This window comes from Exiguobacterium acetylicum, from assembly GCF_019890935.1.
GTDB classification, from domain to species: Bacteria; Bacillota; Bacilli; order Exiguobacteriales; family Exiguobacteriaceae; genus Exiguobacterium_A; species Exiguobacterium_A abrahamii.
Genome location: NZ_CP082333.1, coordinates 2,272,604 through 2,330,274 on the forward strand (window position 1 = coordinate 2,272,604; position 57,671 = coordinate 2,330,274).

55 protein-coding genes and 1 tRNA gene (2 of these 56 running past the window's edge) are annotated in these 57,671 nt (G+C 47.8%); 8 read left to right on the plus strand and 48 right to left on the minus strand.

What is annotated here, in order from left to right; genetic code table 11:
* From hemL to K7G97_RS12015, 26 genes are all read right to left on the minus strand, one after another.
* Window positions 1-1,058, minus strand: partial view of a glutamate-1-semialdehyde 2,1-aminomutase gene (gene hemL / locus K7G97_RS11890; RefSeq protein ID WP_223040654.1) — the 5' portion only. It extends 253 nt beyond the left edge of the window; only the first 1,058 of its 1,311 coding nucleotides appear in the window; its start codon is at window positions 1,056-1,058; the stop codon falls past the left edge of the window.
* Window positions 1,055-2,044: a porphobilinogen synthase gene (hemB, locus tag K7G97_RS11895; RefSeq protein WP_223040655.1), complete on the minus strand. Its 990-nt coding sequence runs from the start codon at window positions 2,042-2,044 to the stop codon at window positions 1,055-1,057. Before hemB ends, hemL begins: the two co-directional genes overlap by 4 nt.
* The gene (locus K7G97_RS11900; RefSeq protein ID WP_223040656.1) at window positions 2,041-2,721 is read right to left on the minus strand and encodes a uroporphyrinogen-III synthase; all 681 of its coding nucleotides are present in this window, start codon (window positions 2,719-2,721) and stop codon (window positions 2,041-2,043) included. The genes hemB and K7G97_RS11900 overlap by 4 nt, the downstream gene beginning before the upstream one ends.
* On the minus strand, window positions 2,711-3,637 hold the full coding sequence (hemC, locus tag K7G97_RS11905; RefSeq protein ID WP_023468972.1) for a hydroxymethylbilane synthase: 927 nt from the start codon (window positions 3,635-3,637) through the stop codon (window positions 2,711-2,713). The genes K7G97_RS11900 and hemC overlap by 11 nt, the downstream gene beginning before the upstream one ends.
* Before the next feature lie 83 nt (window positions 3,638-3,720).
* Window positions 3,721-5,061 carry a glutamyl-tRNA reductase gene (gene hemA / locus K7G97_RS11910; RefSeq protein ID WP_035396598.1) on the minus strand — a complete coding sequence of 447 codons (1,341 nt, stop codon included), beginning with the start codon at window positions 5,059-5,061 and terminating at the stop codon, window positions 3,721-3,723.
* A 214-nt stretch (window positions 5,062-5,275) separates the two neighbouring features.
* Complete coding sequence (locus tag K7G97_RS11915) at window positions 5,276-6,418, minus strand: AI-2E family transporter (protein WP_223040657.1); 1,143 nt, start codon at window positions 6,416-6,418, stop codon at window positions 5,276-5,278.
* Between the two features lie 27 nt (window positions 6,419-6,445).
* Window positions 6,446-7,879, minus strand: a complete 1,434-nt coding sequence (locus tag K7G97_RS11920; RefSeq protein WP_195864648.1) for a glycosyltransferase family 2 protein — start codon at window positions 7,877-7,879, stop codon at window positions 6,446-6,448.
* A complete protein-coding gene (locus tag K7G97_RS11925) occupies window positions 7,869-8,888 on the minus strand; it encodes a HEAT repeat domain-containing protein (protein ID WP_223040658.1) in 1,020 nt (339 codons plus the stop codon). The genes K7G97_RS11920 and K7G97_RS11925 overlap by 11 nt, the downstream gene beginning before the upstream one ends.
* On the minus strand, window positions 8,888-9,634 hold the full coding sequence (locus K7G97_RS11930; protein WP_223040659.1) for a response regulator: 747 nt from the start codon (window positions 9,632-9,634) through the stop codon (window positions 8,888-8,890). The genes K7G97_RS11925 and K7G97_RS11930 overlap by 1 nt, the downstream gene beginning before the upstream one ends.
* Entirely contained in the window at window positions 9,635-12,682 is a 3,048-nt protein-coding gene (locus tag K7G97_RS11935) for a hypothetical protein (RefSeq protein ID WP_262415748.1), read from the minus strand.
* A 183-nt stretch (window positions 12,683-12,865) separates the two neighbouring features.
* Window positions 12,866-13,447, minus strand: coding sequence for a ribosome biogenesis GTP-binding protein YihA/YsxC (gene yihA, locus K7G97_RS11940; protein WP_023468975.1), 582 nt, complete (start codon window positions 13,445-13,447; stop codon window positions 12,866-12,868).
* Between the two features lies 1 nt (window position 13,448).
* On the minus strand, window positions 13,449-15,758 hold the full coding sequence (gene lon, locus K7G97_RS11945) for an endopeptidase La (protein WP_023468976.1): 2,310 nt from the start codon (window positions 15,756-15,758) through the stop codon (window positions 13,449-13,451).
* A 69-nt stretch (window positions 15,759-15,827) separates the two neighbouring features.
* Window positions 15,828-17,093, minus strand: coding sequence for an ATP-dependent protease ATP-binding subunit ClpX (clpX, locus tag K7G97_RS11950; RefSeq protein WP_023468977.1), 1,266 nt, complete (start codon window positions 17,091-17,093; stop codon window positions 15,828-15,830).
* A gap of 234 nt (window positions 17,094-17,327) precedes the next feature.
* On the minus strand, window positions 17,328-18,620 hold the full coding sequence (gene tig, locus K7G97_RS11955) for a trigger factor (RefSeq protein ID WP_029342286.1): 1,293 nt from the start codon (window positions 18,618-18,620) through the stop codon (window positions 17,328-17,330).
* Between the two features lie 110 nt (window positions 18,621-18,730).
* The gene (locus tag K7G97_RS11960) at window positions 18,731-19,714 is read right to left on the minus strand and encodes a hypothetical protein (protein WP_223040660.1); all 984 of its coding nucleotides are present in this window, start codon (window positions 19,712-19,714) and stop codon (window positions 18,731-18,733) included.
* Window positions 19,715-19,742: 28 nt separating this feature from the next.
* Window positions 19,743-20,267, minus strand: coding sequence for a hypothetical protein (locus K7G97_RS11965; RefSeq protein ID WP_262415749.1), 525 nt, complete (start codon window positions 20,265-20,267; stop codon window positions 19,743-19,745).
* A gap of 102 nt (window positions 20,268-20,369) precedes the next feature.
* Window positions 20,370-20,443 (minus strand) — tRNA-Arg (locus tag K7G97_RS11970).
* Between the two features lie 73 nt (window positions 20,444-20,516).
* Window positions 20,517-21,026 (minus strand): metallophosphoesterase family protein, encoded by a 510-nt coding sequence (locus K7G97_RS11975; protein ID WP_035396591.1) that lies wholly within the window; start codon window positions 21,024-21,026, stop codon window positions 20,517-20,519.
* Window positions 21,027-21,031: 5 nt separating this feature from the next.
* Window positions 21,032-21,625, minus strand: a complete 594-nt coding sequence (locus tag K7G97_RS11980; protein ID WP_223040662.1) for an XTP/dITP diphosphatase — start codon at window positions 21,623-21,625, stop codon at window positions 21,032-21,034.
* The gene (rph, locus tag K7G97_RS11985; RefSeq protein WP_064299531.1) at window positions 21,622-22,377 is read right to left on the minus strand and encodes a ribonuclease PH; all 756 of its coding nucleotides are present in this window, start codon (window positions 22,375-22,377) and stop codon (window positions 21,622-21,624) included. Before rph ends, K7G97_RS11980 begins: the two co-directional genes overlap by 4 nt.
* Window positions 22,378-23,184: a glutamate racemase gene (gene racE, locus K7G97_RS11990; RefSeq protein WP_023468984.1), complete on the minus strand. Its 807-nt coding sequence runs from the start codon at window positions 23,182-23,184 to the stop codon at window positions 22,378-22,380.
* 86 nt (window positions 23,185-23,270) lie between these two features.
* Entirely contained in the window at window positions 23,271-23,534 is a 264-nt protein-coding gene (locus K7G97_RS11995; protein WP_012371023.1) for a phosphocarrier protein HPr, read from the minus strand.
* A 65-nt stretch (window positions 23,535-23,599) separates the two neighbouring features.
* Entirely contained in the window at window positions 23,600-24,055 is a 456-nt protein-coding gene (locus K7G97_RS12000; RefSeq protein WP_223040663.1) for an acyl-CoA thioesterase, read from the minus strand.
* 56 nt (window positions 24,056-24,111) lie between these two features.
* The gene (sdhB, locus tag K7G97_RS12005) at window positions 24,112-24,918 is read right to left on the minus strand and encodes a succinate dehydrogenase iron-sulfur subunit (protein WP_087681205.1); all 807 of its coding nucleotides are present in this window, start codon (window positions 24,916-24,918) and stop codon (window positions 24,112-24,114) included.
* Window positions 24,918-26,681, minus strand: coding sequence for a succinate dehydrogenase flavoprotein subunit (sdhA, locus tag K7G97_RS12010; protein ID WP_023468987.1), 1,764 nt, complete (start codon window positions 26,679-26,681; stop codon window positions 24,918-24,920). The genes sdhB and sdhA overlap by 1 nt, the downstream gene beginning before the upstream one ends.
* 19 nt (window positions 26,682-26,700) lie before the next feature.
* A complete protein-coding gene (locus K7G97_RS12015; RefSeq protein WP_029342294.1) occupies window positions 26,701-27,318 on the minus strand; it encodes a succinate dehydrogenase cytochrome b558 subunit in 618 nt (205 codons plus the stop codon).
* A gap of 210 nt (window positions 27,319-27,528) precedes the next feature.
* Between K7G97_RS12015 and K7G97_RS12020 the strand changes: the two genes are divergently transcribed.
* Complete coding sequence (locus K7G97_RS12020) at window positions 27,529-27,951, plus strand: YslB family protein (protein ID WP_262415750.1); 423 nt, start codon at window positions 27,529-27,531, stop codon at window positions 27,949-27,951.
* Window positions 27,952-28,068: 117 nt separating this feature from the next.
* Window positions 28,069-28,683: a PH domain-containing protein gene (locus tag K7G97_RS12025; RefSeq protein ID WP_023468990.1), complete on the plus strand. Its 615-nt coding sequence runs from the start codon at window positions 28,069-28,071 to the stop codon at window positions 28,681-28,683.
* Between the two features lie 41 nt (window positions 28,684-28,724).
* Here the strand turns inward: K7G97_RS12025 and uvrC are convergent, their stop codons facing one another.
* Window positions 28,725-30,509, minus strand: coding sequence for an excinuclease ABC subunit UvrC (gene uvrC, locus K7G97_RS12030; protein WP_223040664.1), 1,785 nt, complete (start codon window positions 30,507-30,509; stop codon window positions 28,725-28,727).
* Window positions 30,510-30,591: 82 nt separating this feature from the next.
* Here uvrC and K7G97_RS12035 point away from each other — a divergent pair, with 82 nt between their 5' ends.
* Both K7G97_RS12035 and K7G97_RS12040 read left to right on the plus strand, forming a co-directional pair.
* The gene (locus K7G97_RS12035) at window positions 30,592-31,914 is read left to right on the plus strand and encodes a dihydrolipoyl dehydrogenase family protein (RefSeq protein WP_223040665.1); all 1,323 of its coding nucleotides are present in this window, start codon (window positions 30,592-30,594) and stop codon (window positions 31,912-31,914) included.
* Between the two features lie 14 nt (window positions 31,915-31,928).
* Window positions 31,929-32,306, plus strand: a complete 378-nt coding sequence (locus tag K7G97_RS12040) for a VOC family protein (protein ID WP_223040666.1) — start codon at window positions 31,929-31,931, stop codon at window positions 32,304-32,306.
* 60 nt (window positions 32,307-32,366) lie between these two features.
* On the opposite strand, the gene trxA is transcribed toward K7G97_RS12040, so the two are convergent.
* The 11 genes from trxA to zapA all read right to left on the minus strand — a co-directional run bounded on the left by trxA (window position 32,367) and on the right by zapA (window position 43,607).
* The gene (gene trxA / locus K7G97_RS12045) at window positions 32,367-32,678 is read right to left on the minus strand and encodes a thioredoxin (RefSeq protein ID WP_023468994.1); all 312 of its coding nucleotides are present in this window, start codon (window positions 32,676-32,678) and stop codon (window positions 32,367-32,369) included.
* A gap of 162 nt (window positions 32,679-32,840) precedes the next feature.
* Window positions 32,841-33,806 carry an electron transfer flavoprotein subunit alpha/FixB family protein gene (locus K7G97_RS12050; RefSeq protein WP_223040667.1) on the minus strand — a complete coding sequence of 322 codons (966 nt, stop codon included), beginning with the start codon at window positions 33,804-33,806 and terminating at the stop codon, window positions 32,841-32,843.
* A gap of 13 nt (window positions 33,807-33,819) precedes the next feature.
* Window positions 33,820-34,593, minus strand: a complete 774-nt coding sequence (locus K7G97_RS12055) for an electron transfer flavoprotein subunit beta/FixA family protein (RefSeq protein ID WP_050677631.1) — start codon at window positions 34,591-34,593, stop codon at window positions 33,820-33,822.
* A 74-nt stretch (window positions 34,594-34,667) separates the two neighbouring features.
* Complete coding sequence (locus K7G97_RS12060) at window positions 34,668-35,246, minus strand: fatty acid metabolism transcriptional regulator FadR (RefSeq protein ID WP_023468997.1); 579 nt, start codon at window positions 35,244-35,246, stop codon at window positions 34,668-34,670.
* A 71-nt stretch (window positions 35,247-35,317) separates the two neighbouring features.
* Window positions 35,318-36,991, minus strand: a complete 1,674-nt coding sequence (locus K7G97_RS12065) for an AMP-binding protein (protein ID WP_223040668.1) — start codon at window positions 36,989-36,991, stop codon at window positions 35,318-35,320.
* 198 nt (window positions 36,992-37,189) lie between these two features.
* Window positions 37,190-38,086, minus strand: a complete 897-nt coding sequence (locus K7G97_RS12070) for a YitT family protein (protein ID WP_223040669.1) — start codon at window positions 38,084-38,086, stop codon at window positions 37,190-37,192.
* 185 nt (window positions 38,087-38,271) lie between these two features.
* A complete protein-coding gene (locus K7G97_RS12075; RefSeq protein WP_023469001.1) occupies window positions 38,272-38,679 on the minus strand; it encodes a DUF350 domain-containing protein in 408 nt (135 codons plus the stop codon).
* 10 nt (window positions 38,680-38,689) lie between these two features.
* Complete coding sequence (locus K7G97_RS12080; RefSeq protein WP_223040670.1) at window positions 38,690-41,056, minus strand: endonuclease MutS2; 2,367 nt, start codon at window positions 41,054-41,056, stop codon at window positions 38,690-38,692.
* The gene (polX, locus tag K7G97_RS12085; RefSeq protein ID WP_223040671.1) at window positions 41,057-42,772 is read right to left on the minus strand and encodes a DNA polymerase/3'-5' exonuclease PolX; all 1,716 of its coding nucleotides are present in this window, start codon (window positions 42,770-42,772) and stop codon (window positions 41,057-41,059) included.
* A 46-nt stretch (window positions 42,773-42,818) separates the two neighbouring features.
* On the minus strand, window positions 42,819-43,367 hold the full coding sequence (locus K7G97_RS12090) for a CvpA family protein (RefSeq protein WP_214805256.1): 549 nt from the start codon (window positions 43,365-43,367) through the stop codon (window positions 42,819-42,821).
* A 3-nt stretch (window positions 43,368-43,370) separates the two neighbouring features.
* Window positions 43,371-43,607: a cell division protein ZapA gene (gene zapA, locus K7G97_RS12095; protein ID WP_029342308.1), complete on the minus strand. Its 237-nt coding sequence runs from the start codon at window positions 43,605-43,607 to the stop codon at window positions 43,371-43,373.
* A 120-nt stretch (window positions 43,608-43,727) separates the two neighbouring features.
* On the opposite strand from zapA, the gene rnhC reads away from it, so the two are divergent.
* Window positions 43,728-44,648, plus strand: a complete 921-nt coding sequence (gene rnhC / locus K7G97_RS12100; protein WP_223040672.1) for a ribonuclease HIII — start codon at window positions 43,728-43,730, stop codon at window positions 44,646-44,648.
* A gap of 23 nt (window positions 44,649-44,671) precedes the next feature.
* Here rnhC and K7G97_RS12105 read toward each other — a convergent pair whose 3' ends face one another.
* Entirely contained in the window at window positions 44,672-46,138 is a 1,467-nt protein-coding gene (locus K7G97_RS12105) for a UDP-N-acetylmuramoyl-L-alanyl-D-glutamate--2,6-diaminopimelate ligase (protein WP_223040673.1), read from the minus strand.
* Window positions 46,139-46,395: 257 nt separating this feature from the next.
* Here K7G97_RS12105 and K7G97_RS12110 point away from each other — a divergent pair, with 257 nt between their 5' ends.
* Complete coding sequence (locus tag K7G97_RS12110; RefSeq protein ID WP_214746556.1) at window positions 46,396-46,824, plus strand: MarR family winged helix-turn-helix transcriptional regulator; 429 nt, start codon at window positions 46,396-46,398, stop codon at window positions 46,822-46,824.
* Window positions 46,821-48,008, plus strand: a complete 1,188-nt coding sequence (locus tag K7G97_RS12115; RefSeq protein WP_223040674.1) for an MFS transporter — start codon at window positions 46,821-46,823, stop codon at window positions 48,006-48,008. Before K7G97_RS12110 ends, K7G97_RS12115 begins: the two co-directional genes overlap by 4 nt.
* 64 nt (window positions 48,009-48,072) lie before the next feature.
* On the opposite strand, the gene pheT is transcribed toward K7G97_RS12115, so the two are convergent.
* From pheT to infC, 8 genes are all read right to left on the minus strand, one after another.
* A complete protein-coding gene (gene pheT, locus K7G97_RS12120) occupies window positions 48,073-50,469 on the minus strand; it encodes a phenylalanine--tRNA ligase subunit beta (RefSeq protein ID WP_223040675.1) in 2,397 nt (798 codons plus the stop codon).
* A gap of 12 nt (window positions 50,470-50,481) precedes the next feature.
* The gene (pheS, locus tag K7G97_RS12125) at window positions 50,482-51,504 is read right to left on the minus strand and encodes a phenylalanine--tRNA ligase subunit alpha (protein ID WP_035396564.1); all 1,023 of its coding nucleotides are present in this window, start codon (window positions 51,502-51,504) and stop codon (window positions 50,482-50,484) included.
* A gap of 308 nt (window positions 51,505-51,812) precedes the next feature.
* Window positions 51,813-52,598, minus strand: coding sequence for a TrmH family RNA methyltransferase (locus K7G97_RS12130; protein WP_396133877.1), 786 nt, complete (start codon window positions 52,596-52,598; stop codon window positions 51,813-51,815).
* Complete coding sequence (locus K7G97_RS12135; protein WP_087681222.1) at window positions 52,573-53,655, minus strand: M42 family metallopeptidase; 1,083 nt, start codon at window positions 53,653-53,655, stop codon at window positions 52,573-52,575. Before K7G97_RS12135 ends, K7G97_RS12130 begins: the two co-directional genes overlap by 26 nt.
* A 12-nt stretch (window positions 53,656-53,667) precedes the next feature.
* Window positions 53,668-54,150 carry a dUTP diphosphatase gene (locus K7G97_RS12140; protein WP_023469014.1) on the minus strand — a complete coding sequence of 161 codons (483 nt, stop codon included), beginning with the start codon at window positions 54,148-54,150 and terminating at the stop codon, window positions 53,668-53,670.
* Between the two features lie 118 nt (window positions 54,151-54,268).
* On the minus strand, window positions 54,269-54,628 hold the full coding sequence (gene rplT / locus K7G97_RS12145) for a 50S ribosomal protein L20 (protein WP_012371057.1): 360 nt from the start codon (window positions 54,626-54,628) through the stop codon (window positions 54,269-54,271).
* A 37-nt stretch (window positions 54,629-54,665) separates the two neighbouring features.
* Complete coding sequence (rpmI, locus tag K7G97_RS12150; RefSeq protein ID WP_023469015.1) at window positions 54,666-54,860, minus strand: 50S ribosomal protein L35; 195 nt, start codon at window positions 54,858-54,860, stop codon at window positions 54,666-54,668.
* A 27-nt stretch (window positions 54,861-54,887) separates the two neighbouring features.
* Window positions 54,888-55,418, minus strand: a complete 531-nt coding sequence (infC, locus tag K7G97_RS12155) for a translation initiation factor IF-3 (RefSeq protein WP_029342318.1) — start codon at window positions 55,416-55,418, stop codon at window positions 54,888-54,890.
* Window positions 55,419-55,852: 434 nt separating this feature from the next.
* On the opposite strand from infC, the gene K7G97_RS12160 reads away from it, so the two are divergent.
* On the plus strand, window positions 55,853-57,322 hold the full coding sequence (locus K7G97_RS12160) for a catalase (protein ID WP_223040676.1): 1,470 nt from the start codon (window positions 55,853-55,855) through the stop codon (window positions 57,320-57,322).
* A 47-nt stretch (window positions 57,323-57,369) separates the two neighbouring features.
* On the opposite strand, the gene K7G97_RS12165 is transcribed toward K7G97_RS12160, so the two are convergent.
* On the minus strand, window positions 57,370-57,671 hold the end of the coding sequence (locus K7G97_RS12165; protein ID WP_223040677.1) for a glycoside hydrolase family protein. It continues 904 nt past the right edge of the window; only the last 302 of its 1,206 coding nucleotides appear in the window; its start codon lies off the right edge, out of view; its stop codon occupies window positions 57,370-57,372.

A 57,671-nucleotide genomic window follows, 5' to 3' on the forward strand; every position in this document is an offset into this window, starting at 1 on the left:
GTCGTCAGCGGAATGTTGTATTTCGCTGCAGCGTTCAGGTAGCCTTCCGACAAACGGCTCGCTTTCCGGTCGAACTCTTGATAGTGTTCTGGTTTCAATTGTGTCAATGTCGCTAGACCTGCTGCCATCGCGAGTGGGTTTCCGGATAACGTACCCGCTTGATAGATTGGACCTTGTGGTGCGATCTGCTCCATGATGTCACGACGTCCACCGTAAGCACCGACTGGCATGCCGCCACCGATGACTTTACCGAGACACGTGATGTCCGGTGTGACACCGAAATGTCCTTGGGCACAGTGGAATCCGACACGGAAACCGGTCATGACTTCGTCAAAGATCAATAAGGCGCCGTTTTCCGACGTGATCTCCCGTAGGCCTTCGAGGAAGCCCGGTTCTGGTGGCACGAAGCCCATGTTCCCAGCAGCCGGTTCGACGATGACACCAGCGATATCGTCGCCGTGTTTTTCGAACGCGATCCGGACAGCGTCCAAATCGTTATATGGAACCGTCAGCGTCATGCTCGCGATTTGCGCCGGAACGCCTGGTGAATCTGGTAATCCGAGTGTCGCGACACCTGAACCTGCTTTGATCAAGAGCGAGTCGCCGTGACCATGGTAACAGCCTTCGAACTTGAGGATTTTCGTCCGACCTGTGTAACCACGCGCGAGACGAAGCGCTGCCATCGTCGCTTCTGTTCCTGAGTTGACCATCCGGACGACTTCGACTGACGGCACACGACTGATGACGACTTCCGCCATCGCTGATTCGATTTCCGTTGGTGTCCCGTAGCTCCAGCCACGTGTCGCTTGTTCTTGGATCGCTGACGTGACGATTGGATCGGCATGACCAAGAATCATTGGTCCCCATGACAAGACGTAATCGATATACTCTTTTCCGTCGATGTCATAGAGCTTCGATCCTTTCGCATGATCTGCGAAAATCGGTGTCATCCCGACCGATTTATAAGCACGGACCGGGCTGTTGACACCACCCGGCATGAGCGGGAGTGCCCGCTCGAATGCTTCTTTTGATTTTGAGTTCTGGTTAATTAAGCTCATTTCGACCCCTCCAGGTAACGACAAATGTCTTTTGCGAAATAGGTGATGATTAAATCAGCGCCTGCTCGTTTAAAGCCAAGCATCGTCTCAAGGACGATTCGTTCTTCGTCGATCCAGCCGTTCAAGGCAGCGGCTTTGACCATCGCATACTCACCCGATACGTTATACGCGACGATCGGCAGATCAATTCGCTCGCGCACATCCCGAATGATATCCATGAACGCAAGCGCAGGTTTGACGATCATGAAGTCAGCTCCTTGATCGACGTCCGCTGTTGCTTCGCGGAACGCTTCGCGACGGTTTGCTGGATCCATTTGATAACCTTTCCGGTCGCCTTCTCCCGGTGCCGAGTTCGCTGCATCACGGAACGGACCGTAATAAGCAGACGCATATTTAACACCATAGCTCATGACTGGAATATGGCTGAAGCCGTTCTCGTCTAATCCTTGACGAATGGCTGCGACGAATCCGTCCATCATCGATGATGGCGCGATGACGTCGGCACCTGCTCGGGCTTGTGAGATCGCTGTCTTGACGTGAAGCGGTAATGACGCATCATTATCGACCGTACCGTCGGCGACAATCCCACAGTGACCTGTCGACGTATATTCACATAAGCATGTGTCGGCGATGACCGTTAGCTGCGGAGCAACCTTCTTGACGAGACGTGTCGCTTCTTGAACGATCCCGTGATCGTGAAACGCACCTGATCCTTGCTCGTCTTTCAAGTGGTCGTGCGGGACACCGAATAAAATGACAGATTCGATTCCGAGTGCGACGACTTCTTCAATCTCAGCCGTCAGATGATCGAGTGATAAGTTGAAGACGCCAGGCATCGAACTGACTTCGCGTTTAATGTCTTCGCCTTCAGCGACGAAAATCGGATAAATCAAATCTGATTTATGCAACTGGTTCTCGCGAACGAGTGACCGGAGTGATGCGGTCTGACGTAAACGCCGGTGACGTGCGTATTCTAAAGTATTCATGCTGATTCCTCCTCAATGATACGATCAATCATGCCGTCCACCGTGAATTCACGGGCGACATGGATCGGTTGAAGTCCGGCTGCTTTTGCTGCTTGCTCCGTAATCGTCCCGATGACGATGAACGTCGTCTGCGGGGATAGTGGAGCAATCGCTTCGACAGCGGAAGGACTCTGCAGTCCAATATAGGTGGCTGTTCTGACAAGTGCTTCAGGTAGCCGACGAGTAACGGTTTCATAGGTGATGATATCTTCGATCGTATATCGATTCAGTTTTCGTAACTGATCGACCGGCGCTTGCCGCGATCGGTTCCCTCGCGCAAAAACGATATGATCGCCGTCAGACAAGTGTGGTCCGAGTTCTGCGACGAGTGCGTCTCCTGTAAAGGTCGACGGACAGAAGTCGGCTGTTCGACCGTACTTCGCAAGTGCGTCTGCCGTCTTTCGTCCGACGACCGCGATACGCGTTGCTGCTAATTCAGGCAACGCATCAGCAATCCGGTGGACACCATTCGGACTCGTCACGATAAGCCAATCAATTCCCTTCGGCAATGTAAACGAAACCGATCGCGTTTCAATGACAGGATAGTGCACTGACTCGATCGAAACGGCGCGCAATCGCGCGATCTGCTCGTTCGTCGGTGGTCGGCTGCCCGTGAAGAGTACCTGCTTACAAGTCATCCGGAAGTGTCGCGAGAATCTCGCGACCGCCCGAAGCAAGCAGACGTTCGGCAACATCTTGACCGAGTTGCATCGGGTCAAGACCTGATTCGCGCTCGAGTAGGATTTGCTCTCCATCGACGGATCCAATGAATCCGACAAGTGTCGTTGACATGTCTTCGTTGATCGTTGCGAATCCACCGACCGGAACGTGACAGCTACCTTCGATCGCCGCTAAGAATGCGCGCTCGGCGTAAGCTACTTTTTCCGTCATCTGATCATGGATCAGGTGCAGAAGGTCACGTACTTCTTGGTCATGTTCGCGACATTCAATACCGAGGATTCCTTGACCGACGGCTGGAATCATGTCATCTGTCGAGAGATATTCCGAGACGACGTCTTCAGACCAACCCATCCGTTGTAGACCAGCTGCTGCGAGCAAAATCCCGTCAAACGGACCATTCTTTAATTTATCGAGTCGTGTGTCGATGTTTCCGCGAATCGATTCGATTTTTAAATCAGGGCGGAGTTTTAGCAATTGCGACCCACGACGTAAGCTACTCGTGCCGACAACTGCACCTTCTGGCAAGGAAGCAAGACCTTCGCCTGTTTTCGTGATCAAGGCATCACGCGCATCGACACGCGCTGGTGTTGCACCGATGATGAGACCGTCCGGTAATTCAGAAGGTAGATCCTTCATGCTGTGAACGGCAAAATCGATTTCTTCGTCAATCATCTGTTGCTCGATCTCTTTTACGAATAATCCTTTACCGCCGACTTTCGAGAGCGTCACATCCAAAATGCGGTCCCCTTTTGTGATGATGTTCTTGATTTCGAACTCATACGGCGCGCCGGCTTGTTTCAACTGGTCAATGACCCATTTCGTCTGTGTCATCGCTAGCTTCGAGCTTCGCGATCCAACAATGATTTTTCGCATGCTAAAATCCCCCTGTACAATGATAAAGGGGCGGCACAAGTCCGCCCCATGCATTTTCTATTGTAACACAAATCGTGCTTTGTTCACCGGTTCACAGCTTTTGCGGAAGGTGTCGTCTCTTCTGATGTCATGACGTCATCTTCGAGCCCTTCGAACAAGTCTTCGTTTAATGCAAACGTATCCATGAACTGCGCAATCCGCTCGTCGGCATCTGGCTTCGCTGCCGCATCTTTGATGTAAGACAACGGTTCACGCAACAACTGGTTGATGATCGATTTCATGTGTTTGCCAATGACGGTTTTTTCACGTTTCGACATATCCGGTAACTTCCGTTCCAAGCTTTGCATCGTTTCTTGTTGAATGCGTAACGCCTGGTCTCGTAATTCCGTGATGATCGGTACGACACCAAGTGTCGTCATCCAACCTTCGAACTCAGCGATTGCTGCTTCAATCCGTTGTTCGATCTTCGCTGCTTCCTTCATCCGTTCCGCCATGTTTTGTTGGACGATCGATGTCAAATCATCGACATCGTACAAATGAACACCTGGCAAGTCACCGACGGTCGGTTCAATATCGCGTGGTACGGCGATGTCGATCAAGAGGAATGGACGATCGTGACGGAACAGCTGTGCTGCCGCGATGTCTTCCCGTTTGATGATGGCCCGTTTGGCACCCGTTGAAGAGATGACGATGTCTGCCCGAAGCAAACCGCACTGCATCTCGTTAATCGAATGTGCCGATCCTTCGAACCGATTCGCGACCTCTTCTGCTTTAGCTAACGTCCGGTTAAAGACCGTGATATCGCGTGCCCCTGCTTCATATAGGTTAAGCGTCGTCAATTCGCCAGTTTCTCCCGCACCGATGACGACGATTGATTTATCTTCAAGCGATCCGAGTAACTGTTCGGCAAGCGTGACAGCAGCAGCACTGACAGAAACGGCATTTTCACCGATTCCAGTTTCTGCGTGAGCCCGTTTGGCGAGCGTGACCGCTTCTTTGAAGAGTTTATTGAAGACCGTTCCTGTCGTTTCAAGCTTCTGCGCCATGAAGAAGCTTGTCTTGACTTGACCAAGAATCTGCGTTTCACCGACGATCATCGAATCAAGTCCACTCGTCACGCGGAACAGATGCTTCATCGCATCGAATCCTTCATGGATGAAGAGATACGGCTCAAGTTCCTCCATCGTCAATCCGAACCAGTTTGCAAGGAAACGTTTCGTATAATACCGTCCTGTATGTGGCTGATCCGTCACGACGTACAGTTCCGTCCGGTTACATGTCGAGACGATGACACTTTCAAAAATACTTTTTTCATCGCGCAATGCGACGACCGCTCCCTTCATCTCATGCTCCCCAAATGAGACTTGTTCGCGTATTGATACAGGCGCTGTTTTGTTATTCAAGCCGACCACTACGATATGCATGCGCTCTACCCCTTACGTCCAAAGATTTCGTTCCGATCTATCTTTTCGTTCTCTATCCTACATTATAACCATTATAAAAAAGATTCCAATCAATTTATAAACTAAAATGAGTCGAAGTTGTGAAATCTTCTTCATTTTTTCTCTTCTTCTACCTTATCCCTCTCTCATGAAAATCACAAACCCTCTGCTCCTAAAAAGGTCAGAGGGTTACACTTTACTTCAAGGATTCAGGTGGTACTGTCACGTCCGGTACGTCGAGACGTTGCTGACGTAAACGATAGATCCGAGCGATATTTTGAACAACGACTTTTGTGACCGCATAGGTCGGAACTGCTAGGATGACACCAATGATCCCACCGATTTTCCCAGCAACGAGCAAGACGATGATGATCGTCAGCGGATGAACCTTGAGTGTCTTTCCTTGGACATAAGGAGAAATCAAGTTCGACTCGATTTGCTGCGCGACGACGATCGTGATGATCGCATAGACGGCTTTGATCGGATCATCGATGAACCCGACGATGACTGCCGGAACGGCACCGATGTAGGGACCAAGATACGGAATGATGTTCGTGACCATACAGAATAAGGCAAGCAGTAACGCATATTGAATATCTGAGATGAAGAAGCCAATCAATGACATGAGACCGACACAGATCGAGACGATGACTTGTCCATTGACATAATGCTTCACTGTCACATGCATGTCGTGCAAGATTTTACGCGTTTCTGTTTCATAGCTTTTCGGCAACAGCTTGACGACGGAATCCGGAAACTTATAGCCGTCAAGCAACATATAAACTAAGATGAACGGCACTAAGACGATGATTAAGACAGTCGAAGAGATGACACCAAAAATCGTTCCGACAGACGTCGAGACAGACTTAAAGACTGTACCGATATACGACGTTGCTTCATTCGTCCATTTGTCAAACAAGTCCGTATTCTCGTGAACCCATGTCGAGATGAAACGATTGTTCATCAATTGATCGCGTAAATTTAACGTCTGATCGCGCAATTCAACGACGAGTGTCGGAATGCTTGTCGCAAAATCCGTCACCTGCTCGACTAAGATCGGTCCGATGGATGCAACCGCAATCGTCAGGATCGTAATGAAACTAAGCAAGACGATCAAGACGGCAAGACCACGCTTCTTAACCCGTTTTTGTAGTGCGTCCACGATGCCAAGCGTAAAATAATAGAAGATCCCTGCGATGATCAATGGCGGGAAGATCAAGGCCAACATGACACGAATCGGCTGGAATAAAAATGAAATTTTCGTTCCAACCCAGATGACGAGAAAAATCACTAATATCCAGATTAATGCTTTAAACCACTTGTTTCGTAACAACTCCACCTAACTTATCCCCCTCATACCTATTCGTCAGCCGACTTTTTCCTCGGTGACGTCTTCGAGACGTTGGCGCTCCATCTGCCCCCAGTGTCCTCGACCAGTCAAGAATTGAATCAATCCTCCTAGCTTGAAGAAGACGAGAATCGGACGGTACCAGAACGACTCGGTTAAGGACCATAGATACAACCGAATCAATTCTTTGACGTTCTTGAATCGGTGCATCGTCCACTCTTCCAATAATACGGCACCTGCTGACAATAGGGAACCATAGAGTAAAGCGACAACCAGCAAGACGATCCCAAATTCAAAGTTAAGTGTACCGACGAGCAAGTTGAGCGGAATGATGAAATAACCGATCAGTTCGACGATTGGTCCGAGTAGTTCAATCAAAAAGAAATACAACATCGAGACGCTACCAACAGAACCATATTTCGGATTGCCAATCATCCGTTTATGGGTCCAGAGTGTCTCAGCAAGACCACGATGCCAACGTGTTCGCTGTGAACGTAACACTTCCATCGATTCTGGAGCTTGTGTCCAACAAACTGGTGCTGGAACATACTCGATGCGTTTATCGAGTTTATTTTCCTTCATGTACCGATGCAAACGGACGACAAGCTCCATGTCCTCACCGACAAGCCCCTCTTTATATCCCCCCGCCTTAACGACGATACTCTTTTGGAACAATCCGAAGGCACCGGAGACGATCAACAAGATGTTGAAGCGGCTAAGACCAAGGCGACCGAACAAGAATGCTCGGAAATATTCAATCATCTGCATCAGGACGATTCGTTGTTTCGGTGTCCGAATCTCGACGATTTCGCCGCCTTCAATCGTACAACCGTTAACGAGGAAGATCGAACCACATGTCGCGACGACTTCTTCATCTGACTCGACAATTGGCTTCATGACTTTCAACAACGCATCACGCTCTAAAATCGAATCCGCGTCGAGTGAACAGAAATACGGATAACTCGAGTGGTCGATACCGGCATTCAGGGCATCTGCCTTTCCACCATTCTCTTTATCGATGACGATCAAACGACTGTCAATCCGGGATCGATAGACCTGCTTGATTGGTTTTGAACCGATCAAGATACGTGGATACTGGATTTCTTTCTCTAACTCATACGCACGAAACAGTTCATCCATCGTTCCGTCCTTTGAACCATCGTTAATGACGAGTACCTCATGCTCCGGATAGTCAAGCGCTAGCAAGGCCTGGACACTTGAGACAATCGTATATTCTTCATTATAGGCCGGAACAAGGATACTGACCGGTCGTGTATAGAGAGACCGCATCAACGGTAAATAAGAACTTTCTTTCCGGCGGAAACGTTGCCGACGCACCATCTGAGCAGAAATCAAATAAAGCGTCGAATAGAATACGATGACGAGTAACATATAAATCAATACGGTCCAGGAAAGGACTTCAATAATGGCTTGGATTGTCTCAGACGACATGATGCTTCATCTCCTTTGCCAACCGTTCTGTAGCTTTTTGACGCGCATAGCGGTCGGGATGTGTACTTGATACCTTCGCCAACTGTTCGATTCCACCACAAGCAAGTAGTGCATCAAAGGCTGCCGTCCGAACCCACCAAGAGCGACTACCGACGAACGGCAGGATCGCTGATATCGCATCGTCTGGAACGACGTGCTCTAAGAAACGAAGGGCAAGCATCTGCTCGACCCAACTTGATTCTTCTTCCAAGTAAGGGACATACAATTTCCAGTCTTCCTCAAGTCCAATCCGAGTAAGCGCGCGAAGGGCACGTTTTCGAATTTCCGGATTTTCATCCGTTGTCTTGTCACGGACGAGTGCGATATAACGGGTCTCATCTCGATCAAAGATCAGCTGTAGAATCGCTAACTTAAACGATAACGTCAATTCTTCAAAAGCAGTCACCCATTCTGTCAAATCTTGACTACGACCGACAGCAAGGATAGCGCCAAAGAAGCTAATCTCATTTTCTTGTTTAGCAATCGCAATCGCATCTTGCGGGGATAAGGAGACAAGTGTCCGGACGATGACATCGCTCTCCTCTTTTTCAATTGCCTTCCCCCAACGCGCATGAATCATTGGTGCGACTGCAACCAAACGGAATTGTGAAACGGCTTCATAGGCGTTCAAGCGGCGGTCGATCCGCCGCTGCTTCAATTGTTGCTCATAATACGCTTGCATATTCGCAGCGACGAAAGCTTGTATACGTTCAAGATGAACCGGTGTTGCCGTCAAGTTAGACAACGCGAACAATTCAAGCTCCGCTAAATCTTCGTTTCCTTTTTGAATCGCTGGCATATCTTGACGTTCACTTGTCGCATAGTCATAAATGTCATCTCGAAAGGCAAGCTGCCAATCGCGACGCGCATGCTCACGATTGGCGCGTTTTCGTTTTTGAACGACAAGATAGATCAATGCTCCACCTTGTAAGAAGATGAGTACGACGATGAATACTAGAATCGCCTGCATCATCGGCCGTCCTCGACTTTGCGAATCCACGCACGGAACTCTTCGATTTTCAGTGGAAGCGTCATGATGTAATCAACACCACGATCAATCGCTAGGACATGATCACGTTCGCGGTTATACATCGAGATCATCATCGATTGGAATGGTGCGACACTCTGTTGTTTCGCTCGCAGCAACAGTTCCAGTCCATCCGCTCGCGGCAATGCGGACGTAAACACGAGTAGGTACGGACGGGATGCCACATACTCATCAAGAAACGTCTCCGCTCGCTCGAACGTCACGAAGCGTTCGAAGCGGTCCGTCAGTTCCCGTTCCATCATCCGACGGATATGCGGATCTTCCGTTACGACGATGACGTCTGCGATATGATGGATCTTCTTATAACGCGCAAGACGATCGAGAACAAGTTCTCGCGACAACGTCGCCGGTAGCACTTCACGTGCATTCTCTAACCCATAGAAAGAGGGTTCCGTATTAAAGTAGACGACGGGAATCCGCTCCTCGATGACGGGTTTGCTTGCGAGAACGACATCCGCATAGGAAATGTCCGTCCGCACGCACCACCCTTCCTCGATCAGACCATTGATCGTCTCCGGCATTTGTCCGACCGTGTGTACGAATAAGGTATTCGCTGTTGATTCGCGGACAGTCTCTTCCGTCCATTCGATCGTCGAACTGACCTCACGATCTTGAGTTGTTGCTTCAAACGACTGGTGGATCAACTTCCACATCTCTTCACGTCGCATTTAGTTTCCTCCCTCAGTGAATGCTTTTTTCATTGTATGATAGACCGGTTTTAATTCTTCCCGCTGTTGTGGATTCGTCCACTCGGCCCAGTTATAGAAACCACGATCCTTCTCTGGAATACGTGTCTCACCGACTTGACCTGTGACTTCGATTCCTTCCGTGATCATCTTCGCTTCGAGTCCATCTTTCCAGAAGTCCCCGATGATTTCATGTTTACTTGGATCACGCATATTCAAGACCATCCATGGAATACGAAGTTCAACGGTTGGTTTCGTGACATCTGAGATATCCGTCAAGATGTCATCCGGCTCTCCTTCATGTAAAACACCCGTGTCCCATTTAATAGCAGGTTTGACGATTTTTTTCGTCACCGGGTCTCGTCTTGCATAATCGAGCATTTGATAGATTGGAACGAACTTGCCGCTGTCTTTTTGATCAGAAGGAGGTTTCACCATCTCAAACGGCATCTTCAGACCATAGTGGTAGCGGAAGATATCATATCGTGTGTCAACATCAAGACGTGCTTTTTGATCAATTGTCAAACGGTATTCGGCTCCTTCGTCAAGCGTCAACGGACCGACTTTCGTATTCCCGTCATTCGGTTTCGTCGATAGTGCAAGTGTCGTCGGCTCCGCTTTCTTCCGGTCGATGCGCAAGTAGAGATATGCCTCGTCAGAAGTCATATAAATCGCTTGATCCTTATTTTCAGCAACTGGAGCATACCCTTTCCAGTCATCCAGTTTCCCGTCAATGACGATATCCGAACGAAGGAAACCAAGCATCCCGAAATGTTGCTCACTCGTCTGGACATTCGACCAATGTGGACGAGTATCCGCATCATCATAATCCATCGTATTCCATGTCCGTTTGAACCATTCATCTTGCCAGATGAAGACGAGTCCACCAGCCGTCTTGACGTCCTTGATGTCTTGATAGAGCTGTGCGACGAGTTCACCTTGTTTCTTTTCACTGACATGTCCTTGATCGAAACCATTCGGTCCAAGGTGTGTCTTCCCGCGTGAACTTGGAATTCCGAATTCTGATACGAGTAACGGCATATCATGATAGTCTTTCATTTCTTTCAAATAACGAGCGTAGGATTCAGAACCCTTATCTGCTTTTTGACTGTATTCTTCCTTGATGAACGAAGGATAATACGGATAGATGTGATAAGACGCAAACAAGCCACCTGGGAAATCCTTCGTTGCTTTCAAATGATTGAAATCGATCGAGACGAGATCTTGCTCTTCTTCAACTTCTTTCGGGTGTTTCAACGGATCCGTTGTTGGCCAGTTCGTCGAACCAATCGGTCGAGTCGTGCCGTACTCTTTGATTTCGTGTGCTGTCGCTGTATCCATCCGACCAGCAAGCCACGATTCGAATGGGGACGCCTCTTTTGTCGTCGTCACGTATTTCCCTTCGAAACGTGTGCCTTTGTTCTTTTTATTCGTCTCAACGACGGCTTCCGGTAACCATTCGATTCCGAAGACGAATGCTGAAACGTATTGCGAGACGTCCGATGTATATGTTCCAGAAGCATGACCGACGACTTCCTTGACGACGGCGTTTCCATGAATGACATCGACCATTCGTTTGGCTTCTGTATCCGTCATCTTCAAGAAGTCTGGCTCAAAAGCATTCTTCAACTCTTCAAATGGTTTTTCCTCAACCCACATACCTTGCATTAAATAAATCGGTTGCTTCGCCCGTTCGTTATACGCTTTTAATGCATCGTAAAAAGCAGGAGGATGCAATGTATACACGCGAATCGTATTGACACCCAACTCGCCGATTTCCTTTAGCCAACGATCATATTCATTCCTACTGATGGCATGTTCCCCGGGAAATGCCCCCGGTCGACCGAGCCCGACGTTAACACCTTTGACGAAATACGGCTTCCATTCGCCATCTTGATACATCTCAAGCGTGTCCTGTCCTTCACGTGCTCGTGTTCGTAGTTCTTGATTACCAACTTTCGTTTGAGAGAGTGGTTTGACTTTCGCAGCATGCGTCGAGACACGTTTTGTATCTTCTAGAATTCGTGTCAGGGTCGGGGCATAAATCTTCCAAAAGAATGCTGATTCACTCTCTGCACTATCGAGGATGAACTGTTTACGGAACCAGTCAAGACCACTGTATCGATAGTAGCGCGGGATATCCGCAACGTCGGTGTAGTCCCCAGCAAAATAGTGTCCACTTCCTTGCGTGACATACGCTGGGAACTCAAGCGGCAACTGATACTTCCGAAGCATCGCTTGGGTCTGCTTTGACGGTTTCCAAGAAAAATGCGCTTGTTGCTCGCCACCATCTAGCTCTAAAATCTCGAACCAGTAGTTATAGCGTACTTCGTCTTTCGCACTTCCCTTGTTCTGGTCCCATTTATAAAGAAGTGGCGTGTCATCATTAACAAAGAATGCTTTTTCCGTTGAGTCATTGATGAAAACATAACCTGGACCAGATAGTTTGAACTCTTTTTCTTTCGCCTGCGCTTTTAATTGAGCTACGACGTTCTTCTCAAGACCTTGCAATTTTGTTAAATCCGGGAAAAAACGACCAATCCATCCTGTCCAAGCGGTTCCGAATAATTGGCGGAACGCATTGGAACGTTCGACTGACGTCGGACTTGCCGCCGTATTGAACTCCGCCACGACCGTTTTCCCTTGCGAAATGGCTTCGGTCGCGAGCTCGACGTCTTCCGTCGTCAAGCCACCACGATGTTCTTTTTTTCCGTTGACGTCATATGACCTTCCATACGTATCCGTAAACAACAGCACATCTGCTTTAGAGGCTTGTTGTAACATTTTTTCACCTTGTGTACCGTCGTAACGGTTGATGTAGTCCGAATATGCATAATCCTGCCCTTGCGTATTTCGGATCTTTAAGTGATTCAATAACCACGTCGTTCCGGCATGCTCTCGCTCCTCCGTTCCGTTCGTGTAATCAAATAGTGCAATGTTTAATGTCTTTTCCTGTTTCAAGAACCAAATGGCAAATGGTGTCAGAATGAGTAAGACGACGATTGCGAACGTCCATTTATAACGCCTCATATTGGCATAGCCTCCCACTAGAACAATTTGTTCCTATCATTGTAACGTGAATCAAATGATGTTCATATATTGGAAATCAAATATGATGGAAGGAAATGATTAGATGCTACTTTTAGATTACTTTACCCCTAACAAAAAAACGTCCCGTTCTCCTATTGTCGGAGAACAGAACGTTTCGTTATTTTACAGTAGACGATAAATCGCTTCCCATGCCGCATCGACGCCTTCTCCTGTCTCAGATGAGAAAGGAATCAAGGTATCTTGACCGTCAAATTGCAACTTACGCTTGATTGCCGCGATATGTTTATCACGTTGACTCTTCTTGATCTTATCGAGTTTTGTCGCGACGACGATGACCGGTAGATCGTAATACTTCAAGAAATCATACATCGTCACATCATCCGCAGACGGATCGTGTCGGATGTCGACGAGCTGTACGACACCTTTGAGGATTTCACGTTGTGTGAAGTACTTCTCCATCATCTTGCCCCACGCTTCACGCTCTGTCTTCGAGACTTTCGCATATCCGTAACCCGGTACATCGACGAACATGACTTCATCATTGATGTTGAAGAAGTTCAAGGTTTGCGTTTTACCTGGTTTCGAAGATGTCCGCGCGAGTGCTTTACGCTGGACCAGTTTATTGATGAAAGAGGACTTTCCGACGTTCGATCGCCCTGCGAGTGCCACTTCTGGCAACAATGGCTCCGGATAATGTTCCGGATTGACGCCACTCGTAATAAAATCAGCTTTATAAATTTTCATGTTACTCTCCTTTTAATGCATGTTCGAGCACTTGCTCCATCGTCGCGACTGGAATGAATTCCATTCCTGCGCGGACGCTTTCCGGGATATCATCAATGTCCCGCGTATTGTCTTGCGGCAGCAGAACGGTCGTCAGGCCCGCACGATGTGCTGCGAGTGACTTCTCCTTTAGTCCACCGATTGGTAAGACACGTCCACGCAACGTGATTTCACCCGTCATTCCGACATCCCGGCGAACCGGCCGTTTTGTTAAAGCGGAAATCAATGCTGTCGCGAGTGTGATCCCAGCAGATGGACCATCTTTTGGTACGGCACCTTCAGGAACGTGGATGTGGATGTCTTGCGTTTCGTAGAAGTTCGGTTCGATGCCAAGGGACGTCGCATTCGCTCGGACGAAGCTGTACGCGGTCTGAGCCGACTCTTGCATAACATCACCGAGTTTCCCGGTTAACTGCAATTTCCCTTTACCCGGAGCAAGGCTGACTTCGATCGTCAACGTATCGCCCCCAAAAGCAGTATACGCTAAACCAGTCACCGCGCCAATCATATCTTCGAGCTCGCCTTGACCATAGCGGTAGATCGGTTTGCCTAGGAAATCGTCCAGATTACGTTTTGTCACCGTCACCCGTTTCTTCTCACCCATCGCGATTTGTTTCGCTGCTTTCCGGCAAAGTGAGCCGAGGACACGTTCGAGATTCCGGACACCGGCTTCTCGTGTATAACGACGGACGACTTCTTCTAGCGCGTCTGCTTTGACTGTCAATTGACTCTTTTTCAGACCATGTTCAGCCAGTTGCTTCGATAAGAGATGACGAACGGCAATTTCCGTTTTCTCTTGTTCCGTATAGCCACCGATTTGAATCAGTTCCATCCGATCGAGCAACGGTCCGGGGATGTTCGAGACATCGTTCGCTGTCGCGATGAACAGAACATTCGATAAATCGAACGGTTCTTCGATATAGTGATCAGAAAAGCTGTTGTTTTGTTCTGGATCAAGAACTTCAAGCATCGCGGACGACGGGTCACCACGGAAGTCATTTGACATCTTATCGATCTCATCGAGCAGGAAGACCGGGTTGTTCGTTCCTGCTTGTTTTAAACCACGAATGATCCGTCCTGGCATCGCTCCGATGTACGTCCGGCGATGTCCACGGATCTCAGCTTCGTCGCGCACGCCACCAAGTGAGACACGGACGAACTTCCGCTCAAGTGCTGTGGCAATCGAACGGGCAAGCGACGTTTTCCCGACTCCCGGAGGACCAGATAGACAGAGAATCGGTCCACGTAATGAGTCCGTCAATTGACGAACGGCAAGATACTCAAGGATCCGTTCTTTGACCTTCTCTAGACCGTAATGGTCCTTTTCAAGCTGTTCCGAAGCAGCCGAGACGTTCAAGAAATCATCGGTTGCTTCATTCCACGGCAACGAGAAGAACCATTCGAGATAGTTGCGAATGACCCCATGTTCGGGACTCGTCGCCGGTACGACCGCTAAACGACTGATTTCCTTCTCGACGTTCGCAACCGTCGTTTCTGGTAAATCAAGCATCGCAAGCTGCTCCCGGTATTTCGTCGCATCGCTTTCAACAGAAGCCGACTCGCCACCGAGTTCTTGTTGAATCGTCTTCAATTGTTCCCGCAAGTAATACTCGCGTTGCGATTGTTCAATCGTCTTCTTCGTCCGTTCACGCATCTCACGTTCGAGTTCGACGACTTCATATTCGTGTTTCATGACATCAAGCAACATCAATCCTCGTTCGACCGGATCCTGTTGTTCGAGAAACTCCTGCTTCTTCGAAATATCGATTGGTAACTTCGACGTGATATAGTCCGTCAATGAATCGAGGCGTTCGTATGTCTCGAACCGGCGACGTTCATCGGTTCCGATTCCTTTAATCCGGGAGACGAGTTGACCAAACTGTTCTTTGATGAGACGAACGAGCGCTTCTTGTTTCGCTCCTTTGATGTCCATCTTCTCAATTGGTTCGATGACAGCTTGATAACCCTCGTCCGTCTCCTCGACGTTTTCAATCCGGACGCGTTCCTTCCCGATGACGCGGACACGGACCGTATCATTCCCGAGTTCACTCATCTTCGCGATTTGAACGAGCGTCCCAACCTGATGCAACCCGTCAACAGACGGCTCTGCTTCTGGATCACGTTGCGTGACGACGACGAGATCGATTTCGTGTTCCTTTGATGCAAGTAAGGCTTTTAAGGATACCGGACGCCCTACATCAATCGTCAATCCGATCAACGGATACGCGACGACACCGCGTAACGGTAAAAGTGGATATTGTTTTTTCTTCATTCGAATTCCTCCTAAACAAAAAGACTCGGAAAGGCGTACAAGTAGCCTCCGAGCCGATTTGTCACGGTGTTACGCCGTTTCTTTTTCTTTCCCATGTTCAATTGTACCATCTTTCAACTCAAGCGTTGGACCGCGTTTACCAGTCAACGTTTCTGCTGTAATGATGACTTTCGCGATGTCTTCACGCGATGGGATTTCGAACATGATATCAAGCATAGTTTCTTCGATGATCGAACGAAGACCACGCGCACCTGTTTTACGTTCGATTGCAAGTTTTGCAATCTCAAGAAGTGCATCTTCCGTGAAGTCGAGTTCGACATCATCGAGTTGAAGCATTTTCTTATATTGTTTCACGAGGGCGTTTTTCGGTTTCGTCAAGATTTGAACGAGTGCCTCTTCATCAAGTGGCTCGAGCGTCGCCATGACCGGCAAACGACCGATGAACTCCGGAATCAAACCGAACTTTTGAAGATCTTCTGGTAATGCAGCTGCCAGAATTTCTTTTTGTGTAAGGTTACGGTTCTCTGAATCGTTTCCGAATCCGATGACTTTTTTACCAAGACGACGTTTAATCGACTGATCGATACCATCGAATGCGCCACCGACGATGAACAAGATGTTCGTCGTATCGATTTGGATGAATTCTTGGTGTGGGTGTTTCCGTCCACCTTGTGGCGGTACACTCGCAACCGTTCCTTCCAAAATCTTCAGCAAGGCTTGTTGGACACCCTCACCAGATACGTCACGTGTAATCGACGGGTTTTCTGATTTACGAGCAATCTTATCGATCTCATCAATGTAGATGATGCCTTTTTCAGCCTTCTCAACATCATAGTCCGCTGCTTGGATGAGTTTCAATAGAATGTTCTCGACGTCTTCACCAACATAACCGGCTTCCGTCAAACTTGTTGCATCTGCAATCGCAAACGGTACGTTCAAGATACGTGCCATCGTTTGGGCAAGAAGTGTTTTACCGCTACCTGTTGGTCCAATCATGACGATGTTCGATTTCGAAAGCTCGACATCATCTGCGCGACCACCAGCATTGATTCGTTTGTAGTGATTGTACATCGCTACAGATAACGATTTCTTCGCTTTCTCCTGACCGATGACATAATCGTCAAGTGTCGTACGAATTTCATGCGGTTTTGGAACATTTTTCAGCTCGACTTCTTCTTCAGTACCGAGTTCTTCCTCTACGATTTCATTGCAGAGTTCGATACACTCGTCGCAAATGTAAACGCCAGGTCCAGCAACAAGTTTGCGTACTTGTTCTTGTGTCTTTCCACAGAAAGAACATTTTAGCTGACCTTTTTCTTCGTTAAATTTAAACATAAAGGTCCACCCCTTTAACGTGGAAATTGTATGGACGCCTGTAGCATCCCGTCTCACGTTTTACTATTTATGATTGTAGCATGAACAAGGAAAGTCTTTCAAATCCTGGACGAACGATTTACAGTTTGATGTTCTGAACCAAGGATCGTTTGTCCTTGTTTGACCTATCGTACAAAAAAATCGACTCCAAGACCAGAAATTGGGCTTGAAGTCGATCGAAAACCATGAAATGGCTTATTTTGCTTTTGCGTTGTCGACGAGAACATCGATAGCTTTACGGAATTGAAGATCGCCTTTAAGCGTTTCAAGACCACCTTGTGGTGCAAGCATCGTTTCAAGTTGATCTGCAGGGATGTTGTAGAGTTCTGACATTGATTGAAGTTCAGCTTGAGTTTCCTCATCTGTTACTTCGATTTTTTCGTCAGCAACGATTTGCTTGAGGACGAGACGTGCTTTAACGCGCTCTTCCGCTTGCTCTTTCATTTCAGAACGCATTGCCTCTTCTGTCGTTCCAGTCAACTGGAAGTACATGTTGAGGTCGATGCCTTGTGATTGAATACGTTGTGTGAACTCTTGAACCATACGCTCGACTTCGTTTTCGACCATGACTTCTGGAAGATCAACTGTCGCGTTTTTCGTAGCCGCTTCGACTAACTCATCGCGCATTGAAGCATCAGCTTCTTGTTTGCGTGTGTTTTCGAGACGCGTACGGATTTTTGTTTTCAACTCGTCGAGTGAAGAAACTTCTTCATCCATTTCTTTTGCGAACTCATCTGTCAATTCAGGGAGCTCTTGTGCTTTAACTTCATGGATTGTTACTTTGAATGTAACTGGTTTTCCAGCGAGTGATGCTTCGTGGTATTCCTCTGGGAATGTCACTTCAAGATCTTTTTGCTCGCCAGTTTTTAAACCGACCATTTGCTCTTCGAATCCAGGAATGAAGTTTCCAGAACCGATGACGAGTGAGTAGTTCTCAGCAGTTCCGCCGTCGAATTGGTTTTCCCCATCGAAACCTGCGAAGTCGAATACGACTGTATCGCCATTCTCGATGACGCCATCTTCTTTAACGACGAGTTCTGCACCGCGTTCTTGTAATGTTTTGAGTTCAGCGTCGACGTCTTCGTCAGTAACGTTCGTTTCAACTGCTGTGTACTCAAGACCTTTGTACTCACCGAGTGTAGCTTCTGGCTCGATGACGAACGTGATTTTGAATTCGACTGGCTTGCCTTTTTCGAGTGTTTCAACGTCGATGTTCTCAAGCGCGATTGGCTCGATTCCTGATTCGACGACTGCACCTTCGATTGTGTCCTTGTAAAGGATATCGAGTGCATCTTGGTACAGTGCTTCTTCACCGTACATTTTGTTGAACATTGCGCGTGGCATTTTTCCTTTACGGAAACCAGGTGTGTTCAAAGTCTTAACGACTTTCTTGAACGCTTGGTCTACCGCTTTATCAAATGCTTCAGCAGGCGCTTCATACGTGAGGACGCCGAGGCTACCTGATTGTTTTTCCCATTTTGCAGTCATGCTGAGTCCCTCCAAAATTGTCAATTAGCGTACATGTGTGTACAACAAGTCACATTATAGCACAATCGTTCTGACGATTACCACTGTTGAACGAATCGTTTCCAGATGTCTCAATCGAAGTAAATCTGCTCGAATGCGATGACTTCTGGATAAAGGATATGTGCCGCTCGATATAACCGCTTCGCCAGCGGACTGAGGATACGTTCCGGTTCTTCACGTTCAAATGTCAGACCTGCGAGTTCTTCGCATGCTGAGAGCCACTTCTCCATGTCTGATCCGATTCGTTCTCGCTCTTCAAGATGGATCAATTGATCCGATCGCAAGACGAGTAACGCTCGGAACGGATCCATTTGCTCTAACGTATGCATCGATGCCAGTAACGCTTGTTGCTCCTGTTGATGTACCAGCAGGATTTCTTCTAACTCTTCACGTGACGAGATCGTCCAGTCTACATCTACGTGTGGCACATGAATGCTTACCGGATATGACGCTTGATCAAGCACGCTTCCTAATAACTGATCAATGACGAGTAAACTTTGATGTTCTGTCTCTTGCGCCTGAAGGTATTTTTGTGTGATGTATGCAATGAGCTCAGATGTCCGTTCGAATTCCCTACCGGTCAATTGGCGCATTTGTTCGACCCAACTGCCATGTCGCAACACATGCATCAATTCCGTTGCTGATGTTACCTCACGCTGCGCAACAGGATTGTTTTGAACTGCCGGCTTTTGTTCGCGAACACGCATCTGTTGTTTGATTTCATCTAATCGAAGCGCGAGTCCATACGGCAGATACGGTGACGCCGAGCGTAAAGCGAGTTTCATCGGATAACGTTCTCCGAGTTCATAAAGAAAGAGTGCGAGCACTTGCTCGACACCCTCGACTTCAAGAAATCGTTCTGCCACTGTTTCAAATCGTTCCCGGTCATGCATTAAGAGTGGTTGAATGACATAGAGCTGGTGTAAGACATCTTCTCCTGTCAATTGGTCAGTCTCTAATTCCATAATCAATTGTTCTTGTTTAGAAGCGGGCAAACGAAGAATGCGCGCTCGCTCTACTTCTAGTTCATGTTCCATCCAGCGCGATGTCCCCATATTCCGGCACTCCTTCATGTTCAACTTCTTATTTCGTAAATGGGTCGAGTAAAGACGTCCAGTTCGTGATTGCTTCTTGAAGTTGTCCTGCCTGCTCGATTCCTAATCGATTCAACGTATCTAACGAGACGTCTGCTTCAAGTAATCGAGCGATGTCTTCCGATTGATTCACGTACTGCTCGAGTTTTGCACTTAAATTTTGCAATTCTTGCGGCGGATTTTCAAGTCCCGCTAATCGTTGATCGATTTGATCCAGTTCTTTGTTGAACTGATCAATCGTTCCGTTTTCCTTCAACTTTTCGATTTGTTGATCGAGTGCCTGTTCAGGGTTTGCAGATTCACGCGCTGTCGTAGCTGCCTCATTCAAGGAAGCCGACAAATCTGACGTGACTTGGGCCGTATCTTTTGCAATGCCTTGAAGTTCTCCAGCGTAATCGACACTATTTTTTACATCGTTGACCTGTTGTTTTGCATCGTCGACTGTATTTGAAATCTCACTACATCCAGCAAGAAATGTACTTAGCACGAGGACTGCTCCAACTTTCTTCCACATTGCATTCATCCCTTTCGAGTTCATGATACCTTAATTATAATCGAAAATCGGAATAAAAAAAAGAGACCACCCTCGTAAGGGCAGTCTCTATTTTAATTATAGCGTCCCAAGAGGGATTCGAACCCCCGACCGACGGCTTAGAAGGCCGTTGCTCTATCCTGCTGAGCTATTGGGACGTGTCAACACGAATAAACTATACTAGAACAATTCTTTCGTGTCAATCACATTACAAACATTGCATTTATTTTATTACAAAAATGTTCCGTCCAGATGCAGGGCATTTACCGGGTCACCGTTCACATCAAGAAAATCGACAGAATAACGGTTTTGATCCACTTCAAGAATCGCATACGTCTTGTCTGGTCGGTGACGTGGCATCCGGATTGAACCTGGATTGATGAATAACACGCCGTCCCGATATTCAGCCTTCGCCACATGGGAATGACCATATAAGACGATGTCCGCCTGCTTTTCCTTCGCATGATGCTGTAAGACATCTAGACTGTATTTGACGTCCTGACGATGTCCGTGGACACAAAGGATGGTATGACCGTCCATTTCCGATACGACTTCTTCTGGAAAATCGTGTCCGTAATCACAATTCCCTCGCACAACACGATATGGATATAATGATTCGATGTCGCGCGTCAATTGGGAGTCCCCACAATGAAATGCCGCATCCACGTCTTGGTGACGTTCGAATATCGTAAGCAGTTCTTGTTCTAGTCCATGGCTATCACTAACGATCAACGCTCTCATCTTCATCACACTCCTAAGAAAGTAGTTAAGTCCTGTTCGAGCTTGCGCAATGCATTGCCACGATGACTAATCATCGCTTTTTCTTCTTTCGTCAATTCAGCAGCCGTCTGTCCGCTTTCTGTGACGAACAATGGATCATAACCGAAACCGTTCGAACCCGACGCTTCAAAACCGATTCGCCCTTCCATCGTCCCACGAACCGTCAATGTCTCACCAGTTGGTTTCGCTAGCGCGAGTACACAAACGAAGCGTGCCGTCCGCTCTTCCTCTGGAACACCTTTTAACTTTTCAAGTAGTAGAGCATTGTTCGCCGCATCCGACTTTTCAAGACCCGCGAAGCGTGCCGAGTAGACGCCGGGAGCGCCATCTAAAGCATCGACTTCAAGACCTGAATCATCAGCAAGTACCGCGTGACCAAAGTAGGCTGCTGCCTCTGTTGCTTTTAAAAGTGCATTCTCCTCGAATGTCTCACCCGTTTCATTCGTTTCCGGAGCATCAGCGTGATCGAGTAACGACTCGACCGAATAACCGAGACGACCCAGCATGCTTTCAAGTTCCTTCACTTTACCTGCATTGTGTGTTGCGACGATGACCTTCATCTATGTTCCCCCACTTCTTCTCCTACATACCACCAAGAGACACCGAGTGCCTCACGGCCAGCATCAATCAGTTCCTTAATTCCTTTTTCCCCAAGTTCGAGCATTTCGAGCATCTCTTGACGGGAAAATGTCGACTCTTCCCCTGTCGCCTGCATTTCGACGATTTTCCCCGATGAGGTCATGACGAGATTGAAGTCGACTTCCGCCGCAGCGTCCTCTTCATAGCATAGATCGAGCAAGACATTCGACTCGACGATTCCAACCGAGATGGCTGCGATGCCCTCTTTGATCGGTGTATCTGTCAGTTTTCCCGCTTGAATCAATTGATCGACTGCTCGGACGAGTGCCAAAAAACCACCAGTGATCGATGCCGTTCGTGTACCGCCATCTGCCTGAATAACGTCACAATCGATCCAGATCGTTCGTTCCCCGAGCTTCTCTAAATCAACGACGGCCCGAAGCGAGCGGCTGATCAGACGTTGGATTTCCATCGTCCGTCCCGTCTGTTTGCCGCGGACGGCTTCTCGTGCGGTCCGCTGAGCCGTCGCACGTGGCAACATCGAATATTCCGCATTGATCCAGCCCTGGCGTTTACCGCGAAGGAACGGTGGCACCTTCTCCTCGACGGTCGCCGTACAGAGGACTTTCGTATCGCCCAGTTCAATCAAGACAGAACCTTCTGCGTGTTTATTGACATCAATCGATAATTGAATAGGACGGAGATGATCCGCCGTTCGTTGGTCTATCCGCATTTAATCTTCCTCCGTTCCAAGCACGATGCGCTCCGCATGGATGGTCTGATCGAGCCAGTCCGTCGCAATCTGATCAAATGAGCGGATATCGCCTGTCGCGTAATAACGATGTTCCGGAATTTGTGTCACATCTGCTGAAATCGTATTGTAATCAAGTAGTGCTGCTACCTCGAGCGCTGTCTCATCTCCTGAAGAGATTAGCTGGACGCCTGGTCCGATGACCCGTCCAATTACATCTGCTAGGAGCGGATAATGGGTGCACCCGAGGATCAATGTATCCATATCGTAATTCATCAATGGTCGTAATGTATTGGCAACGACACGTTCGACGTACGCACCGTCTGTCTGCATCGACTCGACGAGCGGAACGAATGGCGGGCACGCTAACGATTCGACGACGACTTGTCCTTCGACGTGGCGTAACGCCTTCTCGTAAGAATTACTTGTAATCGTCATCTTCGTTCCAATGACACCGATTCGTTTCGTACGTGTTACCTTGACTGCCGCACGGGCCCCAGGATCAATGACACCGATGACAGGTATATTTAAACGTTCTCGCGCTTCTTTTAGGACGACAGCCGTGGCTGTGTTACAGGCGATCACGATCAACTTCACATCTTGTTGCACGAGATAATCAATCATCTCCCACGTAAACTCACGAATCTCCTCTTCTGGGCGAGGACCATACGGACACCGCAATGTATCCCCGACATAGATGATTCGCTCATGGGGCAACTGTCGCATCAATTCACGTGCGACCGTCAACCCACCGACTCCGGAATCCAGTACTCCAATCGCTCGATTCACTCTTCTCCACCTCTTTCTCTCATTCCTATGGTAACAAAAAAGGACGACGGTGCAAGACCGGCGTCCGAGAATGTACGATTACAGGATTACTGAGCAAGACCTTCGCTAGTCAGCATATCTGAAAGAGTCGTGATTGCTTCAGAAGCATCGTCACCGTTTGCAACGATTTTGATATCTGAATCTTTCGCGATTCCGAGTGAAAGAACACCCATGATTGACTTCAAGTTGACAGTCTTCCCGTTGTATTCCAAGTTGATGTCTGATTGGAATTTAGAAGCTGTGTTGACGAGCTGAGTAGCCGGACGAGCGTGAATGCCTGAATCCGCGATGACTTTGAATGTTTTTTCCATGATTAAGAAATCTCCCTTCACTAATAACGTACTAGTGAGTCGTTTTCGAATATGTGAACTCATTATCAAATGATAACGGATTCGAAGCGATTCTGCAAGGAATTTTTATACGCTTCACTCCACGGGAAAGCTTTCCCGGCACGGTCGATTTGTACCATCGATGTCCGTCCTGTGAACATCAGTTCACCTTGCTCATCAAATGCCGCATAGTGGACGTCACATGACGCACTTCCGACATGTACTGGATACGCATAAACGGCAAGACGTGTCCGCGGATAGACTTGACGAATGTAATTACACTGGGCATCCGCAACGACGATGATCCCGTCTTCTGCAAGCGAATATCCTGTTTCCTCTAACATCAATGTCCGAACGTCCTCAAAATAGACGAACGGTACCCGGTTATTCATATGACCATAGGCATCCGTCTCCGCGAAACGAACAGCGACGTCGAGTCGTGTGCCATGTTTCATCTGTTCAAGCCATGATTCAAGTTCTGGAATATAAGCTGGTACGCGCACAATGAGTTCCTCCTGTCTGAATGAAAAAAGAAGGAGCAAGCTCCTTCTTTGATAAATCATGAACTAACGGCTTCACCTGTCCGTCCTTCGTCACTACCGAAGAACTTCTTGAATGAATGAAGTGTCGTCTGACGGTTCATCGCTGCGATCGAAGTCGTCAACGGAATCCCTTTCGGACAAACCTCGACACAGTTTTGAGCGTTACCGCACTGCATGATCCCGCCATCTTCCATCAACGCTTCAAGGCGTTCTTCCTTGTGGAAGGCACCTGTCGGATGCGAGTTGAATAGACGAACTTGTGAGATCGGTGCCGGCCCGATGAACGTCGAACGATCGTTGACGTTCGGACATGCCTCGAGACACACGCCACACGTCATACATTTCGATAACTCATATGCCCATTGGCGTTTGTTTTCTGGCATCCGTGGTCCTGGTCCTAAATCGTACGTTCCATCGATTGGAACCCATGCTTTGACCTTTTTCAACGCATCGAACATGCGCTGACGGTCGACTTGAAGGTCACGAACGATCGGAAACGTCTGCATTGGTTGCAGACGGATCGGTTGTTCGAGTTTATCAACGAGTGCCGTACACGACTGACGTGGTGTGCCGTTGATGACCATCGAACAAGCGCCACATACTTCTTCTAGACAACCCATGTCCCAGTTGATCGGCGTCGTTTTTTCACCAGCTGCATTGACAGGATTCCGGCGAATCTCCATTAAAGCAGAGATGACGTTCATGTTCGGACGGTACGGAATTTCAAACGCTTCATCATACGGTTTACCATCAGGTCCATCTTGACGTTGAACGATGAATTGAACCGATTTTTGCGTAGTAGATGATTCGAGTGGTGTCGCCATTATGCTTTCACCTCTTTCTTCGACTTCTTGCTGTAGTCGCGTTTCCGTGGTGGAATCAACGACGTGTCGACGTCTTCATAGAAGATTTCTGGATGACCGTTCGTATAACGCGCCATCGTCGTCTTCAAGAACTGTTCATCATTACGTTCCGGGAAGTCCGGTTTATAGTGCGCTCCGCGACTCTCATCGCGTTTCAAGGCACCAAGCGTAATCGCTTCAGCTAGGTCGAGCATGTGATCGAGCTGACGGATAAACGATGCCCCTTGGTTACTCCAACGTGCTGTATCCGTTGCCGAGATGCGCGTGAAGCGATCGCGGAGTTCCTTGATTTTCGTCAGTGTCTCTTCGAGCTTATCGTTGTACCGGACGACCGTGACGTTGTCCGTCATGATTTCTCCAAGCTCACGGTGGATTTGATACGCGTTTTCCGTACCTTCCATGGATAAGATATCGTTGAAGCGGTTGATCTCTTCGATCTTATGCGCTTCGACGACGTCCTCGCTCATCTCATGAACCGATGTCTCGAGTTCATTCATATAAGCGATGGCTGATGGTCCGGCGACCATTCCGCCGTATACCGCTGAGAGAAGTGAATTCGCTCCGAGACGGTTACCACCATGCATCGAATAATCACATTCACCAGCTGCGAACAATCCAGGGATGTTCGTCATCTGATCGTAGTCGACCCATAGTCCACCCATTGAGTAGTGAACAGCTGGGAAGATCTTCATTGGTACTTTTCGTGGATCATCACCGACGAATTTCTCGTAGATTTCAAGGATCCCACCGAGTTTGACGTCGAGTTCTTTTGCGTCTTTATGTGATAGATCCAGATAGACCATGTTTTCCCCGTTGACGCCGAGTTTTTGATTGACACAGACGTCGAAAATCTCACGTGTCGCGATATCTCGTGGAACAAGGTTTCCGTACGCTGGATATTTCTCTTCGAGGAAATACCAAGGCTTACCGTCTTTATACGTCCAGACGCGACCGCCCTCACCTCGTGCTGATTCACTCATGAGACGTAACTTATCGTCTCCAGGAATCGCTGTCGGGTGAATCTGGATGAATTCACCGTTCGCATAGATCGCACCTTGACGATAGACAGCTGCTGCTGCTTGTCCTGTATTGATGACCGAGTTCGTCGATTTTCCGAAGATGACCCCAGGACCACCTGTCGCGAGGATGACAGAATCCGCAGCAAATGCCTCGATTTCCATCGTCCGGAGGTTTTGACAAACTGCTCCACGACAGATGCCATTGTCATCGATGATGGCGCGAAGGAATTCCCATCCTTCATATTTTTCTACCAAACCTTGCGCTTCGAACTTACGAACCTGTTCATCCAATGCGTACAACAGTTGTTGTCCTGTCGTCGCCCCAGCGTATGCCGTCCGGTGATGCAACGTTCCTCCGAAACGTCGGAAGTCGAGTAAGCCTTCCGGTGTCCGGTTGAACATGACACCCATCCGGTCGAACATATGAATGATCTTTGGTGCTGCTTCCGCCATTTTTTGAACAGGTGGTTGATTTGCGAGGAAGTCCCCACCGTATACCGTGTCATCGAAATGCTGGTACGGTGAATCACCTTCCCCTTTTGTATTGACCGCTCCGTTGATGCCACCTTGTGCACAAACAGAGTGTGAGCGTTTGACGGGTACGAGTGAGAATAACTTAACTGGTACGCCTTGCTCCGCTGCTTTTATCGTAGCCATCAGACCGGCAAGCCCTCCGCCGATGATGACAAGATTCTTGTTCGCCATGTTGTCAGTTCCCCTTTCCTTACAACACGCCTGCAAACGTTAAGATCGAGCGTACGCCTACAAACGATAAACCGATGAATACGAGTGCTGCCACGTAAGACATCGCCCGTTGAGATGCTGGTGACTGCGTGATTCCCCATGTGATGCAGAACGTCCAAAGTCCGTTCGCAAGGTGGAATGTCGTCGCCAAGATCCCGACGATATAAAACGCGAGCATGAATCCATTATCGACGATGTTCTGCATCATGCTTGCATCGACTGGAGTTCCCATCGCAGCGGCAATCCGTGTTTCCCAAACGTGCCACGTGATGAACACGACAAGGAATACACCGCTGAACCGTTGCAGTACATACATCCAGTTCCGGAAGTATGTATAACGCCCTGTGTTCGCAGAACCGGTGAATGCGATGTACACGCCGTAGACGCCATGCAAGATGATCGGAATGAAGATGACAAAGATCTCTAAGAACAATCGATACGGAACGTTCCCCACGAATTCCGCGGCCTTATTGAAGTCTTCCTCACCACGTACGATGAAGTAGTTCGTCGTTAAGTGCGAAAGTAAAAATAACCCGATTGGAATGACGCCGAGCAGTGAGTGTATCTTACGACTCACGAAATCACGATGATTCGCCATCCAAATCCCCCCTTTTGTTTGCCAATCAACCGTTGGCGCATTTTGGTAGAAAAGCGCTTTCATAAGGAAATTCGTCTTTTCATCACTTATTCTACTCCTGTCCTTTTTAGAAGACAACCCGAGCCGTTGCATTTAACTGCAAATTTTTTTAGGAAAACAATGACCGGCAAGAATCATCTCGGTATAATGGTTCACAGATAGGAGTGAATCATGATGGATGCTACACCAAATCAAACACCACTTTTCGGTATCGAATTGATCCGAGATTATGTGCTGACCGATCTTCTCGGATCGGATTATCGGCAAGTCATCTACTGGGCAGGTAAACGTCTAGCGCGTCAATTCCCTGTCGTAGATGAATCTGAATTAGCCTCATTTTTTGAACAAGCAGGTTGGGGAACGCTCGAAATCAGGAAACGTAAAGGAACGGTCATCTCATTCGTGCTGTCTCCTCCTGATACGACGAGAGATGAACGACCACAAGGGTACTTCCAACTCGAAGCGGGGTTCCTCGCTGAACAGTTCTCCCGTTTTAACGGATGTGTCGCGGAAGGATATGCCGAGTTAACTAAAGAGCTCGTTCAAATTACGGTCCAAATCGACCCTAAAGATCCACTTGAACCACTCAAGTGAAATTTACATAGAACGTGACAGGAATCTTAATTTTCAACATCGAAATAGATTCATGAAACCTTTTGCAGTAAGTGCTCGTAAAATCATTCGTACACAAATCGCGAGGAGGAACTTCACATGTTCAAAAAACTAGCAGCAGATTTAACGGGATTCAGTGATATCGGACAAGTCATTCATCCTGATGATTTCGACAAAGCAGCCGCTGACGATTATGTCTTGCATGAAGACGGCGAGAAAATCTATTTCTTGATCAAATCTAAATCTGACGAGTATTGCTTTACGAATCTGGCTTTGATTCACCTCGATGGTGAAAGTGCCGTCAGTTCAAAACGCGTCTTGTATCGCTATCCTTACGCGCACTATCCGATTCGCCACGTCATGTTCGAAACGGCGGGAACGGTCGATCTTGATGTCGAAATTAAATTCGAGATCGGTGGCAAACATTATTCGATCGACGTCGATAAGAAACAACTCGAACATGTGAAGGATCTTTACAAAACACTTCTTGCTATTGCTGAAAAACAGTATGAAGGACAAAAGATGCTCGAGTTCGCAAACAGCTCATTGAATCATTCGGTCACGATTCTCGGCGGACTTCGTCAAGGTGATATGAACGTGCCGCAAACATTCAAAGAGTTGTCTGAACAATCCTTCGAGTGGCTACAAGGTCACTACCATCAGTGGAACCAGCGTGACTTCGGTTCATACTACGAGAAGTACATCAACAACTAATTATTTTAAAATGCCGCCCTCTTCAAGAGGACGGCATTTTTTCATTCTTCATTCGCTTGGCTTAAATATTCAGCGACGGTTTCCGCTAACTTAACAGGTAATCCTGCTTCCGCCAACTGTTCGATCGTTGCGCGTCGCAGGCTGCGCATCGATCCGAAATGACGAATCAACTGCTGGCGTCGTTTCGGTCCGACTCCTGGAATCTCGTCGAGCAAAGAACGGGTCATTCCTTTTGAACGGAGCGAGCGGTGGAACGTGATCGCGAACCGGTGAACCTCATCTTGCATTCGTTGAAGTAGATAAAACGCACTCGAACGCGGACTTAGTTCGACGAGACGGGCATCTTCTCCAAACAACAATTGACTCGTCCGGTGTTTGTCATCTTTTTTTAATGAGCCGACCGGCAGGGATAAGCCGAGTTCATCTTGAATGACTTCTAAAGCAGCATTCAACTGTCCGACTCCTCCGTCAATCAGGACGAGGTCCGGAAGGCGCGCTCCTTCGAGTAACAACCGTCGATAACGCCGACGCACGATTTCCCGCATCGATTCATAGTCGTCCGGTCCTTGAACGGTCCGGATCTTGAACTTTCGGTATTCTTTTTTCAGTGGTTTACCGTCTTCAAAGACGACGAGCGCCGAAACGGCGTCCGCCCCTTGAATGTTCGCGTTATCGATGATCTCGATTCGGGACAATGGATGAACGTCGATCGCATCAGCGAGTTCTTCGACTGCTTGAACGGTCCGTTTCTCATCTTTCGCTAACAACTCGAAACGTTCCGAGATCGCATTTTCAGCATTCTTCGTCGCTAAATCAAGTAATTTCCGTTTTGATCCTCGGACCGGAACGTGAATTTTAATCGAGAGCGCCTCTTTGAGCAACAGCTGATTGACGAGTGGCGGTACATAGACTTCACTTGGTTTGATGTTCTTTTCGTAGAACTGGACGATGAAACTCTCGAGCTCTTCTGCTGGTGTACCGTAAATCGGGAAAAGCGAGACATCACGTTCGATCATCTTTCCACCGCGAAGGAAGAAGACTTGGACACACATCCAACCTTTATCGACATGGATTCCGAATACGTCGCGTGACGTCAAATCCGCTGTGATCATGTTTTGTTTGTTCATGATCGACTCAATCGCCCGTACTTGATCGCGCAATTCTCCGGCACGTTCAAATTCCATCGTTTCGGCAGCGTCCACCATCTTCTGTTTCAAGTCTTCGACAAGCTCTTTCGTGTCGCCCGACAAGAAACGTCGGATTTCTGAAACGAGCGCTTTTTGTTCCGACTCGAGATTCGGGATTTCGCATGGACCGAGACACTGACCGATATGGTAGTACAGACAAAGTTTTTTCGGCATCGGTTGGCATTTACGCAGCGGATATAAACGATCTAACAGACGTTTCGTCTCGTTCGCCGCATACGCATTCGGATAAGGACCAAAATAATGACCACCATCCTTTTTTAACTTACGCGTCGTGATCAAGCGAGGATAGGTCTCATTCGTAATTTTCAAGTACGGATACGACTTATCATCCTTCAACATGATATTGTACTTCGGATCATGTTTCTTAATTAGTGTCATCTCAAGCAACAACGCTTCTAGTTCACTGGCTGTGATGATGTATTCGAAGTCTCGGACTTCCGCGACGAGACGTTCCGTTTTAATATCATGTGCTCCCGTGAAATAGGAGCGGACTCGGTTCTTGAGATTTTTTGCTTTTCCGACATAGATGATTTCGCCGAATTCATTTTTGTGCAGATAACATCCTGGCTCATCAGGCAAAAGGGATAGTTTTGCTTTGATATGTTCTTGATGTCCCAAATAAATGTCTCCTTTCACCGTTTTTAGTTTTATTCGTTCGGGTAAATACCATACATTGATTATGACATACGGAGGATGAAAAATGCGTACATATGATTGCATTGTGATCGGAACAGGTTCCGCTGGAAATCAAGCGGCTTATAAATTCACTGAAAAAGGGCTTCGTGTTGCCATCGTGGAGAACTTCACTCCAGGTGGCACATGCGCACAACGTGGATGTGACGCAAAAAAAATCTTACTGACAGGTAGTGAGACGAAAGACGCTGTCGAGCGATTGCTCGGATACGGTGTAAAGGGTCTGGTTTCGATTGATTGGCGCCAATTGATGGAGCGAAAGAATGAATACACACGCGCCATCCCGGAGCAAACTCGAAAGCGGTACGCGGAAACGGACATCGACTATTTCCATGGAGAACCGCATTTCGTGTCTTCACATCGCCTTCGAATTGGTGAAGAAGAAATCGAAGGGAAACAGTTTTTAATTGCAACCGGTCTAAGACCTCGCGAATTATCTGTACCCGGTAGTGAGCGTTTCATAACAAGTAATGAGTTTCTTGAACTGAAAGAACTTCCACGCCGACTCGTCTGCATCGGTGGCGGTTATATCTCGTTCGAATTCGCCCATCTCGCTCGTATTGCTGGCGCAGACGTCACGATCGTCTTACGTTCTAACGCCTTAAAACAATTCGAGAGCGAATTGGTCGATGTGCTGTTAGAAGCCACACGGGCACTTGGTATCTCGATCATCAAAGAAGCAGAGGTCGTCGCTTACGAAGAGGAATCCCTTCGTTTATCGAACGGTGACGTATTGAAGACGGATGTCGTTTTGAATGCGACTGGACGTGTCGCAAGTATCGATCAGCTTGGTCTCGAAGCCATTGGCGTTGCGCATAATGAAAAAGGAATCCATGTCAATGCGTACCTTCAGTCTTCCGTCGAACATATCTATGCCGCAGGAGATGTTGCTGTCAGCGGGAATCCCGCCTTGACGCCGTTCGCTGGAACCGAAGGACGACTCGCTGCTGATAACATGCTCGAAGGGAACAATCGGAAACTAGAGCTGCTCCCTGTACCTAGCGTCGTATTCACCGCGCCGAACCTCGCCCTCGTCGGTGAGACGGAAGCTGCTTTGAAAAAAGCAGGTATTCCTTATCGTGGTCGCTTGATTGATACGTCCGCTTGGCAAACGAACGCACGGATCAAGGACAGTTTTGCTCGGGCGAAAGTGCTCGTCGGGGAAGATGATCAAGTCCTCGGCGCACACTTCATCGGTGTCAATGCAGCGGAACTAGCAAACTATTTCTCGTTTGCGATGCAACACCGGATTCCAAGTACTTCGATGCAACAGACTGGATTCGCTTACCCGACACCTGCTTCAGACATCGCTTCGTTATTCGAGGATTGACAGGAGGCTTTTGGATGATTCAATACGGCTATACGATTTTATACGTTGAAGACACTACACGGACGCTGGCATTCTATCGAGACGTTCTTGGACTACCCGTCAAGGCGGAGCACGGGAGCTACATCGAGTTCGAGACCGGTCAGACGACACTCGCCTTCAATACGCGTGAAGACGTGCAACAGTTGATTCCGGATTACCCGATACCGAGCGGAAAAACACAACAGACGTTAGAGATTGGTTTCATCACGGATGACGTCCCGACTCTTTTTCAGAAGGTGGTGGAGGCAGGATATGAGACCGTCCTTGCTCCTACCCAAAAACCATGGGGGCAAGTCGTCGCCTATGTCCTCGACCCCGATGGTCACCTGATTGAACTTTGTACGCCAATGTAATCTAAAAAAACAGACCGTTCTGCCTGTGCAGAACGGTCTGTTTTGATATGCAGGAAAGAATTAGTTAGATGTTTCAACGAATTCTTTAAGTGCGTCTTTCGGCATGAAGCCCATTGTTTTGTTGACAGGTTGTCCATCTTTGAAGAGAACGAGTGTCGGGATACTTTGAACTTGGAATGCTCCAGCTACTTCTGGGTTTGCATCTACGTCGACTTTGACGATTTTTACATCTTGCATGTCAGCATCGAGTTCTTCAAGAACAGGTGCGAGCATACGACATGGTCCACACCATGTTGCCCAAAAATCAACAAGGACGAGTCCTTCTTGTGTTTCTTCTTTAAATGATTGGCTAGTTGCGTGTACGATTGCCATTGATCATAACCTCCTAATGAGTAGATCGACCCGGTAAAAAAATGGGTGATCTCTTTATTGATTCGAGTATATCATAGCAGTCTCTTCCAACAAACGAAACTGCTCACGTGAAGAATTCGTAAAAAATAACCGGTACCATCAGCATGGCACCGGTGTATCCACTCATCCGTGAACGAGCATTTTTTTGAATTCAGCTGTCAATAATGGCACGACGTCGAACAAATCTCCGACAATCCCGTAGTCCGCGACCGAGAAGATATTCGCTTCCGGGTCTTTATTGATCGCAACGATGACTTTCGCATTTGACATCCCTGCTAAGTGTTGAATCGCTCCTGAGATCCCGCATGCAATATAAAGATCCGGTGTAACGACTTTACCTGTCTGACCGATTTGAAGTGCATAATCGCAGTAGTCTGCATCACAAGCGCCACGCGAAGCACCGACTGCTCCTCCGAGGACATCTGCTAGTTCTTGTAACGGTGCGAAGCCATCCGAGCTTTTGACGCCTCGTCCACCTGCGACAATGACTTTTGCCTCTGATAAATCAACGCCGCCTGTTGCTTTGCGTACGATGTCTGCGACGATCGTCCGTAAATCCTTCAGATCGACTGTGACCGACTCGACCGTTCCTTGTGAACTACCTGCTTCGAGTGGATCGATGTTGTTCGGACGGACCGTAAAGAGTGTCTTGCCTTCTGCGACTTTGACTTTTTCAAACGCTTTCCCCGAGTAGATCGGGCGGATGAATGACGCATCCGCGCCTTCCCCTTCAATCGCCGTCACGTCACTGATCAAACCGGCTTGCAATTTCGCCGCGATTTTCGGTGATAGATCCTTGCCGAGCGACGTATGTCCGAAGACGAGCACGTCGGGTGACGTCCGGTTCATCAACTCGAGGAAGACTTGTCCGTAACCGTCTGGCGTGTAGTGTAGAAGACGCTCATCCTCGACGACGAGCACCTGGTCCGCTCCGCGTGATGCTAGTGCATCCGCATCCTTTGCGACATCGTGTCCAATCAGGACTGCGATGACTTCGTCAGCGACACGTCGCGCTGCTGCGATTGCCTCAAACGACACATTCCGTAAACTGCCATCCCGTGATTCTGCGAGTACTAATGCTTTTGTCATTCGTTTCTCCCCCTTAGACCACTTTTGCTTCGTTGCGTAATAATGATGCGAGCTGTGCGACTTGCTCGTTCAGTTCACCTTCAAGGATCTTACCGGCTGCTTTGTTCGGTGGTAAGAAACGCTCGATCGTCTCTAGACGTGGTGCGAGTTCGTCTTCATCCAGTTCGAGATCATCGAGTTCGAGTTCTTCTAGCGGCTTTTTCTTCGCTTTCATGATCCCCGGAAGACTTGGGTAACGTGGTTCGTTCAACCCTTGTTGCGCAGTGACGAGTAACGGAAGTGTTGTTTCGATCGTCTCCGTATCCCCTTCAGCGTCGCGTGTCACGACAGCTTTCGTACCGTCGAGCTCTAGTTTCGTGATCGTCGTCACGTAAGGGATATCGAGTAATTCTGCGACGCGCGGTGCCACTTGACCACTTCCGCCATCGACTGCGACGTTTCCGGCGATGACGAGATCAACCGTCTGTTCCTTCAAATAACCAGCGAGCACTTCAGAAATCGTGAAATGGTCTGCCTCTTCGATATCATCTTCAATCGAGATGCGAACTGCTTGATCCGCTCCCATTGCGAGTGCTGTTCGTAATTCCTTGTCCGCATCTTCCGGTCCGACCGTCACGACCGTCACCGTTCCCCCTTGTGCATCACGGACACGAATCGCTTCTTCCACCGCATACTCATCGTACGGGTTAATGATGAACTCAGCGCCATCCTCATCGATTTGGCCATTCTCGAGTTGGATTGCTTCTTCCGTATCAAACGTGCGTTTCAACAGTACATAGATTTCCATCTCATGCTCCCCCTTGTCGTCTATTCACCATCATTCTTTGTATCCGCTTACATGATTGTTGTCATGAAAAGGGCTTAACTCAGCCCTTTGATCAACATCCGATGAATCCCGTCACGTGTCTCAAGCAACTCATATTTGAACCCACTTGCCATCCAGCTCGTCACGACCTCATCGATCGTTCCGAAAATCATCTGACGTGCTAATCGATAATCGAGTTCGTTTGAAAACTCACCTGTCGTCATCCCGTGCTTGACGACTCGGTCAATCAGATGCAAGTACGGTTTCAAGACGGCAGCGATGTTTTGACGCATGTCTTGGTTCGATTGACGCAATTCGATCTGCGTGACGACCGCTAAATCATAGTCGACGGATAATTGCTCGAGGTGCGCCTCGATCAATGCTGCCAATTGTTCCGTTGCTGACGTATGGCTCGCGATTTGTCCTTCGGAATATTCGATAAAGCTTCCCATTTTCGCTTGGAAGAGCGAAATCAAGAGATGTTCTTTATTCTTGAAGTACAGATAAATCGTTCCATCCGCAACCCCGGCTTCCTTTGCAATGGCAGTCACTTTCGCTCCATGGTAGCCGTTCTTAGCGATGACTTTTACGGCGGCATCAATGATGCGGTCACTCTTTGACATTGTTCGTTTCATTCCACTATCTCCTAACGCATAAAATGAATGATGGTTCATTCATATTTATTCTATCATGCCATTTTATCCTGTCAACTGCTTTCTTCGAGTTGTTTGGCACGTTCTTCTTCAACGAGAACACGGCGGAGAATCTTACCCACGAACGTCTTCGGTAGCTCTTGCCGGAATTCATACTGCTTCGGCACTTTAAACGATGCTAATTGTTTACGACAGAATTGATCGAGCTCTTCTTCCGTGACCGTCATCTCATCCTTGACGACGATGAACGCTTTGACGGTCTCTCCGCGGTAGACATCTGGAACACCGATGACGACCGCTTCTTTGACGGCAGGGTGTTCATATAGGATTTCTTCGACTTCACGTGGATAAATGTTGAATCCAGAAGCAATGATTAAATCTTTTTTCCGATCGACGATTCGGAAATAATGATCCTCACCGATATATCCAAGGTCTCCCGTATGCAACCAACCGTTTCTCAGAACAGCTTGCGTATCTTCTGGTCGTTTCCAGTATCCTTTCATGACTTGCGGACCTGTGACGATGATCTCACCAATCTCACCTGGAGCAGCTGGTGTCTCTCCGTCTGCTTGGACGATTTTTGCTTGCGTATCGGGTACCGGAATACCGACCGTTCCAGGAATCCGACGATCCCAGATACAGTTCGTATGTGTCACCGGACTCGTTTCAGATAGACCGTATCCTTCAACGATCCGTCCGCCTGTCAGTGCTTCGAATTTTTCCTGCACTTCGACTGGTAGTGGAGCTGAACCAGAAATACAGGCTTCAATCGAAGAGAGATCATACTTCTTCAGCTTCGGATGATTCAATAGACCGACATACATCGTCGGAGCACCTGGGAACAGATTCGGTTTTTCCTTATGAATCGTCTTGAGTACCTGTTCGATATCGAATTTTGGAACGATGATTTGTTCATAGGCATTAAATATGCCGAAATTGAGGTTACACGTCATGCCATAGACATGGAAATAAGGAACGACTGCTAACAGCTTCCGTCCATCTCCTCGACTATATTTATAGAACCAGTTGTCGATCTGTTCGACGTTTGCACTCAAATTGAAGTGTGTCAACATGACACCTTTGGGTGCGCCTGTCGTTCCACCCGTATATTGAAGAACCGCGACGTCCTCCTTCGGTTGAATCGCGACTGGTGTAATCGGCTCATACCCCCGCAAAGATAAAAACGGAATCGAACCTGTCGTATCAATGATGATGTTGTTATCTTTCCGTGCTTTAATCGGATAGAGTTTATTTTTAGGGAAGGGAAGGTAATCCGCGATACTTGTCGTCACGACCGTCTTAAGTGTCGTCGACGCTTTGACACGAGATGCTTTCGGATAGAGTAGATCGAGCGTTACAAGCATATGCGCACCTGAATCAACGAGAATCTGTTCCAGTTCACGGTCTGTATAGAGTGGGTTCACTTGGACGACGATGCCACCTGCATAGAGAACCGCATAATAACTGATCATATACTGGGGACAGTTTGGTAACATCAGTCCGACGCGATCCCCTTTTTTTAGTCCGTGCTCTTGCAATAGGCTCCCAAGTGCGCGGGCCTCGTCACGTACTTCACGAAACGTCATACGTTTTCCTAAGAAACTCAAGGCACGTTGTTCTGGAAAATCAGTCGCTGCCTCATCGAGTGCCTGATAAAGAGGTAATTCTCGATAATCAATCGATGCGGGTACTTGCTCGGGATAATCAGATAACCAAACGGATTCCATACGTTTCCCTCCCTGATAATGAATTACTATTCATTTTTATTATACGTTGAATTGAATTCGACATGCCAGTAAAATCCAAAAAAAGAAATCGAATCTGCTTGTTTTTTCTCGATTCCTTCATCCGAGATCATCATACAAAAAAGCAGCACCTCCCTTTCTCGTTTCCGAAAAAGAAGCAGCACTGCTTTTTAATAGACATCACCGGGATGGATACGTGAATCCTTCTCCAATGACTTCGCGCACTTTATGAATGACGACGAAGGCGCGGGGATCCGCTGCTTCGACGATCTGTTTCAACGGTGCCAGTTGTCGTTTATCGACGATCATATATAACATATCATTCTTTTGTTTCGTGAAATGACCGTGACTGTGAATGACCGTTGCACTACGACCGAGCGTCTCTGTCAAGATCGTCGCGATTTCCTCTTGGCGATGACTGATGATCGTGACCGCTTCGCGGACATTCAATCCTTCGCTGACGAGATCAATCAAATACGAGCCGATGATGATCGCAATCAACGTGTATAGCATCGTCTCTTCTCCGAACAGAAATCCTGATGCACCGACGACCGCGACATCGATAATGAACATCGAGACCGCGATACTGAGATTCAAGTACTTATTCATCAGTCGAGCGATGATGACTCCGCCGCCCGTCGTTCCTCCAGCACGAATGACAAGTCCGATTCCGACGCCAATCAGAATTCCCGCATAGACCGTACCGATTAAACGGCTATCCGATGATGTCGCTAGATTTGCTGTCGAAGAGAGGACAAATGATGTGACGGCGACCGAGATGACGGAGTAAAGCATCGTCTTCCGGCTGAGGAATCGATAACCGACGACGAACAGCAAAGCGTTCGCAATCAAGGAAACAAGTCCCGTATCCCAGCCATAAAGATAGTAGAAGATGACCGTGATCCCGATCAATCCACCTTCGGATAAATCGTTCGGAATCGTAAAGTAGTTGATTCCAAAGGCGAGAATCGCCGACCCGATGATGACCCAGAAGATGTCCTTCCAAGAAATCAATTGCATCGCCTCAAAAGCACGGCGTCTCGTTTCTGTCGTTGTTGATGTTTTTCGTACGTTCATATGCGTTCCTCCTTTTTTGATTAGGCGTGGCTTCCAATAAAAATTCCGTACTGAAACGATGTCAGTACGGAATGATCACACGGTAAGACCGGTTCTTTTAATTAAATACAATCCAAAGGATACCGACGACCAAAAAGGCGATCGAAACCCCGAACATGATTTTCGCTAAACGTTCTAACACGGATTCACCCCACTAACGCTGATCCGATGACGTAGGACATGCCGATCGATAAGGCACATGAAATAATGCCGACAGCAATGTTGCCGTTCTCGATTTCACGGTCTACCGGCAAATTCGGTGTCAGGAATTCAAAGATCCAGTATGTCGATATCAACAGTAAGAAGCCAAAAGCACTTTCAAGAAATATCGACCCGACCCGTTCTTCCCCTTGAACAGCGAAATGAACGATATTGGCGAGTCCGATGATTTTTCCACCTGTTGCTAACGCAACGGCGATGTTGCCACTCTTGATATGTTCCCAGTTTTTATACCGGGTTGTCAACTCAAAAAGTGCAAGTCCTAAAATGATCAGTAATCCCGCGACCGAATAGAGCGCTGTCGTATAGACATAGACGTTCTCAAAAATGTTCATCCTACTTTCCTCATTTCAGTTCGATGATCGTCACACCGTGTCCGCCTTCACCTTGACCACCTAAACGGTGACCTTTGACGTGACGATGACCTTTCAAGAATTCTTGGACACCTTGACGCATCGCTCCCGTACCCAAACCATGAATGACACGAATATGGTCGTAGTTCGATAACAAAGCTTGGTCCATGAAGCGTTCGAGCTTCGATAATCCTTCTTCAACACGGACACCACGTAAATCCAGTTCAGCTGAAGGCGCCGATTGTTTCGTCACACTCGTACCACCAGAACGCCCTTTTGTTTGGGGACGTTTTGGAGTACTGCCGATCTTCGCGAGATCTTCCGGTTTGACGTTCACCTTCATGATGCCGACTTGAACGGTATACTCGCCGTTCGCCTGTTGGTTGATGATATAGCCTTTTTGATTAAAGGTCGTAACTTTAACTTCTTCGCCTTTATCAAATCGTGGCGCTTGATCGTATTTCGCTTTTACTTTAGCGATCCGTTTCTCTTGCAGACTCGGCTTCGCATCTTCAAGTTTTTTACGTGCCTCGATCAATTCATGCTCTTTGACGGCACCAGCGTCGCGTAATTCCTTCAAACGTTTAATGACGCCTTCCGCTTCTTTTTGGGCACGTTCGACTGCACGTGCTGCTTTTTCTTCCGCTTTTGCCAGAATCTCATTTTTCTCTTCCTGGATCTCGGCTTGTTCTTGCTCGAATTGCTCACGCTCTGCAACGAGTCGTTTCTTCTCTTCTAGCAACTGAGCCTCTAACGTTTCAGCACGCTGTTTCGCCTCTTCCAGTCGTTCGATCATCGTCTCGACGGACTGTGCGTCGCTACCGATTTGACCACGTGCCGCATCGATGATCCGGTCTTCGAGTCCGAGACGTTTTGAAATCTCGAACGCGTTCGAGCGTCCCGGTACACCGATGAGTAGGCGATACGTCGGACTGAGGGATTCGACATCGAATTCCATCGACGCGTTGACGACTCCTTCTCGGTTATAGCCGTACGCTTTTAATTCCGAATAGTGCGTCGTCGCTGCAACACGTGCTCCGCGCCGTTTCACTTCATCAAGAATCGCGATCGCCAGGGCAGCCCCTTCTGTCGGATCCGTTCCCGCCCCTAATTCATCAAACAGCACCAAACTCATGAAATCGATTTTCTCCATCATCGAGACGATGTTCGTCATATGCGAACTGAACGTCGACAAGTTTTGTTCAATCGACTGTTCATCTCCGATATCGGCATAAATCGCATCGAAGACACTGAGCTCCGTCTCATCTGCTGCCGGCACGTATAGTCCTGATTGCACCATCAATTGCAAAAGACCAATCGTCTTTAAAGTAACTGTCTTACCCCCGGTGTTCGGACCGGTGATGACAAGTGATGTAAAATCGCCACCCAGCGAGACAGTGATCGGTACGACCTCTTCTTTTGGAATGAAGGGATGTCGTGCTTCCTTCAGAATGATATGGCGATTTTCATTCAAGCGTGGTTCGACCGCTCCGATCTGATGACCATACAACGCTTTCGCCATGATGAAATCAAGTTCTGCTAGTACATCGAGGTTGATGCGCAGCGAGTCGCCGACACTCCCGACAAGTGCTGATAATTGTGCGAGGATTCGTTCGATTTCCGCCCGTTCTTTCAAACGCGCTTCTTGAATCTCGTTGTTCGCAGAAACGACGGCTTGTGGTTCGATGAATAATGTCGCGCCGGATGCCGACTGATCGTGGACGATCCCACCAAACGCTTGACGATATTCTTGTTTGACCGGGACACAGTAGCGATCATTTCGCATCGTCACGATGGCGTCAGACAGCATCTTCGCTTTACTACGTAAGACACTATCGATTTTTGAACGAACTTGTCCTTCGAGCGAACGCAACTGACTACGTAACGCTCGTAATTTATCACTTGCCGAATCTTGAACAGTTCCTTGGTCGTCAATGGCATGACGAATCCCCTGTTCGATCTCAACGAGCTTCGTGATCTGTTCGATTCGACTATCGAGTCGTGGTAATCGTAGATCTGGGTGATCCTCATGCAATCGTTCTTGGAACGCCTTCACTTGACGTCCTGAATAGACGACGTCTGCGACGGATAAAAGTTCACTCGTCGAGAGGACCGAACCAATCTCTGCCCGTTTCACTTCACTACGGACATCTGTCAATCCACCGAACGGATAACGGTCACGTAACCGATAGACCGTCGTTGCTTCCGTCGTGACGGCTAGCAATTCCTTGACCTGCTCGAACTCTTCCGCCGGGCGCATTGCTCGAACGAACTGTGCTCCAAGTGAGCTTGCCGTGAACGATAACATGTTTTCTTTTAACTTCTCATATTCTAAGACGCGTAATGCGTTGGCATTCATTTAATCCACTCCTAAACGTTTTCGACCGAAGAAGGCAAGTGCTGCTTCAGCGCTCCACGTATTGATGACATCAGACGCCTCCAAATAGGCTTTACGTGCATGGAGGACTCCAAGTTTCATATCTTCTAACATTTCTGGTCGGTGTGTATCCGTATTGATCAAAATTTTCACACCAGCAGCCTTCGCTTTTGCTAGGGAACTTGCCGTCAAATCGAATCGTGCCGGGTTGGCATTCATCTCAAGCGCTGTTCCTGTCTCGGCTGCTAGTTCGATCAAGCGATCGACGTTAACGGCATACCCTTCACGTCTACCGATGATTCGTCCTGTCGGATGGGCAATCAGAGAAACGTAAGGATTACGACACGCATTCTCTAGCCGTTGCATGATCTCTTCTTCCGTCTGATCGAATTTCGAGTGAATCGAGGCAATGACGTAATCCATCTCTTTTAAGAAATCATCTTCATAATCGAGCGACCCATCAGGCAAGATATCCATCTCGACGCCACATAAAATCGTCATCTCGGGATGTTTCTTGCGTGCTGCTTCGATTTCGACACGTTGCGCACGTAGACGTTCTTCCGTCAATCCATTGACGAACTTCATATATTTACTATGGTCGGTGATCGCCATCCATGTATACCCTCGTGCAGCACACGCATCGACCAGTTCTTCAACAGATAATGTGCCATCTGACCATGTCGTATGCATGTGCACATCTGCTTGAATATCCTGTTCCGTCAAAAGGCGTGACAAATCCTGTTCGAACTCTTGACGCCCTGCTCGTAATTCAGGTGCGATGAACGGTAAGTCGTACCGCGCAAACAATTCTTCTTCCGTCTTCGGCTGCACTAATCCTTGCTCGGTCTCAACGCCATATTCAGAAATGCTCTCTCCCCGTTCTTTGGCGAGTTGACGCATCCGGACATTGTGATCCTTCGAACCCGTGAAGTGATGTAATGTGGATGCGTACGCCGCGTCATCGACGATTCGGAAATCAACCGCGATATAATGGACGTCTCGTTTTAAGACGAGTGATACTTTCGTGCTGCCGGCAGCGATGACTTCATCGATGAGCGACAGCTCCAATAGTTGCTCCTTGATCCGTTCCGGTTCGTTCGTCGAGAGGATGAAATCAAGATCCTTGCACGTCTCTTCTGCTCGGCGGAAACTTCCACCAACTTCGAAGCGAATGATTTCATCGAACGACGCAAGGGTCTGATTTAATTCCGCAACGACCTTCCGCATGACACCATACGGTAATCGTTCTGGTCGTGTTTCAAACGTTTCGAGCGCTTTGACGTACTTTTCGACCGTCTTCTTACCGAATCCAGGCATCGCTTCGACTGTACCATCCGCTAATTTCTCTGCAAAGGAATCTGCATCAATGACGCCGACTTCATGCAATTTAGCAAGTTTCTTCCCACCAAGACCTGGGATCTTCAGTAAAGCAATCAGTCCTTCCGGTACTTCTTGTTCGAGTTCCGTCAGTGCCGTACTCGTTCCCGTTTCCCGGTACTCCTCAAGAACAGCGGCCGTTCCTTTACCAATCCCCTTCATCGCCGTGAAATCGTCGATTGCCATGAAGTCAGCATCCGATGCCTCGAGGATACTTGCTGCTTTTCGGAAAGCATTGATCTTAAACGGATTTTCCCCTTTAACCTCTAGATAGACTGAGATTCGTTCCAAGTGACGCATTGCATCTTGAATCGTACGCATGTGCAATTCTCCCCTCAAAAAAAGCTCCCATTTAACGGGAGCATGTTTATTTTATCAATCCAACTTGATCCATCAGCCAATTCGCAAGGAGCGGTGTATGTTGGATGATGAAACTTGCCAAACTCGAGTCTGCAATGGCATCCTGTATCGACTGAATCGGAACGAATGCTGCGAGGAACAAGAGTAAGAAAATGAAGATGTACATCTCGATGAAGCCAAAGACGCCACCTAATAATCCTTTGACTTGTTTTAAAATCGGAATGTTCGTCAACGAATCAAACATCGATAACAAGATTGCTAAGATGATTTTTGTACCAAAGAACAGGACGACGAACCAAAAGGCTTTGTAGAACACCTCATCGAGTCGTGCTGAACTTGGAATTGCGAACATCGTCAAGTCGATTCCCGCATCATCCAGTGTCGACGGATATGGAACCCACAAACGGAATTTCGTCGCCAGTTCCTCATAGAACGACAAGGCGACGATGAAGGAAATGATCAGGCTGAGCAAATGCCCGGCCTGCAATACGACTCCCCGTCGGACACCCGTCATGACGCCTAAGGCGAGAAGTAATAAGATAACGAAAGAAATCATAGTTTATAGTTCACCCAAATTCTTTTTTATTTTTACGTAATCACTACCAATATTAAGCGCCGCTAGGACGGCGATTTGACGAACGTCGAGTTGTGGTGCTTGTTCTCGGATTTCTCGAATTTTCGTATCGACGAGGAGACCCACTTCGCGTACGTGTTCTGGCGACTCCGTTCCGACAATCGTATAATCATTGCCTGCGATATGAATCGTCGTCCGGTTCAACCCTTCTGAATCAGCCATTTTTCTGTCCTCCTCATACTTTGCTTCTTTCATATAGTACCATCATTTTCGTTTTAGGAAAAGAAGTCCCCCATCGGTCTTAAGGATGGTATGCTTAATCCCGGAAAGGGAGGTTATCTCGTGGGAACTACCGTTTTACGCTTATCTAAAGAAAAGCAAGACCTCGTCATACAAGAGTTTAAACAAGGGCAGACGAAGAGTCCACCGTATGCCCGGTTCGCAGCTAAAATACCTGGATGTGTCATCACGATTTACAATTCTGGAAAAGTGATGTTTCAAGGAACCGAAGCTGAAACCATCGCTTCACGCTTCGGCACGGCTACACCGACTAAATCGAAGGAACCACTTGTTTCAACGTTACCAAATGGTTTTGCAGAATGGTCCGTTGCTGGCAGTGACGAAGTTGGAAAAGGCGATTTCTTCGGTCCACTCGTCGTCGTCGCTTCCTTCGTTGATCGAAAGCAGATTGCACTTCTTCACGAACTCGGTGTTCGGGACTCCAAGCACTTGAATGACACGGAGATTCGAAAAATCGCCCGTGATCTCCATGCTGTCATTCCGTACACATATCGTATCCTGCACAATCCAGAATACAATCAAATGCAACGCACGATGACACAAGGAAAGATGACTGCCCTGATGCATAATGATGTACTCGAGCGACTGCTTGACCAACTGGAGACGAAACCAGAAGCGATCTTGATTGATCAGTTCGCTGAAAAGACCGTTTACTATAAACACTTGTCTGGTGTCGTCAATCCCGTTCGAGAAAATGTCTACTTCTCGACCAAGGCGGAGCAACTCCATGTCGCCGTCGCTGCCTCATCGATCATTGCTCGCGCCATCTTTTTGAAGGAGATGGACAACTTGAGTGAAACAACCGGTGTCGTCATTCCGAAAGGTGCTGGTGCCAAGGTCGATCAAGTCGCCGCTTCACTGATTTTACGTTATGGAGCTGATAAACTTCGTGACTGGACGAAAGCCCATTTTGCAAATACGAAAAAGGCACAACAACTAGCTGCGAAACGAAACCGACCATGACCTTAACGGAATGATCGGTTTTTTTAAATGACGGACTCCCCTTCAGACAGTCGTTCTAATTCCGCAAGAAGTATGTGTTTTTCATTAAAAGGAATCGTTTTTGTACCGATTCGTTCTACCTCATCATGACCTTTCCCGACGATGACGATGCGTTTTCCTTCGTGCGCCAGATGCGCTGCTTGTACGAGCGCTTCGTGACGGGATGTATGGCACCCTACTAAGTGTTCACGTGGAATATCGACGATTAGTTCTTCGATGATTCGATCCGGATTCTCTGTCCTCGCATCATGGACCGTTGCGATGATGTGTTCACAATATTTGCTTGCGATTCGCCCCATCTCCGCTCGTTTCGTTCGATCACGCTCTCCAGCTGCGCTTAAAACGACCGATAGCGACTCTCCGGAAGAAGTGAGTGCCTGTAAACATTTTTCTAGACCATCCGGTGTATGGGCATAATCGATATAAACCTCACAAGGTGCCCAGTCCAGTCGTTCGAGTCGCCCTTTCGGCAATTCCAGTTCTGGAATGTGACGAATCAACGTATAGAGATTAGCATCGCCTGCCCGCAACAATCCCATCGCTGCCGCTAAATTCGCTGCATTGAATTCACCTAGTAAAGCTGTCGGCACACGTGTCGTCGTCTCGTCGATCCGCACATTGACGGTGTCTGTTAACCATTCGACCGCGATTTGTGACGTCCGATGTGGTTGCGTCGTATACCAGATGACAGGTTGTAAAGGCGCAGCTTCTCGCATGACGCGACTCCAACCATCTTCTCGATTCAAGACGATAGTCCGACCATTTGACGCAGCGACTTGTTGAAACAACAACGCTTTCGTCTTGGCGTAATCCTCCATTGAATGGTGGTAATCCAGATGATCATGCGTCAGGTTCGTAAATGCCGCCGAGTGGAAAGACACTCCTTCGACTCGACCTTCAGCTAATGCGTGAGAGGACACTTCAATGATGCAATCCGTCACGCCTTTTTCAACCATTTCATACAACAGTCGATGTAAGATGATGGCTTCAGGCGTCGTATTCGGCGTCTCAATGAGTTCCTCATCAATTCGTGCACCGACCGTGCTGATCATGCCGGCTTTTATACCTGTTGCTCGAAAGAGATCATACGCCAATTTCGTCGTCGTCGTTTTTCCGTTCGTTCCGGTTACACCGTAGACGCGCATTTTTTGACTCGGTTGATCGTAAAAGCGATTCGCGACTTGACCTGCAAGTCGTTTCGTATCCGGCACAGTAATGACGGGAATCGGGCAATCCAGAAACGATCGTTCAGCTAAAATCGCCACAGCCCCGTTTTCGATTGCCTGATTGATATAATCGTGACCATCAACCGTGTAGCCGTTGATACAGATGAATAATCCGCCAGGTGTGATTTGTCGCGAATCGGTTGCGATATTCGAAATGAGTGGATTGATTGCTTCCTTTATAGTGAATGGTAATAGTTCAGTCAGGAGCTTCGCTAGTCGATTCATGATGTACTCTTCCCTTCTTGTCTCTTCTCTATGTCAAGATGAATTAGTCAACCGATCACATCAGCAGTTGTATCCACTGTTTCAAGTAAATCAAATACTCTTTTACGGAACATACCCGCTTTAAGACTTGCTTAATCTTTTATCATGCTAGAAAATTATTCTCTTCAATGCACGAAACGAGTGTTTCTTCCCTTGCACCTCTTAGTCAGCTTTGATACACTCTTAAAGTTAACTAGTTAACTAAAAGGAGAAATAGGATGCTCTACACACAAGAAGATGTACTCGGACAACTATCAAAAGTCTCACGTCTCGTTAAACGAGAAATTGATGCTACCTTGCTTCCCTACTCGTTACATACGGGTCAATGGGCACTAATAAAAGCAGTCGCATTACTACAACCTGTTTCACAAGTCCAACTGGCCGATTATTTAATCATTGAAAAACCAGCTGTGACGAAAACCGTCTCACGTCTTGAGACGCTTGGTTTCATCACTCGGATAAAAGAAGGACGAACACACTTTGTCTCGTTGACACCTTTAGCCAATGAACGGTTCGACCAAATCGATGCTGCGGTCCAAGAGACCCACCAACGCTTACTCGCCTCCTTCTCCCTTACCGATCAGCAACAGCTTGGTGAATGGATGACGCACCTACTTACTCTACATCGACAGGAGGAATCTTCATGACCGCTCGGTTATTCTCGCGTCATTACATCATGACGCTGATCATTAACCTATTGCTCTTCATCACGTTTTATCTACTCAATGCCTCACTTCCTTTACTCGCTGCTAAACAGTTTCCAGTCTCCGCTTCAGCACTCGGGTGGATCGTGACGAGTTTCATCCTGGCAACCGTCTGTTCTCGTCCATTGATTGGTCACTGGTTAGATCGTTACGACTTAAAGCGCGTCTTAATGATCTCTGCAAGTCTCTTTACAGTCATGAGTATCTGCTACATGCTCGTCCTACCTTTGGAATCATTTTTCTATCTAATCATCATCCGTATCATCCACGGATTTAGTTTCGGGATGTTATCTTCTTCGATCAGCCTCGCCGTCACGACATTGATTCCAAAGACACGTCAAGGCGAAGGTATGGGGTATTTCGTCCTTTCGATGAACTTGGCATCCGTCCTTGGTCCTGTCATCGGTCTTGCCTTTATTCAAGAAAAAGCATTCGTTCTGTACTTCGTGACAGTTGCTGCCCTAGCAGTCATCGCCTTGTTGTTAATGATGCGTCTACCGCTGACGAGTCAACATGTTCCAAGTACGTCCGCGTTTCGTCTAAGCCAATCCCTCTTCTTATCACGTCCGCTTTTGTTGGTGGCGACTCTTTTGGCAGGCGTTGCGATTTCTAGTACATCAGCGTTCATCTCACTGTATACGGACTCGATTGGACATATCGCATATGCTTCTTATTTTTATGCGTTAGTCGCTCTCGGAATGGTCGGGATTCGACCAATTGCCGGAAAATTGTTTGATCAGCGAGGTGCTGCATTCGTGCTGTTGCCCTCGTATACCCTTTATATGATTGGCTTTGTCATTCTCGGCATGTATCCTTCGTTTGCTGGTTTATTGACTGCTGCCATCATCATTGGTATCGGTTCTGCTTCCATCTTCCCGGGACTTCAAACTGTCCTTTTGAACTTCGCACCTCCCGCACAGAAAGGGAAAGCCATCTCGACCTTTTTCCTTGCTTACGACACAGGTTTTGGAATCGGTGCCTTGATTCTTGCTACGGTCGCAAGCGGTATCGGCTATTCCAATATGTTCTTGTCCTGTAGTCTGATCGTTCTCGTAAGTGGTCTACTGTATTTCACCTTTACGAAACGACAAGCTGCGTCATCTGAAACAGAAGAACTTGCTTCTTGAATCTGTCGTCAAACGAAAATAGCCGCCTTCCTCTGAAAGGAAAGCGGCTGTTTGTTTATCCTGATTATGCGCGAAGTTCCGCATTGAACGTTTCTTTCACTGCATCTACGACTCGCTGTTGCGCTGTCGTGATTTCTTCATCGACTAACGTCCGTTCTTTGTTTTGATAACGGAGGGAGAAAGCGAATGATTTTTCATTCTCTCCGACGTTCTCACCCGTGTAGACATCAAACAATTCGATCGTCTGAAGAAGTGGACCGGCTGCTTCCGTCATGACATCGACGATGGATTGCGCCGTCACTGATCGCTCGACGACGATAGCTAAGTCGCGTGTCATTGATGGGAAACGTGAAATTTCCGAGTAGACCTGCTCTTCTTTCGAACGTAGTGCCATCGCCTCTAATTCAAAGACGTACACTTCTTTTAGACCATACTGTTCTTTTGACAGACCAGGATGCACTTGACCGACGAATCCGATCGCTTCTCCGTCAAGCAAAATGCGCGCCGTCCGTCCTGGGTGCATCGATGGAATGCTCGCTGCCTCGAACGTCAACGTAACACCGACTGCAGAAGCGAGTGTCTCGACGATTCCTTTCATGACGAAGAAATCTGTTTTGACGAGCGTTCCGTGCGCACGGTGTTGTTCTGACACACCGACTGCGACGCCACCGATCATTTCTTGTTCAATCGGGAGTGTCTCAAGTGACGCATCCCGTTGCAGATAAACACTGCCGAGTTCATAAAACGCGACATCGGCATGCTGTCGTGCGACGTTATGCTGCGCGACTTCAAGGAGTCCCGGAATGAGTGACGTCCGCAGTGTCGAACGTGCTTCACTGATTGGCATCGCCAGTTTGACCGGATGCAAATCTTCTCGTTCATTGAATTGCATCGCGCGTTGTTCGCTCGTCAATGAATACGTGATGGCTTGCGAAAGACCTGCTCCCTGCAATGTCCGGCGTAAATGACGACGGTGAATGTTCCGTTTTGGTAAGAAGCCACGGCTCGCTTCAGACGGTAAGCTTGAAGTCAGTGCATCATATCCGTAGAGACGAGCGACTTCTTCCGCTAAATCAGCTGGAATTTTCAAGTCTTGGCGGCGAGTCGGTACGCTAACTGTCAAGGCATCACCCGATAATTCAACACCGAGACCAAGACGTTCGAGTAACGTTTGCATGACCGTTCCTTCAATCTCCATACCAAGACGGTGATTGATGTACGAGACACTCGCTTCAATCAAGTGATCGTCAAGCTCGAGCGTTCCTGCTTGAGCGACACCAGCCTGAACCGTTCCACCCGAGAGTTCAGCAATCAAAGTTGCAGCCCGATCGAGTGCTAACAAGACACGACGTGGATCAACACCCTTTTCGAAACGAGCACTTGAGTCCGAGCGAAGTCCAAGAACACGGCTCGTCTTCCGGACGGAAATCGGTGCGAAGTAAGCTGATTCTAAAATGATCGATGTCGTGTTTTCATCGACTTCGGTATTCGCTCCACCCATGACACCAGCAAGCGCGACCGGACGTTCACCGTCTGTGATGACGAGCATCGAAGAATCGAGCGTCCGCTCTACTTCGTCGAGCGTCGTAAACGACTCTCCTGCGTGCGCTTGACGCACGACGATCCGGTTTCCGAGTTTTTCAGCATCGAACGAATGTAGCGGTTGACCTGTCTCGAGTAAGACGAAGTTCGTAACGTCGACGACGTTGTTGATCGGACGAATGCCGTTCGCGATCAAGCGGTTTTTTAACCAAGTCGGTGACTCTTGAATCGTCACGCCTTGAATTTCTCGTGCCGCGTAGAACGGGCAGTCCTCTGAATCAAGCGTCACGTCGACTGCCGTCGCAGTTTCTGCTTCGTTGACTTCAACGACCGGGAAAGTCGGTGTCGTATCGTAAAGCGCAGCCACTTCGTATGCGACACCATACATGCTGAGGCAGTCCGAACGGTTCGGCGTTAATCCAAGTTCGAGGATTTCATCACGTAGACCGAGTAACTCCAAAACGTCTTGTCCTGGTGTGACTGGTTCACGGAACGTATGGATCCCGTCCTGCTCATCTTCTCGGATATATTTCTTTTCGAATCCGAGTTCTTCGAGTGAACAGATCATCCCTTCTGAGACGACACCGCGCAATTTGGCACGTTTGATTTTAATACCTGGCAGGCGAGCGCCGACGCGTGCGACGATGACATCTTGTCCGGCTTCGACGTTCGGTGCACCACACACGATTTGGACCGGTTCGTCTTGACCGATGTCGACCGTCGTGACATTCAATTTATCTGCTTCTGGATGTTTTTCTTTCGTTAACACACGTCCGACGACGATGTTGTTTAACGCTTCATCCCGGACATCGACGCCTTCGACTTCGATTCCGCTCTTTGTAATCAAATCAGCTAAGTCTTGTCCTGATGTGTGACTGACATCCACATATTCGTTCAACCATTGTTTTGAGACTAACATCTGCGTTCCCCCTTAAAACTGTTCGCTGAAGCGAACGTCATTCGTATAGAAGTGACGAATATCATCGACACCGTACTTCAACATGGCAATCCGTTCGATCCCCATCCCGAATGCGAATCCTGACATTTTTGTGCTATCATATTCGGCCATTTCGAGAACGTGAGGATGAACCATTCCCGCACCCAGAATTTCAATCCAACCCGTTTGTTTACAGATGTTGCATCCTTTACCGCCACATTTGAAGCACGAGACGTCGACTTCAACAGACGGCTCTGTGAACGGGAAGAAACTTGGGCGTAAACGGACTTCACGTGCTTCACCGAACATCTGCTTCGCGAAGGCTTCAAGCGTTCCTTTTAAGTCTGCCATCGAAATCGATTCTCCGACGACGAGTCCTTCGACTTGCATGAATTGGTGCGAGTGCGTCGCATCGTCTTCGTCTCGACGGTAGACTTTACCTGGGCAAAGAATGCGAATTGGTTCACCTTTAGAAGCAAGCATCGTCCGTGCTTGAACCGGTGACGTATGCGTTCGCATCAAAATTTCTTCCGTGATGTAGAACGAGTCTTGCATATCACGTGCCGGGTGATCCTTCGGTAAATTCAACATCTCGAAGTTGAACAGATCTTGCTCGACTTCTGGACCTTCGGCAATCGTATAACCGAGTCCGACGAAGATGTCTTCGATCTCATCCGTCACCTGTTGCAAGAGGTGCGCATGACCAACCTTTTTCGGACGTCCTGGTAACGTGACGTCAATTGCTTCCGCTGCCAGTTTCGCATCCATTTCTTGTTGTTTGACAGCTGTCAGACGTTGTTCCAATTGCTCTTGGATCGCTTGACGGACCGTATTTGCGATTTCACCGACGACTGGTCGCTCTTCCGCTGATAACTTTCCCATTCCTCGTAATACTTCCGTGATTGGTCCCTTTTTCCCGAGATACTTGACTCGGACGTCATTGAGATCTTTTTGTGTTGTTGCCTGATCGACTAATGTCAACGCTTCATCGCGTAATGCTTCTAATTGCTCGCGCATCTTTCCCACTCCTTTAGTTGAAGATATAAAAAAACGCCCCTCCGGCAAATGCCGAAGGGACGATGTAAACACCGTGGTACCACCCTTGTTTGACTCTTCAATCGAAAAGTCCTCCAATTGCGCGATAACGGGCGCATCCCGTCACGATCTCTCGTGCGACTCCGGAGTGAATTCGGTTAGCAGATTCACGAAGCAGTTTTCAGTCTACGACCGCTTCTCCCTGATTGAATCATTCCCTAACGTACTCTGTTCCATCAACGTCCATGATGTATTCCTGATGTTCACTTTAGCATGAACGCTTGTCGGTTTCAATCCACGCTTGCAAAATGATAGAGCAAAATGCCAGCCGCTACTGCCGCATTCAATGACTCCGCTTTACCACGAATCGGGATGTAGGCACGCTCATCACAGTAAGAGAGCAATTCTGGCGCAACGCCTTGTGCTTCGTTTCCGATGATTAAACCGAGTGCATCCATCGGTGCGATCGCTTGATAAGACGTCGCTCCTTCTAACGCCGTGCCGATTACCGCAATTCCTTGTTCGTGCAGGGCATTGACTGCCTCTTCGAGCGGCATGGAGATGACCGGTAGGTGGAACAGCGATCCTTGCGTCGCACGGATGACTTTTCCGTTATAGACGTCAACTGTTCCCGGTCCGACGACGACCCCATCGAATCCAGCTGCGTCAGCTGTCCGAATCATCGTCCCGACGTTCCCTGGATCTTGCAGACGATCGAGCAACAAATAGCGTCCTCGCTCTAATTGTGCCGAAGCTTGTTTCATCTCACAGACAGCGAAGATGCCTTGCGACGTTTCCGTTTCAGCCAGTACTTTGATGACGGCTTCATCGATCGTAAAGACATCGGCATTTCGTTTCCAAGAACCGGGTACTTGGTACGATTCACGCACGATCAATTCCTTAACGATTCCGGCGCGAACAGCTTCTTCAATCAGATGTTCTCCTTCAATCAAGAAACGGTTCGTCTGCAGACGTCCTTTTTTCGTTAAGAGTTTCTTCCATTGTTTAACGATTTCGTTCTTTGCTGATGCGATGTGCTTCATTGTTTTATTACCCCTCGTAGATCGCTTGGACAGTCTCCGCATCCAGACGTTTTGTCACAGCAACGACTAAATCGACGGCTGCTTCGAAATCGGCTTTATGCATGATTGAGACGTTCGTGTGTAGGTAACGGATCGGTACAGTCAAGGCAAGCGATGGAACCCCTGTATTCGATAAGTGGAACTTCGCTGCATCCGTTCCGCCACCTGGTGTTAAGTCCAGTTGATACTTGATATTTTCTTCTGTTGCGACTTTCGTCACGAAATCGATCAATCCACGATGTGCGATCATCGACGCGTCGAACATGATGACTTGAACGCCTTCACCTAATTTCGACAATGCTTCACGATCGGTCATTCCTGGCGTATCACCCGGGATACCTGTATCGACAGCAAAGGCGATCGATGGTTTGAGTAGGTGTGCGACAGTTTGAGCCCCACGTAACCCGACTTCTTCCTGAACAGTCGCTCCCGCGAAAATCGTGTTCGGATGTCCGTCTGCTTTTAAGCGCTTGATTGCTTCGATTGCGATGGCACAACCAATCCGGTTGTCCCACGCTTTTGCCATCAAGAAGTTCTCATTTTTCATCACAGTAAATTCGCAATGTGGAACGACCGTATCGCCCGGACGAATTCCCCAACCGTCGACTTCTTCTTTTGATGAAGCACCGATATCGATGAACATCTCTTTAATGTCGACCGGCTTATTGCGCGCTTCCGGTGGTAAAACATGAGGTGGTTTTGCACCGATTACACCTGGAATGACTTCACCAGATGACGTCACAATATTCATACGCTGTGCCAAGAGGACCTGACCCCACCAACCGCCGAGTGGTTGGAAACGAAGGAATCCTTTTTCATCAATCTTCGTGACCATGAATCCGACTTCATCCATGTGACCCGCAATCAATACACGTGGTGCATCTTCGCCTGCGCCTTTATGTTCAGCAAAGAGACTACCGAGACCATCCTGGTGGAATGCTTCTGCATGAGGTTCTAGATATTCACGCATGAGGCTCCGGACTTCTTTTTCGTTTCCCGGTACACCTGTTGCGTCCGTGAGACGTTTTAGCATATGTAATTGTTCGTTCATCTGATTTCCTCCTTAGTAACCGTTGTCTTGTCGCACATGGTTTGCTTCATTTTTAGAAATGTAAGCCTTGAAAATCATATCCTGTGTAAAGCCTAGTGTAGCACCTAATGCAAGGTATGCACCAATCAGAACATCATAACTTTGTTCCGTCCGCGAAATCGCAAAGACGTTCGTTTTGTTATAGACGTCTAAAAAAGCATCTGTTGCTGTCAAATAGAAGTCACCTTCAGTAAAATGACTTTTCTTGTAATCAAGTGCTAGACCTAGTGAGAGTAGAAAATGGACGCCATCGACATATTCCTCAAGAATTGTGACTTGAGCGGATGGTCCCTTCTTCGACCAGAACTTAAAGCAACGTGTCTCGTTCGCAAGTTCACCGAGTTCGACCAATAAGGCGAGCAGACGCTCGTCGAATTGATTGCCTGTCAATTGATGTTCTGACTGAATCCGTTTATCCAACTGTTCTTGCATCTCAAAAAGTGTCAACCAATCCATCTTTAATTCTCCTTCTATCTAAAAAAATCATATGACCGTCTCATCGACGTGCCTTCTTATTTTATCATTAAATCGAAAAAAACGTCGGAGAATTAAATTCCCCGACGAATTGTAGAACTTAAGCGTTCAATTTTGCTTTTGCTGTGTCAGCAAGTGAAGCAAATGCAGTTGCATCTGTAACTGCGAGGTCAGCGAGCATCTTACGGTTAACGTCGATACCTGCTAATTTAAGACCATGCATCATGCGGCTGTAAGAAAGACCGTTGATACGTGCTGCCGCATTGATCCGAGTGATCCAGAGGCGACGGAAGTCACGTTTCTTTTGACGACGGTCACGGTAAGCGTACATGAGAGATTTCATGACTTGCTGTTTCGCAACCTTGAAGAGTGTATGTTTCGAGCCGTAGTAGCCCTTAGCTAATTTGAGTTGTTTTTTACGACGTTGACGAGTCGTATATCCGCCTTTTACGCGTGGCATATAAATTCCCTCCTAAATCTGTATACGATTGGATAAATTACTTCGCGATCATGTGACGGATGCGTTTGAAGTCACCCGTAGATACCATGCTAGCTTTACGTAATTTACGTTTCGCTTTTGTTGATTTGTTACCGAACAAGTGGCTTGTGTAAGCACGACCACGTTTCAATTTGCCAGAAGCAGTACGTTTGAAACGTTTAGAAGCACCGCGGTGCGATTTCATTTTAGGCATGAGAGATTCCCTCCTACTTCGATTCGATTAGTCTTCTTTCTTAGGAGCAAGCACGAGGAACATGCTGCGTCCTTCCATCTTCGGTCTCTGTTCCACAACACCGAACTCACTTAAATCCGTTGCGAGGCGTTCGAGAACGCGTTTACCGATTTCCGAGTGAGTGATGGCACGACCGCGGAAACGAATGCTCGCTTTCACTTTGTTACCATTCTCCAAGAATTTCTTCGCATTACGGAATTTCGTTTGGAAGTCGTTCTCCTCGATCGTCGGGCTAAGACGAACTTCTTTCATCTGAATCACTTTCTGATTCTTCCGAGTTTCTTTGTCCTTCTTTTGCATCTCGAAACGGTATTTACCGTAGTCCATGATCTTACAAACTGGCGGCGTCGCTTGTGGAGCGACCATGACGAGGTCAAGTTCCGCTTCCTCTGCGAGACGTAGCGCTTCGTTGCGTGATTGGACACCTAGTTGAGCACCATCCGCTCCGATAAGACGAACTTCCCGGGCACGGATGCTTTCATTGATTAACAGATCTTTGCTAATGGTTAGCACCTCCATCGTGCATTGCACGAAAAATGAATGATAGAAAACGCTATAAAAAAAGCGTCGGCAGTTCTTCCCGCCCACACTCATAAGGAACGTCAAAGCATAGCAGTCGCTACACATTGCGTATCTTCATGATGAACCAGTACGAGTCGTCATACATGGTGAGAAGCGGGATGCTTCTGCTTTGTTGTCATTTCACTTTGCTATCATAGCACTTGTTTTCCCGTGATGTCAAGCCGCTTTCTATGTTCTTACAGAACGTTGCTCACATACTTGATTATAATAGCAATCCTTTGACGGATAAGCAAGAAGTTTCTAACCTGTTTTTCACGGGTACACTCTTAACATGGAAAAAAAGATTCAGAACATTCGCAAGCAAAATTGTTTATTTAGAATGATTATTGTTTTATAATCAATTTAATCTTACATAAGGGGGAGAATAACAGATGACTGAAAAACGATTAACGACCAACCAAGGTGTACCAATCGGAGACAACCAGAATTCACGTACGGCTGGACGTCGCGGACCAACGCTATTAGAAGACTATCAACTAATTGAAAAGATGGCCCATTTCGACCGGGAACGTGTACCTGAGCGTGTCGTACACGCTCGTGGATTCGGTGCTCACGGTGTCTTCACTGTCAAAAACTCAATGAAAAAGTACACGAAAGCTGCGTTTTTACAAGAAGAAGGGACAGAAGTTCCTGTTTTCGCCCGTTTCTCGACTGTTATTCACGGCACGCATTCTCCAGAGACACTCCGCGATCCACGTGGATTCTCTGTCAAGTTCTATACAGAAGAAGGAAACTGGGATTTCGTCGGGAACAACCTTCCTGTCTTCTTCATTCGTGATGCTATGAAGTTCCCGGATATGGTCCATTCACTTAAACCAGATCCACGCACGAACATTCAAGATCCTGATCGCTACTGGGACTTCATGACACTTCGTCCGGAATCGACGAACATGCTCATGCACCTCTTTACGGATGAAGGCATTCCTGCAAGCTACCGTAAAATGCGTGGTTCTTCCGTCCATTCATTCAAATGGGTGAACGCTCATGGCAATACGGTTTACGTTAAACTACGCTGGGTACCGAAAGCTGGCATTCATAATCTCTCAGCAGAAGAAGCAACGGAGATTCAAGGAAAAGACTTTAACCACGCTTCAAACGATACGTTCCAAGCGATTGAAGACGGAGATTATCCGGAATGGGATCTGTTCGTACAGGTGCTCGATCCGGCTGACGTCGATCAGTTCGATTTCGATCCGCTCGATGCAACAAAGGATTGGTTTGAAGATGTCATCCCGTTCCAACACGTCGGTACGATGACACTGAACAAAAACGTCGACAACTACTTCGCTGAGACAGAATCTGTCGGCTTCAACCCAGGAGTCTTGATTCCAGGGATGTTACCATCTGAAGATAAGTTGTTACAAGGTCGTCTGTTCTCTTACTCAGACACACAACGCTACCGTATCGGAACGAACTACCAACAACTTCCGATCAACTGTCCGTTCGCACAAGTGAACAACTACCAACGTGATGGTGCAATGCCAGTTGGTCAGCAAACGAGTCCGGTGAACTACGAACCAAACCGTTATCAAGAAGAACCAAAAGAAACACCAGAGTATACGGAAGAAAACCAGCCGTTACTTGATGATAAACACGGTCGTCTCGAAATCGAGAAGACGAACAACTTCGGTCAAGCCGGCGAAGTATACCGTCGTCTGACAGAAGACGAGCAAGCAGCTCTTCTGAAGAACCTCGTCAATGATCTCAAGCAGGTTCGCCATGAGAACACAGTCTTGCTCGCAATCTGCAACTTCTACCGTGCTGATGCTTCACTCGGTCAGAAACTATCAGAAGCGCTTCAAGTCGATATCGAACCGTTCTTGCAACAAATGCGTTCGTAATATGACACAAGCACCCTCGACGCTAGTCTGGGTGCTTTTTTTATGTCTTAATATGGGATGAAATCGTAGCGTTCTGCTGTTTTATATGTGAACTCATTGAGTTTTTTAAATAAGACGATTTGATCGAGTCCAACCTGCTTGACTGTATTTTGTTGCATGTACCGTTTTTGCTCTGCCGTAAACGTATTATAGATTGGAGCATAGCCATTGCTTTGGAACGGTTGCATTTGAATCGCCCGATCTGCGTCTTCAAATCGATTGTAGCGAATCGTTCCTCCGACAACTCCTCTACCGAGAATCGTCATCGCTTTTCCATCCGCCCGGTGCACGTTTCGAATCGTATTATAAC

What these genes read in the sequence shown, in the direction of transcription:
- hemB (WP_223040655.1), bottom strand. Translation starts at nt 2,044, where the DNA reads ATGAATACTTTAGAATACGCACGTCACCGGCGTTTACGTCAGACCGCA.
- K7G97_RS11900 (WP_223040656.1), bottom strand. Translation starts at nt 2,721, where the DNA reads ATGACTTGTAAGCAGGTACTCTTCACGGGCAGCCGACCACCGACGAAC.
- hemC (WP_023468972.1), bottom strand. Translation starts at nt 3,637, where the DNA reads ATGCGAAAAATCATTGTTGGATCGCGAAGCTCGAAGCTAGCGATGACA.
- hemA (WP_035396598.1), bottom strand. Translation starts at nt 5,061, where the DNA reads ATGCATATCGTAGTGGTCGGCTTGAATAACAAAACAGCGCCTGTATCA.
- K7G97_RS11920 (WP_195864648.1), bottom strand. Translation starts at nt 7,879, where the DNA reads ATGTCGTCTGAGACAATCCAAGCCATTATTGAAGTCCTTTCCTGGACC.
- K7G97_RS11925 (WP_223040658.1), bottom strand. Translation starts at nt 8,888, where the DNA reads ATGCAGGCGATTCTAGTATTCATCGTCGTACTCATCTTCTTACAAGGT.
- K7G97_RS11930 (WP_223040659.1), bottom strand. Translation starts at nt 9,634, where the DNA reads ATGCGACGTGAAGAGATGTGGAAGTTGATCCACCAGTCGTTTGAAGCA.
- K7G97_RS11935 (WP_262415748.1), bottom strand. Translation starts at nt 12,682, where the DNA reads ATGAGGCGTTATAAATGGACGTTCGCAATCGTCGTCTTACTCATTCTG.
- yihA (WP_023468975.1), bottom strand. Translation starts at nt 13,447, where the DNA reads ATGAAAATTTATAAAGCTGATTTTATTACGAGTGGCGTCAATCCGGAA.
- lon (WP_023468976.1), bottom strand. Translation starts at nt 15,758, where the DNA reads ATGAAGAAAAAACAATATCCACTTTTACCGTTACGCGGTGTCGTCGCG.
- clpX (WP_023468977.1), bottom strand. Translation starts at nt 17,093, where the DNA reads ATGTTTAAATTTAACGAAGAAAAAGGTCAGCTAAAATGTTCTTTCTGT.
- tig (WP_029342286.1), bottom strand. Translation starts at nt 18,620, where the DNA reads ATGACTGCAAAATGGGAAAAACAATCAGGTAGCCTCGGCGTCCTCACG.
- K7G97_RS11960 (WP_223040660.1), bottom strand. Translation starts at nt 19,714, where the DNA reads ATGGGGACATCGCGCTGGATGGAACATGAACTAGAAGTAGAGCGAGCG.
- K7G97_RS11965 (WP_262415749.1), bottom strand. Translation starts at nt 20,267, where the DNA reads ATGTGGAAGAAAGTTGGAGCAGTCCTCGTGCTAAGTACATTTCTTGCT.
- K7G97_RS11975 (WP_035396591.1), bottom strand. Translation starts at nt 21,026, where the DNA reads ATGAGAGCGTTGATCGTTAGTGATAGCCATGGACTAGAACAAGAACTG.
- K7G97_RS11980 (WP_223040662.1), bottom strand. Translation starts at nt 21,625, where the DNA reads ATGAAGGTCATCGTCGCAACACACAATGCAGGTAAAGTGAAGGAACTT.
- rph (WP_064299531.1), bottom strand. Translation starts at nt 22,377, where the DNA reads ATGCGGATAGACCAACGAACGGCGGATCATCTCCGTCCTATTCAATTA.
- K7G97_RS11995 (WP_012371023.1), bottom strand. Translation starts at nt 23,534, where the DNA reads ATGGAAAAAACATTCAAAGTCATCGCGGATTCAGGCATTCACGCTCGT.
- sdhB (WP_087681205.1), bottom strand. Translation starts at nt 24,918, where the DNA reads ATGGCGACACCACTCGAATCATCTACTACGCAAAAATCGGTTCAATTC.
- sdhA (WP_023468987.1), bottom strand. Translation starts at nt 26,681, where the DNA reads ATGGCGAACAAGAATCTTGTCATCATCGGCGGAGGGCTTGCCGGTCTG.
- K7G97_RS12015 (WP_029342294.1), bottom strand. Translation starts at nt 27,318, where the DNA reads ATGGCGAATCATCGTGATTTCGTGAGTCGTAAGATACACTCACTGCTC.
- K7G97_RS12020 (WP_262415750.1), top strand. Translation starts at nt 27,529, where the DNA reads ATGATGGATGCTACACCAAATCAAACACCACTTTTCGGTATCGAATTG.
- K7G97_RS12025 (WP_023468990.1), top strand. Translation starts at nt 28,069, where the DNA reads ATGTTCAAAAAACTAGCAGCAGATTTAACGGGATTCAGTGATATCGGA.
- K7G97_RS12035 (WP_223040665.1), top strand. Translation starts at nt 30,592, where the DNA reads ATGCGTACATATGATTGCATTGTGATCGGAACAGGTTCCGCTGGAAAT.
- K7G97_RS12040 (WP_223040666.1), top strand. Translation starts at nt 31,929, where the DNA reads ATGATTCAATACGGCTATACGATTTTATACGTTGAAGACACTACACGG.
- trxA (WP_023468994.1), bottom strand. Translation starts at nt 32,678, where the DNA reads ATGGCAATCGTACACGCAACTAGCCAATCATTTAAAGAAGAAACACAA.
- K7G97_RS12050 (WP_223040667.1), bottom strand. Translation starts at nt 33,806, where the DNA reads ATGACAAAAGCATTAGTACTCGCAGAATCACGGGATGGCAGTTTACGG.
- K7G97_RS12055 (WP_050677631.1), bottom strand. Translation starts at nt 34,593, where the DNA reads ATGGAAATCTATGTACTGTTGAAACGCACGTTTGATACGGAAGAAGCA.
- K7G97_RS12060 (WP_023468997.1), bottom strand. Translation starts at nt 35,246, where the DNA reads ATGAAACGAACAATGTCAAAGAGTGACCGCATCATTGATGCCGCCGTA.
- K7G97_RS12065 (WP_223040668.1), bottom strand. Translation starts at nt 36,991, where the DNA reads ATGGAATCCGTTTGGTTATCTGATTATCCCGAGCAAGTACCCGCATCG.
- K7G97_RS12070 (WP_223040669.1), bottom strand. Translation starts at nt 38,086, where the DNA reads ATGAACGTACGAAAAACATCAACAACGACAGAAACGAGACGCCGTGCT.
- K7G97_RS12075 (WP_023469001.1), bottom strand. Translation starts at nt 38,679, where the DNA reads ATGAACATTTTTGAGAACGTCTATGTCTATACGACAGCGCTCTATTCG.
- K7G97_RS12080 (WP_223040670.1), bottom strand. Translation starts at nt 41,056, where the DNA reads ATGAATGCCAACGCATTACGCGTCTTAGAATATGAGAAGTTAAAAGAA.
- polX (WP_223040671.1), bottom strand. Translation starts at nt 42,772, where the DNA reads ATGCGTACGATTCAAGATGCAATGCGTCACTTGGAACGAATCTCAGTC.
- K7G97_RS12090 (WP_214805256.1), bottom strand. Translation starts at nt 43,367, where the DNA reads ATGATTTCTTTCGTTATCTTATTACTTCTCGCCTTAGGCGTCATGACG.
- zapA (WP_029342308.1), bottom strand. Translation starts at nt 43,607, where the DNA reads ATGGCTGATTCAGAAGGGTTGAACCGGACGACGATTCATATCGCAGGC.
- K7G97_RS12105 (WP_223040673.1), bottom strand. Translation starts at nt 46,138, where the DNA reads ATGAATCGACTAGCGAAGCTCCTGACTGAACTATTACCATTCACTATA.
- K7G97_RS12110 (WP_214746556.1), top strand. Translation starts at nt 46,396, where the DNA reads ATGCTCTACACACAAGAAGATGTACTCGGACAACTATCAAAAGTCTCA.
- K7G97_RS12115 (WP_223040674.1), top strand. Translation starts at nt 46,821, where the DNA reads ATGACCGCTCGGTTATTCTCGCGTCATTACATCATGACGCTGATCATT.
- pheT (WP_223040675.1), bottom strand. Translation starts at nt 50,469, where the DNA reads ATGTTAGTCTCAAAACAATGGTTGAACGAATATGTGGATGTCAGTCAC.
- pheS (WP_035396564.1), bottom strand. Translation starts at nt 51,504, where the DNA reads ATGCGCGAGCAATTAGAAGCATTACGCGATGAAGCGTTGACATTAGTC.
- K7G97_RS12135 (WP_087681222.1), bottom strand. Translation starts at nt 53,655, where the DNA reads ATGAACGAACAATTACATATGCTAAAACGTCTCACGGACGCAACAGGT.
- K7G97_RS12140 (WP_023469014.1), bottom strand. Translation starts at nt 54,150, where the DNA reads ATGGATTGGTTGACACTTTTTGAGATGCAAGAACAGTTGGATAAACGG.
- rplT (WP_012371057.1), bottom strand. Translation starts at nt 54,628, where the DNA reads ATGCCACGCGTAAAAGGCGGATATACGACTCGTCAACGTCGTAAAAAA.
- rpmI (WP_023469015.1), bottom strand. Translation starts at nt 54,860, where the DNA reads ATGCCTAAAATGAAATCGCACCGCGGTGCTTCTAAACGTTTCAAACGT.
- infC (WP_029342318.1), bottom strand. Translation starts at nt 55,418, where the DNA reads ATGGAGGTGCTAACCATTAGCAAAGATCTGTTAATCAATGAAAGCATC.
- K7G97_RS12160 (WP_223040676.1), top strand. Translation starts at nt 55,853, where the DNA reads ATGACTGAAAAACGATTAACGACCAACCAAGGTGTACCAATCGGAGAC.